At 49.9% G+C, this 57,671-nt stretch carries 46 protein-coding genes (1 of these 46 running past the window's edge); 25 read left to right on the top strand and 21 right to left on the bottom strand.

The features are described 5' to 3' along the window. Both EC840_RS04800 and EC840_RS04795 read left to right on the top strand, forming a co-directional pair. Positions 1–303, top strand: partial view of an oligogalacturonate lyase family protein gene (locus EC840_RS04800; RefSeq protein ID WP_132964133.1) — the 3' end only. Its footprint begins 879 nt before the window's first position; only the last 303 of its 1,182 coding nucleotides appear in the window; its start codon lies beyond the left edge, outside the window; it ends in the stop codon at positions 301–303. Between the two features lie 3 nt (positions 304–306). Continuing rightward, a complete protein-coding gene (locus EC840_RS04795; RefSeq protein ID WP_129640052.1) occupies positions 307–627 on the top strand; it encodes a cupin domain-containing protein in 321 nt (106 codons plus the stop codon). A gap of 60 nt (positions 628–687) precedes the next feature. Here EC840_RS04795 and EC840_RS04790 read toward each other — a convergent pair whose 3' ends face one another. From EC840_RS04790 to EC840_RS04780, 3 genes are all read right to left on the bottom strand, one after another. Continuing rightward, positions 688–1,326 carry an RpiB/LacA/LacB family sugar-phosphate isomerase gene (locus tag EC840_RS04790; protein ID WP_113878279.1) on the bottom strand — a complete coding sequence of 213 codons (639 nt, stop codon included), beginning with the start codon at positions 1,324–1,326 and terminating at the stop codon, positions 688–690. 68 nt (positions 1,327–1,394) lie between these two features. Beyond that, positions 1,395–2,156: a 2-dehydro-3-deoxy-D-gluconate 5-dehydrogenase KduD gene (kduD, locus tag EC840_RS04785; RefSeq protein WP_113878278.1), complete on the bottom strand. Its 762-nt coding sequence runs from the start codon at positions 2,154–2,156 to the stop codon at positions 1,395–1,397. Between the two features lie 375 nt (positions 2,157–2,531). Then, positions 2,532–2,888 (bottom strand): helix-turn-helix domain-containing protein, encoded by a 357-nt coding sequence (locus EC840_RS04780; protein WP_112286681.1) that lies wholly within the window; start codon positions 2,886–2,888, stop codon positions 2,532–2,534. 444 nt (positions 2,889–3,332) lie between these two features. Between EC840_RS04780 and EC840_RS04775 the strand changes: the two genes are divergently transcribed. Then, the gene (locus EC840_RS04775) at positions 3,333–4,469 is read left to right on the top strand and encodes an efflux RND transporter periplasmic adaptor subunit (protein ID WP_243701030.1); all 1,137 of its coding nucleotides are present in this window, start codon (positions 3,333–3,335) and stop codon (positions 4,467–4,469) included. A 16-nt stretch (positions 4,470–4,485) separates the two neighbouring features. Continuing rightward, positions 4,486–7,638, top strand: a complete 3,153-nt coding sequence (oqxB, locus tag EC840_RS04770; protein ID WP_112286682.1) for a multidrug efflux RND transporter permease subunit OqxB — start codon at positions 4,486–4,488, stop codon at positions 7,636–7,638. A gap of 87 nt (positions 7,639–7,725) precedes the next feature. On the opposite strand, the gene EC840_RS04765 is transcribed toward oqxB, so the two are convergent. The 4 genes from EC840_RS04765 to EC840_RS04750 all read right to left on the bottom strand — a co-directional run bounded on the left by EC840_RS04765 (position 7,726) and on the right by EC840_RS04750 (position 11,390). Then, complete coding sequence (locus tag EC840_RS04765) at positions 7,726–8,211, bottom strand: Rrf2 family transcriptional regulator (protein WP_132964132.1); 486 nt, start codon at positions 8,209–8,211, stop codon at positions 7,726–7,728. 675 nt (positions 8,212–8,886) lie between these two features. Further along, positions 8,887–10,023: a porin OmpC gene (gene ompC / locus EC840_RS04760; RefSeq protein WP_132964131.1), complete on the bottom strand. Its 1,137-nt coding sequence runs from the start codon at positions 10,021–10,023 to the stop codon at positions 8,887–8,889. A 605-nt stretch (positions 10,024–10,628) separates the two neighbouring features. Further along, positions 10,629–10,817 carry a hypothetical protein gene (locus EC840_RS04755; RefSeq protein ID WP_129640055.1) on the bottom strand — a complete coding sequence of 63 codons (189 nt, stop codon included), beginning with the start codon at positions 10,815–10,817 and terminating at the stop codon, positions 10,629–10,631. A 159-nt stretch (positions 10,818–10,976) separates the two neighbouring features. Continuing rightward, positions 10,977–11,390 carry a hypothetical protein gene (locus EC840_RS04750; protein ID WP_132964130.1) on the bottom strand — a complete coding sequence of 138 codons (414 nt, stop codon included), beginning with the start codon at positions 11,388–11,390 and terminating at the stop codon, positions 10,977–10,979. Between the two features lie 158 nt (positions 11,391–11,548). Here EC840_RS04750 and EC840_RS04745 point away from each other — a divergent pair, with 158 nt between their 5' ends. Then, positions 11,549–13,027, top strand: coding sequence for a glucosyltransferase domain-containing protein (locus EC840_RS04745; protein WP_132964129.1), 1,479 nt, complete (start codon positions 11,549–11,551; stop codon positions 13,025–13,027). Between the two features lie 196 nt (positions 13,028–13,223). Beyond that, positions 13,224–14,003 carry a (S)-acetoin forming diacetyl reductase gene (locus EC840_RS04740; protein WP_129640057.1) on the top strand — a complete coding sequence of 260 codons (780 nt, stop codon included), beginning with the start codon at positions 13,224–13,226 and terminating at the stop codon, positions 14,001–14,003. 80 nt (positions 14,004–14,083) lie between these two features. Here the strand turns inward: EC840_RS04740 and EC840_RS04735 are convergent, their stop codons facing one another. From EC840_RS04735 to EC840_RS04720, 4 genes are all read right to left on the bottom strand, one after another. Next, the gene (locus EC840_RS04735; RefSeq protein WP_120163806.1) at positions 14,084–14,950 is read right to left on the bottom strand and encodes a helix-turn-helix domain-containing protein; all 867 of its coding nucleotides are present in this window, start codon (positions 14,948–14,950) and stop codon (positions 14,084–14,086) included. Positions 14,951–14,985: 35 nt separating this feature from the next. Continuing rightward, positions 14,986–15,321: an SMR family transporter gene (locus EC840_RS04730; RefSeq protein ID WP_113878269.1), complete on the bottom strand. Its 336-nt coding sequence runs from the start codon at positions 15,319–15,321 to the stop codon at positions 14,986–14,988. Then, positions 15,314–15,931 (bottom strand): TetR family transcriptional regulator, encoded by a 618-nt coding sequence (locus EC840_RS04725; RefSeq protein ID WP_132964128.1) that lies wholly within the window; start codon positions 15,929–15,931, stop codon positions 15,314–15,316. Before EC840_RS04725 ends, EC840_RS04730 begins: the two co-directional genes overlap by 8 nt. Before the next feature lie 171 nt (positions 15,932–16,102). Next, positions 16,103–17,611: a tannase/feruloyl esterase family alpha/beta hydrolase gene (locus tag EC840_RS04720; RefSeq protein ID WP_243701017.1), complete on the bottom strand. Its 1,509-nt coding sequence runs from the start codon at positions 17,609–17,611 to the stop codon at positions 16,103–16,105. Between the two features lie 506 nt (positions 17,612–18,117). Between EC840_RS04720 and EC840_RS04715 the strand changes: the two genes are divergently transcribed. Then, complete coding sequence (locus EC840_RS04715; protein ID WP_112289511.1) at positions 18,118–18,285, top strand: YhfL family protein; 168 nt, start codon at positions 18,118–18,120, stop codon at positions 18,283–18,285. Positions 18,286–18,582: 297 nt separating this feature from the next. Here the strand turns inward: EC840_RS04715 and EC840_RS04710 are convergent, their stop codons facing one another. The 10 genes from EC840_RS04710 to EC840_RS04665 all read right to left on the bottom strand — a co-directional run bounded on the left by EC840_RS04710 (position 18,583) and on the right by EC840_RS04665 (position 32,297). Next, complete coding sequence (locus EC840_RS04710) at positions 18,583–19,404, bottom strand: alpha/beta hydrolase (RefSeq protein WP_129640060.1); 822 nt, start codon at positions 19,402–19,404, stop codon at positions 18,583–18,585. Between the two features lie 134 nt (positions 19,405–19,538). Next, positions 19,539–20,294, bottom strand: coding sequence for an alpha/beta hydrolase (locus tag EC840_RS04705; RefSeq protein WP_129640061.1), 756 nt, complete (start codon positions 20,292–20,294; stop codon positions 19,539–19,541). A gap of 732 nt (positions 20,295–21,026) precedes the next feature. Next, positions 21,027–23,168 carry a 5-histidylcysteine sulfoxide synthase gene (gene ovoA / locus EC840_RS04700; protein ID WP_132964126.1) on the bottom strand — a complete coding sequence of 714 codons (2,142 nt, stop codon included), beginning with the start codon at positions 23,166–23,168 and terminating at the stop codon, positions 21,027–21,029. Between the two features lie 145 nt (positions 23,169–23,313). Then, positions 23,314–24,438: a site-specific integrase gene (locus tag EC840_RS04695; protein ID WP_129640063.1), complete on the bottom strand. Its 1,125-nt coding sequence runs from the start codon at positions 24,436–24,438 to the stop codon at positions 23,314–23,316. 211 nt (positions 24,439–24,649) lie between these two features. Next, the gene (locus EC840_RS04690) at positions 24,650–25,447 is read right to left on the bottom strand and encodes a fimbria/pilus periplasmic chaperone (RefSeq protein WP_132964125.1); all 798 of its coding nucleotides are present in this window, start codon (positions 25,445–25,447) and stop codon (positions 24,650–24,652) included. Beyond that, positions 25,444–26,526, bottom strand: coding sequence for a fimbrial protein (locus EC840_RS04685; protein ID WP_132964124.1), 1,083 nt, complete (start codon positions 26,524–26,526; stop codon positions 25,444–25,446). The genes EC840_RS04690 and EC840_RS04685 overlap by 4 nt, the downstream gene beginning before the upstream one ends. Before the next feature lie 16 nt (positions 26,527–26,542). Further along, positions 26,543–29,095, bottom strand: a complete 2,553-nt coding sequence (locus EC840_RS04680) for a fimbria/pilus outer membrane usher protein (protein WP_243701016.1) — start codon at positions 29,093–29,095, stop codon at positions 26,543–26,545. Then, positions 29,079–29,813, bottom strand: coding sequence for a fimbria/pilus periplasmic chaperone (locus tag EC840_RS04675; RefSeq protein WP_132964123.1), 735 nt, complete (start codon positions 29,811–29,813; stop codon positions 29,079–29,081). Before EC840_RS04675 ends, EC840_RS04680 begins: the two co-directional genes overlap by 17 nt. Before the next feature lie 60 nt (positions 29,814–29,873). After that, positions 29,874–30,431, bottom strand: a complete 558-nt coding sequence (locus EC840_RS04670; protein ID WP_129640067.1) for a fimbrial protein — start codon at positions 30,429–30,431, stop codon at positions 29,874–29,876. 318 nt (positions 30,432–30,749) lie between these two features. After that, a complete protein-coding gene (locus EC840_RS04665; RefSeq protein WP_132964122.1) occupies positions 30,750–32,297 on the bottom strand; it encodes a methyl-accepting chemotaxis protein in 1,548 nt (515 codons plus the stop codon). An 875-nt stretch (positions 32,298–33,172) separates the two neighbouring features. Here EC840_RS04665 and tssB point away from each other — a divergent pair. The 18 genes from tssB to EC840_RS04575 all read left to right on the top strand — a co-directional run bounded on the left by tssB (position 33,173) and on the right by EC840_RS04575 (position 57,523). Next, positions 33,173–33,667: a type VI secretion system contractile sheath small subunit gene (gene tssB, locus EC840_RS04660; protein ID WP_112289522.1), complete on the top strand. Its 495-nt coding sequence runs from the start codon at positions 33,173–33,175 to the stop codon at positions 33,665–33,667. Positions 33,668–33,698: 31 nt separating this feature from the next. Next, positions 33,699–35,246 (top strand): type VI secretion system contractile sheath large subunit, encoded by a 1,548-nt coding sequence (gene tssC, locus EC840_RS04655; RefSeq protein WP_112289523.1) that lies wholly within the window; start codon positions 33,699–33,701, stop codon positions 35,244–35,246. 14 nt (positions 35,247–35,260) lie between these two features. Then, positions 35,261–36,619 carry a type VI secretion system baseplate subunit TssK gene (gene tssK / locus EC840_RS04650; RefSeq protein ID WP_132964121.1) on the top strand — a complete coding sequence of 453 codons (1,359 nt, stop codon included), beginning with the start codon at positions 35,261–35,263 and terminating at the stop codon, positions 36,617–36,619. Beyond that, complete coding sequence (gene tssL / locus EC840_RS04645; RefSeq protein ID WP_129640070.1) at positions 36,616–37,302, top strand: type VI secretion system protein TssL, short form; 687 nt, start codon at positions 36,616–36,618, stop codon at positions 37,300–37,302. The genes tssK and tssL overlap by 4 nt, the downstream gene beginning before the upstream one ends. Next, positions 37,302–38,993 carry an OmpA family protein gene (locus EC840_RS04640; protein WP_129640071.1) on the top strand — a complete coding sequence of 564 codons (1,692 nt, stop codon included), beginning with the start codon at positions 37,302–37,304 and terminating at the stop codon, positions 38,991–38,993. The genes tssL and EC840_RS04640 overlap by 1 nt, the downstream gene beginning before the upstream one ends. A gap of 32 nt (positions 38,994–39,025) precedes the next feature. Continuing rightward, positions 39,026–39,517 (top strand): Hcp family type VI secretion system effector, encoded by a 492-nt coding sequence (locus EC840_RS04635; RefSeq protein WP_112289529.1) that lies wholly within the window; start codon positions 39,026–39,028, stop codon positions 39,515–39,517. A gap of 162 nt (positions 39,518–39,679) precedes the next feature. Beyond that, complete coding sequence (tssH, locus tag EC840_RS04630; RefSeq protein ID WP_132964120.1) at positions 39,680–42,334, top strand: type VI secretion system ATPase TssH; 2,655 nt, start codon at positions 39,680–39,682, stop codon at positions 42,332–42,334. Then, positions 42,331–44,664 carry a type VI secretion system Vgr family protein gene (gene vgrG, locus EC840_RS04625; protein WP_132964119.1) on the top strand — a complete coding sequence of 778 codons (2,334 nt, stop codon included), beginning with the start codon at positions 42,331–42,333 and terminating at the stop codon, positions 44,662–44,664. The genes tssH and vgrG overlap by 4 nt, the downstream gene beginning before the upstream one ends. A gap of 11 nt (positions 44,665–44,675) precedes the next feature. Beyond that, positions 44,676–45,569 carry a hypothetical protein gene (locus tag EC840_RS04620; protein WP_132964118.1) on the top strand — a complete coding sequence of 298 codons (894 nt, stop codon included), beginning with the start codon at positions 44,676–44,678 and terminating at the stop codon, positions 45,567–45,569. Between the two features lie 20 nt (positions 45,570–45,589). Beyond that, positions 45,590–48,694, top strand: a complete 3,105-nt coding sequence (locus EC840_RS04615; protein WP_132964117.1) for a T6SS effector BTH_I2691 family protein — start codon at positions 45,590–45,592, stop codon at positions 48,692–48,694. A gap of 6 nt (positions 48,695–48,700) precedes the next feature. Continuing rightward, complete coding sequence (locus tag EC840_RS04610) at positions 48,701–49,504, top strand: DUF6708 domain-containing protein (RefSeq protein ID WP_243701015.1); 804 nt, start codon at positions 48,701–48,703, stop codon at positions 49,502–49,504. Between the two features lie 29 nt (positions 49,505–49,533). Beyond that, positions 49,534–50,337, top strand: a complete 804-nt coding sequence (locus tag EC840_RS04605) for a DUF6708 domain-containing protein (RefSeq protein ID WP_243701014.1) — start codon at positions 49,534–49,536, stop codon at positions 50,335–50,337. Further along, entirely contained in the window at positions 50,337–51,209 is an 873-nt protein-coding gene (locus tag EC840_RS04600; RefSeq protein ID WP_132964116.1) for a hypothetical protein, read from the top strand. The genes EC840_RS04605 and EC840_RS04600 overlap by 1 nt, the downstream gene beginning before the upstream one ends. 24 nt (positions 51,210–51,233) lie before the next feature. Then, positions 51,234–54,287 (top strand): T6SS effector BTH_I2691 family protein, encoded by a 3,054-nt coding sequence (locus EC840_RS04595; RefSeq protein WP_132964115.1) that lies wholly within the window; start codon positions 51,234–51,236, stop codon positions 54,285–54,287. A 21-nt stretch (positions 54,288–54,308) separates the two neighbouring features. Then, the gene (locus EC840_RS04590; RefSeq protein WP_132964114.1) at positions 54,309–55,070 is read left to right on the top strand and encodes a DUF6708 domain-containing protein; all 762 of its coding nucleotides are present in this window, start codon (positions 54,309–54,311) and stop codon (positions 55,068–55,070) included. Between the two features lie 56 nt (positions 55,071–55,126). After that, positions 55,127–55,888 carry a DUF6708 domain-containing protein gene (locus tag EC840_RS04585; protein WP_132964113.1) on the top strand — a complete coding sequence of 254 codons (762 nt, stop codon included), beginning with the start codon at positions 55,127–55,129 and terminating at the stop codon, positions 55,886–55,888. Positions 55,889–55,943: 55 nt separating this feature from the next. Continuing rightward, the gene (locus tag EC840_RS04580) at positions 55,944–56,705 is read left to right on the top strand and encodes a DUF6708 domain-containing protein (RefSeq protein WP_132964112.1); all 762 of its coding nucleotides are present in this window, start codon (positions 55,944–55,946) and stop codon (positions 56,703–56,705) included. A 56-nt stretch (positions 56,706–56,761) separates the two neighbouring features. Then, positions 56,762–57,523 (top strand): DUF6708 domain-containing protein, encoded by a 762-nt coding sequence (locus EC840_RS04575; protein ID WP_132964111.1) that lies wholly within the window; start codon positions 56,762–56,764, stop codon positions 57,521–57,523. Positions 57,524–57,671: the final 148 nt, after the last annotated feature.

Genomic DNA, 57,671 nt, shown 5'->3' with positions numbered 1-57,671 from the left:
GGAACGCTGCTGGTCGGCGACGGTTCCGGCACGCCGGTTGATGTGAAAGATACCGCCAGCCATACGATTGAAAACGATCCATGGCTGTATATTTTCGACGCCCGTACCCGTCAGTATGCCCCGCTTGCCGCCCATAACAGTTCATGGCGTGTGCTGGATGGCGACCGTCAGGTGACGCATCCTCACCCTTCTTTCTCGCCGGACGATCGTCACGTGCTCTTTACCACCGATCACGAAGGCCTGCCGGCGCTGTATCTGGCAGAAATTCCGGATGCCCTGCTCAGCTCGTTAAGAAAGGACTAACCGATGTTTGTATTTAAAAAAGAGATCCCCTTACAGGATTTAGGTGACGGTGTAAGCCGTCGCGTTCTGGCACATAACGGCAGCATGATGGCCGTCGAAGTGTATTTTGAGGAAGGCGCAGTCGGGCCGATGCATAACCATGTGCATGAGCAACTGACGTACGTGCTTTCCGGTCGCTTCAAATTCACTATCGGCGAGGAAACTCACGAAGTGACCGCGGGCGACACGTTATACAAAAAACCGTACATCATGCACGGCTGCGTGTGTCTGGAGAAAGGGGTACTCCTCGATACCTTCACACCGCAACGACAGGATTTTCTGTAACCCATAAAAAACCGGTGCCACATGGGCACCGGTTTTTTTTGTCATCAAGAAAACGAAATCTTACGCGAGGATTTCACGCACGAAGGTTTCGATCTCTTTGTTCTGACAGTTCTCGAAGAAACATTTCTGGAAACGTTCACCGGTCACGGCGGTTTTCACCAGTTCAGGATCGATGGCACGCAGCGTATCGAGATAGTTTTCTTTCACTACCGCGGCTTTCACCTGGTTCAGAATACCGGCGTTGCGTACCTGAGGTTCTTTACGGTCAGCCGGATAACCCTGGCCTTTCACGCCGGTAAAGGCTTTCTCGAAAATGAAACGCACGTTGAGTTCTGCGCCCCAGCCAAAACCTTTGGCGAATGGCAGTGACAATGCGTTGCCATTATTGATTTGCGCGAACAGGAAAGCATCCGCCGGATCAATACAGTAACCGCAATTAACGCCCGGATGAATGTTCAGTGACATCAGCGCGCCCTGTCCGGTGCCGCAGCCAGCCACGACAAAATCAACCGCTTTGGAGTTGAGTAAAATGCTGGCCATGATGCCCAGATGGATGTAAGTCAGGTGGTGATCCTGCTCATCAGACATGCCCACGTTGTACACCGGATATTCTTTCTCAGATGCCACTGCGTTCAGTTCTTTCAGGATAATCGCGTTTTTAGCGGCCTGACTGTTTTCCATCATCAATGCAATTTTCATGAGATTTCCTCTTTGGGCAGCGGTGTGACCCGCCGCTGTCGGTGATTATTGAGCAATAATTGGCGTAATTAACGAGCCAGCCAGCCGCCGTCAACGGCAATCGTGTAGCCATTAATATAGTCGGATGCCGGAGAAGACAGGAAAACAACCGGTCCCATCAGATCAGATGGCAAACCCCAGCGACCTGCAGGAATACGCCCCAGGATTTCTTCGCTGCGCGCTTCATCGGCACGAAGTTGCTGGGTGTTGTTGGTGGCCATGTAGCCCGGTGCAATGGCATTCACATTGATATTGTGTTTCGCCCATTCGTTCGCCAGCAGACGGGTGACGCCCATCACGGCACTTTTCGATGCGGTGTAGGAAGGGACGCGAATGCCGCCCTGATAAGAAAGCATCGATGCAATGTTAATGATTTTGCCGCCGGTGCCCTGCGCGATGAATTGTTTTGCCACCGCTTGTGACATGAAGAAGACAGATTTGATGTTCAGGTTCATGACGTCATCCCAGTTCTTTTCGCTGAACTCAATGGCGTCTTCACGGCGAATAATGCCGGCATTATTGACCAGAATGTCGATATGGCCCATTTCCGCCACCGCACGTTCGAGCAGCGCCGGGATCACTTTAGTATCGCTAAGATCGGCTGTCAGGCTCAGGAAACGACGCCCTGTCGCGCCGACACGTTCGATGGTTTCAGTAGGTTCGACAATATTGATGCCGATAATGTCACACCCTGCTTCAGCAAGGCCAATGGCCATACCTTGCCCCAAACCGGTATCACAGCCGGTGACGACCGCGACTTTTCCTTTCAGAGAAAAATTATCCAGAATCATGATGTTTCCTTTTCATAAAACGGAGGCGAATGCGCTTTTCCGTAGGATTTTTGGTTGTCGGGCTGTGCCCGGCTCCAGAGTCATGAAAGGAGTTTAGCGAGAAAATTCACTCAACTCAACAAAATGAAACATCATTTCAATTTAGCTGAACTTTGATGTCGTTTTTTGTTGGGTTGATCACGTCCTGAGAAATACCGCTGCGCGGATGCCTGATATGTTCATCATAAAGTGAGGTGAAAATCACAGAAAAGTACGACGGAAAACATGGTGGGGATAACTGAGAGAGATGACGATCTAAGAGATAAACAGAGTTCACTGCCCGGCAGGAAGCCGGGCCAGCGGTACACACTTACCGGGAGTAAGTGGAGAGAAGAATCAGTGCAGGCAGCCCTGACATTCCGCAGACATATTCAGACCGCGGCGCCAGTCACCAGGCGTCTGACCGAACTGACGTTTGAAGCTACGGGTGAAAGATTGTTGGGAGTCAAAACCCAGCGAAATCGCCACGCTGACAATCGGCTCACCGCTGCTGGCCAGCATATCGGCAGATTTCTTCAGTTTTTTCTCACGAATGAATTCGCCCATCGGTAACCCGGTGTGCTCTTTGAACATCCGCTGGAGATACCAGCGCGAATAGCCTGCACGTTTGGCAACGGTTTTAATATCCAGTCGCTCTTCCAGATTGTGATCGATCCAGTCGATCAGGTCGTGAATGAAATCCTCGGTTCTCATGGGCAATCTCCTGCTTATTTTTTTGTTTGTGCGCCCCGAGGGCGACTCGTCTTTTTATAAACTGACCTAGTTTTCGTTTAAATGCAAGTTTTACTATTGCATTTAATTTGCCATTACCGGATAGTCACACACCCCGAAGTAAACATTCTGTAAAACAGCACAGAAAGTGTAACAGTAATTCTTGCACTTTAGTAGGCGCATCCCTACAATCCCCTCGAATCAATTGTATCAGTATTTGATACATTATTGTGCTGATGAACGGCACAAGTCCCAAAAAAGTCAGATCAGGCAAAGGACGTTACCCGGCGGACAGGCCGTGTATTGCCTGGCAGTACTTACTCACTGGAAATAAAAATAATGATTAACCTGCAAAAATCACAGGTTGTTGCACGCGGCCGCTCCGGTGGTTCGCATTTGACGTTGCGCCTTTCAGGGATCGCGCTGATGGTTGCCCTGCTTGCCGGGTGTGATAACAGCGTGGCACAAAATTCGGCTCCACCTGCCCCGCAGGTCAGTGCCGCAGATGTTTTGATTAAATCTATAAGCCAGTGGGATGCGTTTAACGGACGCGTGGAAGCGGTACAAAGTGTGCAACTGCGCCCGCGGGTGTCCGGTTACATCGATAAGGTGAATTATCAGGAAGGTCAGGAAGTGAAAAAAGGTCAGGTGTTATTCACCATTGATGACCGCACTTACCGCGCCGCACAGGAACAGGCTCAGGCAGAACTGGTCCGTGCGCGTAATCAGGCCGGTCTGGCGAGAAGTGAATCGGCGCGTACCGAAGCGCTGATGGGCACCCAGGCGGTATCAAAAGAAATCGCCGAGCAGCGCCGTTCCGCAGCCTCTCAGGCGCAGTCAGATGTGCTGGCCGCTCAGGCACAGCTGGATATGGCGCAGCTTAATCTTGATTTCACCCGCGTAACTTCCCCCATTGATGGCCGCGCCAGCCGCGCGATGATCACTTCAGGAAATCTGGTGACCGCCGGTGACAGCGCCAGTGTGCTGACCACGCTGGTTTCGCTCGATACCGTTTATGTCTATTTCGACGTAGATGAAGGCACTTTCCTGCGTTATCAGGCGCTGGCCCGCGACGGAAAATTCAATGATAACCCGCAAAATCGTCTGCCAGTTCACGTGGGCTTAGTCGGTGAAGACGGTTATCCGCATCAGGGTGTGGTGGATTTCACCGATAACCAGCTCAATTCCGGCACCGGCACCATCCGTATGCGTGCCCTGCTCGATAACCGCGACCGTACTTTTACGCCGGGATTATTTGCCCGCGTTCAGATGCCGGGCAGCGCGCAGTTCAGCGCCATGCTGGTGGATGATAAAGCCGTGCTGACCGATCAGGACCGCAAGTTTGTGTATGTGGTCGATAAAGACGGTAAAGCCCAGCGTCGCGATGTGGAAGTCGGCAGGATGTCCGGCGGATTGCGGATTGTGCAAAAAGGTCTGGAAGCCGGTGATCGCGTCATCATTGATGGCGTGCAAAAAGTCTTTATGCCGGGAATGCCGGTGAATGCCAAAACCGTCAGCATGGCCGCCAATGTTGCCGCGCCTTTCCCTGCTGCCGTTCAATAAAAGAGAATCCTGACTCATGGACTTTTCCCGTTTTTTCATCGACCGGCCTATTTTTGCGGCTGTTTTGTCGATTTTGATTTTGGTCACCGGGGCTATTGCGATCCCTCTGCTGCCGGTCAGTGAATATCCTAACGTCGTTCCGCCAAGCGTGCAGGTACGCGCCGAATATCCGGGTGCCAACCCGAAAGTGATTGCTGAAACCGTGGCGACGCCGCTGGAAGAAGCCATTAACGGCGTGGAAAACATGGTGTACATGAAATCTGTCGCCGGTTCGGATGGCGTGCTGGTCACGACCGTCACTTTCCGTCCGGGTACCGATCCGGATCAGGCGCAGGTTCAGGTGCAAAACCGTGTGGCGCAGGCGGAAGCGCGTCTGCCGGAAGATGTCCGCCGTCAGGGGGTGACCACTCAGAAGCAATCGCCAACCTTAACGCTGGTGGTGCATCTGGTGTCCCCTTCCGGCAAATATGATTCCCTGTATCTGAGCAACTATGCCACGCTGAAAGTGAAAGATGAGCTGGCGCGGTTGCCGGGTGTCGGGCAAATCCAGATTTTTGGTGCGGGTGAATATGCCATGCGCGTCTGGCTGGATCCGAACAAAGTTGCGGCCCGTGGCCTGACGGCTTCTGATGTGGTGAAAGCCATGCAGGAGCAGAACGTGCAGGTTTCAGCCGGTCAGCTTGGTGCAGAGCCGATGCCAAAAGACAGCGATTATCTGCTGTCCATCAATGCACAGGGACGGCTTAAAGACGAAGACGAGTTCGGCAAAATCATCCTGAAAAGTGGTGATAATGGTGAAATTGTTCGTCTGCGGGATGTCGCGCGTATCGAAATGGGTTCCGGCAGTTATGCGCTTCGTTCCCAGCTGAATAATAAAGATGCCGTGGGTATTGGTATCTTCCAGTCGCCGGGCGCTAACGCCATTGATTTGTCGGACGCGGTGCGTGCCAAGATGACTGAACTGTCGACCCGCTTCCCGGAGGGCATGACCTGGCGTGCGCCGTACGACCCGACGGTGTTTGTGCGCGATTCGATCAGTGCCGTTGTTCATACGCTGCTCGAAGCCGTGGTACTGGTAGTGCTGGTGGTTATCCTGTTCCTGCAAACCTGGCGTGCGTCGATCATTCCGTTACTGGCAGTGCCGATTTCAGTCATCGGGACATTCAGTATTCTGTATTTACTGGGATTCTCGCTCAATACGTTAAGCCTGTTCGGGCTGGTACTGGCGATAGGGATAGTCGTTGATGACGCCATTGTGGTGGTGGAAAACGTCGAGCGAAATATCGAGGAAGGACTCGCCCCGAGAGAGGCCGCGCATCAGGCAATGCGGGAAGTTTCCGGGCCGATCATTGCGATTGCGCTGGTGCTGTGTGCGGTGTTTGTGCCGATGGCGTTTCTGTCCGGCGTGACCGGTCAGTTCTACAAGCAGTTTGCAGTGACTATCGCGATTTCTACCGTGATTTCCGCCATTAACTCGCTGACGCTCTCCCCCGCGCTGGCTGCACTGTTGCTCAAACCGCATGGCGCGCCGAAAGACTTGCCTTCTCGTTTGATCGACCGTCTTTTCGGCTGGATTTTCCGTCCGTTCAACCGTTTCTTTAATGCCAGTTCTCATCGTTATCAGAGTGCGGTGTCGAAAACGCTCGGGCGTCGTGGTGCTGTATTTGGTGTTTACGTTCTGCTGTTATGCGGTGCGGCATTTATGTTCAAAGCGGTGCCGGGCGGCTTTATTCCGACGCAGGATAAACTGTATCTGATCGCTGGTGTGAAGATGCCTGAAGGGGCTTCGCTGTCGCGCACTGATGCGGTGATCCGCAAAATCAGTGCCATGGGACTGAGTACCGACGGGGTGATTGATGCGGTCGCTTTCCCGGGACTGAATGCGTTGCAGTTCACCAATACGCCAAATACCGGCACGGTGTTCTTCGCCCTTAAACCCCTGAGCGAACGTACCCGCACGGCGGCGGAGATCAACGCGGAAATTAATGCCAAAATCTCGCAGATTCAGGAAGGATTTGCCTTCTCGATTATGCCACCGCCAATTCTCGGATTGGGTCAGGGTTCGGGTTATTCCCTGTATGTGCAGGATCGTGCAGGGCTGGGATACGGTGCGTTGCAGACGGCGATCAATACCATGTCCGGTGCCATTATGCAGACGCCTGGCATGGGTTATCCGATTTCCTCTTATCAGGCTAACGTGCCTCAACTGGATGCGCATATCGACCGCGATAAGGCCAAAGCTCAGGGCGTGTCCCTTGATGACCTGTTCAGTACGTTGCAGGTTTATCTCGGGTCGTCGTATATCAATGACTTCAACCGTTTTGGTCGTACCTGGAAAGTCATGGCGCAGGCCGATGGCCAGTTCCGTGACAGCGTGGAAGATATCGCCAATTTGCGCACACGTAACGATAAAGGCGAGATGGTGCCGATTGGCAGCATGCTGAATATCACCACCACGTACGGGCCTGATCCGGTAATACGCTATAACGGTTACCCGGCGGCAGACCTGATTGGCGATGCTGATCCGCGCGTGCTGTCTTCTGCGCAGGCGATGACGGAGCTGACTGCAATGTCTAAAAATCTGCTGCCGAACGGGATGAATATCGAATGGACTGACCTGAGCTATCAGCAGTCGACACAAGGTAACGCGGCGCTGATCGTATTCCCGATGTCGGTATTGCTGGCGTTCCTGGTACTGGCGGCCTTGTATGAAAGCTGGACGCTGCCGCTTGCGGTCATTCTGATTGTTCCGATGACCATGCTGTCTGCGCTGTTCGGTGTCTGGCTGACCGGTGGCGATAACAACGTGTTCGTGCAGGTCGGGCTGGTGGTGCTGATGGGACTTGCCTGTAAAAACGCGATTCTTATCGTCGAATTTGCCCGTGAGCTGGAAATGCAGGGCAAAGGGATAATTGAATCGGCTCTGGAAGCATGTCGTCTGCGTCTGCGACCTATCGTGATGACGTCAATTGCGTTCATCGCAGGGACCATACCGCTGATCCTGGGACACGGTGCCGGAGCGGAAGTACGCGGAGTGACGGGGATTACCGTGTTCTCCGGTATGCTGGGCGTAACGCTGTTCGGGCTGTTCCTGACGCCGGTATTCTATGTGGCGCTGCGTAAGCTGGTGACGCGTAAGAAAGTCGTCGTGGAAACACAAACTGCCTGATCTGAAAATCAGAATGCAAAAAGCCGGGAGAATATCCCGGCTTTTTTATGTGCTTTTTTAAGGTTTCACGGAAGGAAACGTTGAACGCTATTTAGAGCAGACCGAACCTACTGAGTATTCAGCAGCTAAGTCCTTGGTGCATTTGTATTTGCCACCACGCTCGAATTCCGCCAGAGCATCTGCGACCGTGTGGCGCGCCAGAACCTGGAAGGAGGCCTCTTCTGCTTCGTTAACGATATTTTTGAAATACGTACAAGCATTGGCGCTGACAACACAACGGGCAGGAACGTCAGGACGTGCGGCCCACAGGCGCTTGTCTTCTATCACCGCGCAATAAATATCACGAAGTGTGATTTCTTCCGCCGGACGACCCAAGGTGATCGAGCCGGTGCGACCGAGAGTGGAAACAATAATGCCGTGCTGCGTCAGCGGCACCATCAGTTTGCGGATAAAACTGGAGTTGGCTTCCAGACCCGTTGCTAAAATCGCACTGGTGCAGCGCTGTTCAGCCTTTTGAGACTGAGCGATACAAAACACCATCTGCATAGCTGTCGGAAAGCGATAATCTAACATGTCATTGTCCTGAGAAACCAAGTCTTAGGTTAAGCACCCTATCACAGAGGAATTACCCTGTCCGTGATCTGGTCAATAATATAACAAAAAGACACGCCGTTGTACACGCAATTTATCAATACATTTCAATCATGTAGAGCACAAATCGCTTAATAAATAGCCCCGTCAAAATCCCCTTTTCACCTCTTTAAATTCAAGCGCTTGTAAGAAAACTCAGTAGGATCAGGCAAGCATTTGTGGAGTTTTTAGACGAATACAGCACGAGATACTTAACCAAAATATAACATGACGTTCATCGATCGGTTAAAACGATCAATGGCGGAAAACCGATCGTCAGTACCCATTTGAAGTTTAAGGTCTTTGCCATGACTATGCAGACACTTTGTTTGACAGGGAACGACGATGAGGTACTTACTGAATGTTCTGGTGTATGGCGGGATTATTTTTGTTGCTCTGGTTATTCTTGGGCTTTGTCTATAACAAGCTGACTGCATCGAGTGAAAAGGATTGCGCGGATAAAGGGGAAACAGAAGAGTGCTTTTACGATTAAACTTATCAATATAATATTAACAAACTGTTCATGAAAATTAGTAATGCCAAAAAAAGCCCATCCGAAGATGGGCTTTTAATATTGATATTTGCGATTTAAATCACAGCTATATTAAATCACGAGCATCAGAACTGGTATACCAGGCCGACTGCTACGATATCATCGGTAGAAATACCGGCTGCTTTGTAGAAGTCATCATCGTTATCCAGCAGGTTGATTTTATAATCAACATAGGTAGACATATTTTTGTTGAAATAATAAGACGTGCCGATTTCAACATATTTAACCAGGTCTTTATCATTCCAGTCTGAGTTCAGATGAATATCTGAGTTCAGATCCTTGCCTTTGGATTGCAGGTAAGCAATAGAAGGACGCAGACCGAAATCGAACTGGTATTGTGCCGTCACTTCAAAGTTCTGGGTTTTGTTTGCAATCGTATCATCACGATCACCGTAACCCGTCATATTACGGGTTTCGGAATACATAGTAGCCAGATAGAGACCATTAGCATCGTATTTCAGACCTGCAGTCCATACGTCAGCTTTATCGCCGTCTGCTGTTGTAAGATTTACCTGGTCGTTAGTACGGTCTGAAGAAGCATAAGCTGCTGCTGCACTCACACCCATGCCGAAATCATAGGAAGTAGAGATGCCGAAGCCATCGCCATTTTGCTGACGCATGGAACGACCACCACGGTTATTGGTGCCTTCTCCTGTGATATCACCGTCGTTTGCGCCCTGATACTGCAGAGCAAAGTCCCAGCCTTTCACTTCGCCGAAGAAGTCAGTGTTACGGTAGGTTGCCACGCCGTTGGTACGACCTACCATGAAGTTGTCTGCAGTGGTGTAAGTATCACCACCAAACTCAGGCAGCATATCGGTCCAGGATTCAACGTCGTATACGACACCGTAGTTACGACCATAGTCAAAGGAACCATACTCACCAAATTTCAGACCCGCGAATCCCAGACGGGTCGCATTACCTGATGTTCCGGTACTGCCTTCAGAATTATCGGCCTGAATGTTGTATTCCCACTGGCCGTAACCAGTCAGCAGATCATTGATTTGTGTTTCACCTTTAAAACCGACACGGACATAAGTCTGATCGCCGTCTGCGCCAGCATCGTCAGAAAAATAATGCAAACCATCAACCTTACCGTACAGATCTAATTTGTTGCCTTCTTTGTTATAGATTTCTGCTGAATGAGCTGCGCCTGCAACCAGTAATGCCGGGATAATAATCGCCAATGCTTTTAATTTCATGATGTCATTCCTTTATCATTTAATTGAATACTTGAATTTATTATATATACATTATCAATGAGTCTAAGCTCGTGTTAATACTACCTACAGAGTTCCGTTGCTCAGTAGATAAATTATCTCTTTTGGTTTTATTATTTATTGCTAATTATTTCATTAGGCTGTTTTGATATATTCCGTGAATGTATGTGCTAAAATATATGCAAAATTTATATTTATAGTAAGGCAATGTAGTGTGATAATTTAATTTACGAGTTCCGGCATCATCACTGGAATTCGATTTACCCTTCCTTGGTTTTAACTTAATAGATCGCGCCGTGTCCCCCTTAGCGGCTTTACAATTTACCCCGCCTGACTGCGGGGTTTTTTTTTGCATAAAAAAACCCATAACCGGCGAAAGTTATGGGCTCAACAATTGAGAGAGAACTAAAATTTCTACGACGAGGTCAGAGAGACTTTCCACAACAACCTTCATAACGGAGGCTGACACTGTGCCAGGCACAAGGGCAACACCGGTTATTAAGGGTACAGCAAGCACTATCAGGAGAAACTCAGGTTAATCGCACAGCTCGTTCCAGTAGCTGAAGCGCATTAAACGTATATAGCGGTCAGGGGCGGCGAAACCAGGCCGGATCACTGTTCCCTACATCAATACCGTACAGACAACCGGTTGCCAGAAAACTTTCCAGCAGACGCGACGTGTCCTGCGCCATTTCTTCAGTCTGGTGGCGCGGCTTACGTTGAGTAATGCGCTGCCATAAGGAGCGGTGTTCAGCAGTTTGTGCGGTCGTTGACATAAAGGCCTCCGGTTATTCACGGCTTTCTGTTTAAAGCTTTTATGCAACAAGCTTTACAGACTCGTAGCAGACAGTATCTTCTGCTGGAATGACCTCAGTTAACCTTTTTCTTCCTGCAAACAGAACCAACGATTTATGCTTTCTTTATGAAGTTTTGGACTATAACTTCCCCAGCCACACACCCTCGCAGAACAGCTTCGCACACGCCAGACTGTTCTGATGACGCGTTTGCGGATCCCCTGGAGTTTGTGCCAGTTGCATCAGAATACCGGTAAAACATTGTGCCAACAGCACGGCGGAAATATCGTCACGAAACAGCTTATCCTCCTGACTGACTGCAAGATTTACAGCCATCAGATCACACAATAATCTTTGCGTTTCCTGTGCCTGAGGAGGTAACAAAAAGGCCTGTTGGGTGCGTGCATCATCTTCTGCAAAAAAGTTAAGCAATTTCCTAAAGCTTAACGCCATCCGGTCGAGCACCTGATTCTCCGCAACCTGTGGGGCAATTTGTAATGTGCGTACAAGCGTGGTCAGACGCTCGCGAAAAGCAATAACATCGTTGTCGGTCATTTGTTTATCCTCAAGGTGTGTACTGTATGACGGGAAAACAAGATTGCTATCCGTCATGAGTTCAACCTGAACCTTCTTAAAACCAATCTGTTACTCACTCATAAGAGAAGGTAAACTTCGCCTACTATCCCCATTACATTGAAAAAACGGTCAAGTTGATGAAGCCTCCTTTCCGCTCGTTGCTTTTAAGCATTTCTCTTTTTGTTCTGCCTTTGCTGTTGGCTAACATTTATTACATAGATGATAACGGGCGAGCTGCGCTCGGCTATACGAACTGGGGGCCAGATGGCAGGCCTCTGGCGGATATAGTGATAAAGGCACTTTTTCTGAGTTCCCATATATCGGATATCTTCCCTCTGCCTTTAATCGCTACCGTACTCATTCTTGCTGCCAGCCTAACGCAATTCTCTCACCATTTCCTGGCTGGTCGTTCTCTGAGTACTGTGTCACTCGTATCAATGACGGTTTTCTGCAATCCGTATTTGCTCGAAATTTTCTCATACCGCTTTGATGTTCTGACCCTTGGCTCTGCACTTAGTTTAAGTTTGATTTATTGCTGCCGGACAGATTCTGGTCGTCGCTGGTTGCGTTTTATACTGGGGACCGGAATCATCGTTGCAATCTACTGCCTCTATCAGACCATGATTAATATTGCAGTGTTTATGATTATTGCCGATTTCATCCGCAATTTACATGAAAGGTGCGAACCAACATTAATTCTGAAATCACTGGCCAGACGTATAGCTGAGTTTTTTGTAGGAACGCTGCTATATCTGAAAGTTATTTTACCGGCTACATTTTCAGGACAGGACGTTGCTAATCACCCTACGATCGCAACAAATAATATTTCTGTCACCATTATTAATAATCTGAACAGCTATCTTAATTTCGTTAACTCTACTTTGGCAAAACATCAGGGAGGCGTGCATTTCCTGATGATTATTTGTTTGATTGCAATGATCTCTGCATTGGTAATTTCATTGCGCTATCTGCGTCTTCATAAAGGTTCACTCTCACTTTTAGTTTGTTTTGGGGCTATAATTGCTCCGTGTGTAGCAGTACTGCTCATTCCGGGAAGTCTGTTGTTATTAAAAAATTCGTTGCTTACACCACGTTCGCTTGCTGGTTTGAGTGGTTACATGTTACTGACCGCGTTGCTTTTTAACTATGCTCTTCCTCAGCGTTTAAAATCTATGAACTGGTTACTGATTATTCCTGTGCTTCAGTCGTTAATTCTGGTTTACACCTACGGGAATTCGCTTCGTGAGCAAGCTAAGTTTAATGATGATCTTGTACGCCAGATAAAAACAGATACTCGTGATCTGGACTATAACTCGGTCTATTTCATTTACAGTGGTCAGTCTGCGCATTCCCCTGTTTACAATAATGCGATGGTTAATTACCCCGTGCTCTCCGTGTTAATACCTGATTACTTTAGTAACTGGTATTGGCCTGTGGGGAATATGATGATGAATGGCCTGAATCAGCACTGGGCTTCTCCTGAAACGGGTATAAATACGGACGTAAATCGTTACATTTGTCATTCGGTAATTTTTTCCAGGAATCAGGACTACATAATGTGGAAACTTGATAATGTCATTGTTGTCGATTTTAACCGGACAAATTGCCAGCAATAAAAGTTATTTTTATCTGAGTGTGGATTTGCAACTTTCAATTATTTGAATTCTATAAGTTAATGACCGTGGCTAACAATTGCACATCCCGGCACTCAGGCGTAAACCAGTAAGTAGCTCACGTAAGGCGATCGGGTCGGTCAGACCGTGCCTTGCGCGCAGCACCTGAAAAGATACCGAATACATAGAGGATAGTGGTATGTCTAAAAATGGAAAAGTGGCTTTAGTAACAGGTGGTGGTCAGGGGATTGGCCGGGCAATTGCGCTGCGTCTGGCGAAGGATGGTTTTGCCGTCGCTGTCGTGGATTATAACGCAGACACGGCGAAAAAAGTCGCTGAGGAAATCAACCATGCTGGTGGCAACTCGGTTGCCCTGCTTGCCGATGTGTCAGACCGCGAACAAGTTTTTGCTGCGGTAGAGGCTGCGACGAAACAACTTGGTGGATTTGACGTTATCGTCAATAACGCCGGTATTGCGCCGACAACCCTCATCGAAGACATCACGCCTGAAATTGTAGACAAAGTTTATAATATCAATGTGAAAGGTGTGATTTGGGGGATTCAGGCGGCGGTGAAAGCATTCAAAGCTGCCGGGCATGGCGGTAAAATCATCAATGCTTGTTCGCAGGCCGGACATGTAGGCAATCCTGAACTGGCGATTTACAGCTCGAGTAAATTTGCGGTACGTGGCCTGACGCAAACTGCTGCGCGCGATCTGGCATATCTGGGGATTACCGTGAATGCGTACTGTCCGGGGATCGTCAAAACACCGATGTGGGAAGAAATTGACCGTCAGGTTTCTGCTGCTGCAGGAAAACCGGCGGGTTATGGTACGCAGGAGTTTGCAAAAAACATCACGCTCAAACGTCTATCAGAACCTGAAGATGTGGCTGCCTGTGTTTCATATCTTGCTGGCCCGGATTCAGATTACATGACCGGTCAGTCACTGCTGATTGACGGCGGTATGGTCTTTAACTGATCCCCTTCCCGCCTGCCCAGCCTCTCGTTTCGGGAGGCTTTTTTATAAGCATAACTCTTCCCTGTCCCCTGCAAACCCGCTCAGAGCTGGGCCAGTGGAATGTAATATTCGCAGGTCACACCGTTCAGTGCTGATTCGCGGGAATACTTTTCAAGGTCGGGCTGCATGATGAACTCCAGACCCAGCGTCGGTAAAAATACTGAATACAGATACAGGATAAAATCATTCAACCGGCTGAGATCGTAAGGATAATTGATCTTCAGATAACGGCTGGCCGGAACCAGGATGGTGTGGCTGTCACTGAGTTTTACCTGATGCGCTACGGTGTATTCCATCTGCAGGGCATTGGCGACTTCGTCGTGAGTATCAGGGCGGCAATCTGAAAGTCCCCAAACCGGTGCCAGCAGGGATTCCGGCGTTTCCAGATAGCGCAGCAATTCGGCACGATGAACGTGGTTTTTACTGTTGAACAAAGCTTCTATCGGATACGAATGGACGACGGTTTCCCCTTCGAACGCCATTTCGGGCAAATCGACAATTTCATATTTCGGTTGAGGAAACTCATCGACGGTCAGCGGTGCGGTGATCCCGTTCATTGTCCATGACGCATTGCGGCGGTACATCCCCGGTGTTTCTGCAAAGTTCTTTTTGAATGAACGGGTGAATGTTTGCTGCGAGTCATAAGAGTAATACAACGAAATATCGAGGATCGGCATATTGGTAAGACGTAACGCGATCGCCGCCATGGTCAGACGGCGGTCACGGATGTATTTGCCCAGTGCGTAACCCGTTTTACTTTTAAACAAACGCTGAAGATACCACGGAGAATAGCCGGTTTTTTTCGAGGCTTTTTCCATGGTCAGACGGTCACTTAAGTTGACTTCGATCCAGTAGAGTAACTCTTTGATCAGGTCATCGTGAAAATCAGGTTTTTGTTCGCTCTGCAAAATGAACTCCCTGTGCAGCTATAAAGTTGCGCGGCTTAGTGCGCAACAGATTTTGAAAACACGTTCACTACGATGACGCCCGCGATGATCAGCCCCAGGCCAATAATCGCCGGCGTATCCAGCTTTTGTCCGTAACCAAACCAACCAATCGCAGAGACCAGAACAATACCGACGCCGGACCAGATGGCATAAGCAATACCGGTCGGCAGGGTTTTCAGAGTCAGAGATAATAAGAAGATGGCAATCGTATAGCCCAGCAATGTAACGACGCTTGGCCATAAACGGGTGAATCCTTCCGAGCTTTTCAGACTGCTGGTCGCGATGACTTCCGCCACAATAGCCAGTCCGAGAAGCAAATATGTTTTAAACATCTGTCGTTTCCTTACTGCAAGAGTTATGAGCATACAGCTCATTTTCAATGGCGCGGCCGAGGTTGTATTGCGCGCAGGTCGGGCTCAGTCCGAGAGTTTCCAGTCGCGACATGGCATCCATGCTGCTGCTCAGGCCAATCAGGCGCCAGGAAATATGCTCCGGCGATTCGCCCTGCACAAACTCCCCTTTCTGTCTGCCAAAGCTGATGGCATCAGACACCAGCTGATGCCAGTCAGACACTGAAAGTGCGAATGCAGCCTTCATCAGCGGTTCCTGTTCGGTCAGCAACATGGCTTCATGCCAGAGAGGGATCGCCATCAGAGATTCTGCGTCTTGCGGATCAACCAGCAACAGGTTCAGCCGTTCGCGGGCTGTCAGAGTCAGAGACTTTTCTTCCAGCTGGGCTTTGAGGATTTTCATCACCTGCGTATAGGCCTGAGCCCGCAACTGAGCGGCGCTGGAAAAATGATGATGAACCTGACCGGTTGCCGCACCGGCTTCTTGCGCGACACGACGAACGGTGGTCGCGGCCAGTCCTTCACGGCGGGCAATTCGCGCAGCAGCTTCCAGAATAGTATTGCGACGGGCTTCTTTACACAGGTAGACCACTGAAAAATCCGAAGCAGAGTAGGCAGATGAGGATAATGCCAAGACTTGGACGGATGTTCAAGATTTTTTGAGAACGTTCATTCACCTGTGATTTTATATAGGTAAATGACTTGCAATCTCTGTGAAAATTGTACTCGCCGCAAATGACAGCAGCCTGACGTTTCAGGCCACTTACTGATCAGTACACACAAAACTCGACGCTGACCTGATATCACCCTGCCCGTTATATTTCGGATACAACGGGTAATCACATAAGGGCATTTCACGTCCTGCCGTCGGTTTGTTGACATCAATCATAACTTGCTGCCCGGGTGGGATCCCATGATCGACCCACTTATCCAGCGTGCCGAGTGAATCCCAGCTCGCACGAAAAGTTCCGCTGCTGTGGGTAAAGCCGGGTGCCAGGTAGAAGCGTGCAAACTGACGGAGCTCTTTCTCGCCGAATTCCGCTTTCAATTTTTCGTAATACGCTACGGTATTCCCCGGTGGTACTGCCATGTCTGCGGTACCGTGCATCAGCAGCAACTTACCCCCGTGCTGTACAAAGGCGCTGAGGTTCGCATCGTCGTTATCGACCTGCGCAGCCAGCTCTTTGAGGCGCGGCTGATGTGAGGCCGGGTCGAATTTCAGAGAGTCGTAATCCGCATTACGCATGATTTCATAACGAACAGCCTGATCGCCCATCATATAAGGAAAGGAAATAATGATATTTGTGGCTTCGGGTTTCGGCTTGTCTGCGCCGGAGCCAAATACGCTGACCAGCGCGGAAGCGTCAGCACCGCGTAATATCGGCCAGGGCGCAAAATGATCGCCGGTAGGCAGTTTTATGCCAAGTTGTACGGGCTTATTCAGCAGGTCGATCAGCGCTATTTGCGTGTCTGAAAGACAATTTGACCCGGTATCTTTGCCCTGCGGACAACGCAGATGCGCAATTTTAAATGTCGCACTACAGGCATCAGGATTGGCGACCACGCCGTCGGCCAGACCGTCCAGTTTATCGCAGGCACCGGTCACGGCGTTGGCAATCAGCGCGGCTTTTGCTGGTGAAATCCACGCACCCGGCGTGTTGTAAATTGCCTGCCCGATACGGATACCCGCCATGTGCAATTCGACGACGTTGTAAACCGGATGAATGGCGATCGCGCCGTCATAGTCGAGCGGGAAGCGCTGAATTGCAGCAAGTGCTTCGTGTCCACCCTGAGAATTGCCCTGAAAATACAGGCGCGAGGGTTTTTTACCGTAAGCTTGTGTGATGAGTGCGACCGCGACATCGTGGGTTTTCTTAATCTGAGCACCGGCAAAATTATCCCAGGCTTCCTGGTTGAGAGCAAAAGACGCATCGGAGACGCCGCCCTGATGCCCGGAATCGCTGCCAAAAGTCGCGTAACCTTGTTTCAGCGCGCCGGGTGTAGCGGCTGGCGCCAGCCGGGCAGTATCGGCATCCTTAACGGCACCGTCGAATCCGCTGCCGCCGAGTTGCAGGGCTTTACCATTCCATATGAGGGGCAGGTAAAGCTGAAAATTAATATCAGGTGCTGTCGCATCAATGGGTTTAATCAGTCCTTCGAGTTTGCAGTGCTGATTACCGGGATGACCGGCCATCGCAACATTGGTCACCAGCGCGCCGCGGGTTGGCAAACCTATTTTGGCAGCATCGATGCGGGAGTTTTTTAGGGCCACGCATTGCGACTGGGTTATACCTGCCGGGGACGCTTCGGCTACATTTGCTGAGAACAAATTAGCGAAGAACAACGCAAAACAAAAAGTATAAAAACGCGCATTCATCAGACAGCTATCATCCCATTGCGTAAAAGTGGCAGTTTGTCATTAAATGATCTGCGAAAACAGCCCTCCGTGGAGGAAATAGTCACTCACGACATGTTGGATATGGCACACACATCTCATCACGCAAACAAATGAACTCAGGTGTAATAGCCTCATTATTTATGATTAGAACTGTTTTTTATGTGTATATGCCAGGTGCTCTGTAATTAAAATAATATATCCACTGTGAGTTATCATTTTAATGAATGATATGGCTGCGTGTGTATTTAATATTGGCATGATGAATGAAATAAAACTAATTTTTAATTTGTCTCTCATTGGTAATTAAAGGTATATTGCTGCCGCTCGCCTGGTTGCGAGTGCGATTAATATTAATCAACTTTTTTGAAAAGGAATTTTACATGAAGTCTTTAGTCAAGTTGTTTGTTCTCGCTGCTGTGGTCTCAACGCTTTCGGGTTGTACTGGTAGCGTTTATAATAAAGAAAAGAACTGTGATTACATGTACTTACTTCACCCTGCCATTTCAATTTCTAAAATGATCGGTGGTTGTGGTCCGACTGATAAATAATGTTATTTTCAGTGTAAAATATGCCGGGTGATGATGCCCGGCATTTATATAATAACACGCTTGTTTCTTAATAATTTCTTAAAACGTTCAGCAGACACCGCTGGTACCCTCTGCCTTATAGAGCGTTGCCGCTAATCTTCGTCAACAGTTATGTACCAAACTTCTTAATTCATGACAATTTTCATAATAAACTTCCTGAATTTTAGATTAACAATCTAAACGTAGACCAGTCGTCTGCAGGCAAGTTATAAACATTCCATTTTACTAGAGCTTATTTGTAGATTTCTCCACATCGTATTACTCTTCAATGAATCGCAGCAGGTCTTCATTAATCGTCCCGGCTTGGGTGATTGTCATCCCGTGGCCAAATCCTGCATAGACCTTGAGCTGCGAATCTTTGACGAGTTGCGCGGACAGAATGGCAGAGTCGGCCAGCGGAACGATCTGATCATCATCACCATGCATGATCAGGGTTGGCACATCGATTTTCTTAAGGTCATCAGTGAAATCAACCTCAGAGAACTGTTTAATACAGTCATATTGACCTTTAATCCCCCCCTTCATTCCCTGAAGCCAGAAGCTTTCTCTCACACCATCAGAAGGCGTCTCTGACGAACGATTGTAGTTGAAAAACGGCGTGGTCAAATCCTTGTAGAACTGTGAACGGTCTTTTTCGACCGCAGCACGGATGCCATCAAACACTTCCATAGGCAGACCGCCAGGATTGTTCTCGCTTTGCAGCATAACCGGAGGTACTGCGCCGATAAGTACTGCTTTGCTGACGCGTGCCGAGCCATACGTACCGATATAGCGTGCGACTTCACCACCGCCAGTAGAGTGTCCAACCAGAACAACATCGTTGAGATCTAACTGTTCGATGAGTGATGATAAATCTTCAGCGTAGGTATCCATATCATTGCCTTCCCACGTCTGACTTGAGTTGCCATGGCTGCGGCGATCGTGAGCTATTACACGGAACCCCTGCTGACCGAAGAACAACATTTGCGCGTCCCATGCATCACTTGATAATGGCCAGCCGTGGGAGAAAAGAATGGTTTGTCCCTTGCCAAAGTCTTTATATGCAATCTTAGAACCGTCTTTCACCTGAATAGTTTTCATCACTTTATTCTCTTTTCTGTTGGCGACGCCTCATGGGCGGCGCATTTGATGTTGAAGTGTTTTTTTCGTATGTTTGCTTTTTACACTTGGCAATCATTCAATAATGGCTGGCCAGGAAAGCATTTCACTGATGTTTACTGAGATAAACTTTGTGCCGCTTTCTCGATCAGGGTCGCAATTTTCTCCGGTTGCGATGCGTAAATGGCATGGTTGCCTTTCAATTCAGTAACGGTGCTGTGTGCGCGTTTTGCCATAAAGCGCTCCAGTTCTGGATTAATAGCACGATCCTGCGTCGCCACTACGGCCCAGCTTGGCTTCGTTTTCCATGCCGGAACGCCTGCCGGGGCACTAAATGCTGCTACTGCAGGCATGAGTTGAGATTGCGCCAACAGATTTGTTTCTTTGACTGGCAAGTCAGCAGCAAAGTCCGCGTGGAAATTTTCCGGTTTGATATAAAGGAAGTGATCTGGCGTTTCAGTAATAGACTGAGCGGCTGGCGGATATTTTTTCGCCAAACTCAGCAATGACTCACCTTGCTCCGGCTGAAACGCTGCGATGTAAACCAGGCCGGCAACAGAGGGATCATTTCCCGCGTCACTGATGATCATTCCGGCGTAGCTATGGCCAACCAGCAATGATTTACCACTTTGTAACGCCAGAACGCGTCGAGTCGCCGCGACATCATCAGCCAGCGAGGTTTGAGGCTCCTGAACAATCGACACTTTATAGCCTGCTTTATTCAGGATGCGGGCCACTGGATCCCAACCTGAACCATCCACAAAAGCACCGTGTACCAAAACGATGTTTTTAACCGGCGCCGCCATTGAAGACTGAGCATAAACTGACAGAACCAGGCTTAAAGCCAGAGTAGTCAATGATTTTTTAAACATGATTAATTTCCTGTATTTAAAATTGATTGTTGAATTAGACCGGTCGTCTAGTTATCTCTTAAATAAAAAATTTACCCGTACCTGCTATTCTGGCCAATTCTGCGTGCTGTTTCTTTATACCGGAACGGCTGTTGTGCTCTGTTGCGTAGTCGCCGTGCCATGTGTGTAAGCTAACAGCTATTAGACCAGTCGTCTACAGGTAATTAATAAAACTTTTTCATCTTACCTTCGCAGGCACCTTCTCATTGCGGTTACCTGTCACGATGAGATAACCCACTAATTTTAATGCTTGTTCAACTGCGTTTGTTCACGTATCTATGATGCACTTAGTCGGCTTTCCTTGCCCAAGCTGCCTGAGTATTTGTGAATTCACGAACACCAAAGCGCGAGAGTTCGCGAAGATACCCACTCTTTTTCACACAGCCGTTGGCCCGATTCTACTTTGTGGTCCAGCGGATCGCCAACCTTCGACAGTCTGACGGCGGCGCTGAACCAGAGCGGCTGCTTTCAAAGCTAATGTGACGCGAGCCCGCTGTTGGTTGAAGGGTAAATAGTTTAATTCATGGATTTAGTTACAACATCCTATTTGTTTCAAACATCAACAACAGTGACTAATTCAGCTTCATTTTTACTATCGGTCTGTCAGAGAATGAACACCAGTTCTTGCCAATATCATCTCCGAAGACATGAAAAAGCGGTCGCATAGCGACCGCCTGAGTTCTCAAAAGCGTCTTATCGTTTACGCCATATCGTCAACTGCGCGACGGTATGTTGGAATTTTCTTGCAGTTTCCCGGATAACGAATGGCACATCTTGTGGCTGCTGAATTTCCTCAAAATCACTGGCCAGAAGGCGGCGCAATGCCTGATGGGTAGTCACTGCTTCACCGTTCTCACGGAAACCCCCTACCCAGTTCTCTTTTGGGGTGAATTCTTCAAGCCAGGTATACGGCGATGACAGCATCAGCAATCCGCCTGAGCGAATCATTGGTGTGATGTCTTTCAGGAACCGCGCCGGTTCACGCAGACGGTCAATCAGGTTTGCCGCCAGAACCAAATCATACAATTCAGCCTGCGGTTTAAGATTGCACGCATCACCCTGCACAAAACTGACACGTTCTGTCTGCTGCGCATTGATCCCTACCTCTGTCAGCGTCGCCTGGCAATAATCGACCAGATCACCCTCTTCCGGGATCACATAACGACAAGCTTCGCCTCTCGCCAAAGCCAGAGCGACATCGATGAACCGCGCGGAATAATCCATGCCCACGACGGCATCAAAATGACGTGCAAGCTCGAAACTGGCGCGGCCGGTCGCACAGCCGATATCCAGCGCTCTGCCTTTCTGACTGACATTTTTTACAGCTATATCAACAAGTTGTTCGGCGTAATTTGGTACGTTAAAGTGGCGCGGACCGTACTGGAAATCCAGATACTGAGCCACTAAACCATCGGTTTCATACGGATTCACCGTGATCAGTTCCTGATGACTGGACACCACATATCGGAAACCTGCATGCTGGAAGAAGTGACGCCGGAACGCGTAACGGGAAGATTTCAATGCCTCGTTACCGGTCGAAATCCAGCTTCCGCCTTTGATCATCGAGTGTTTACCATCAAAAGTCGGCGTCGAAAAATCGTCATATAACGGATGCACACGGAAACCATCAAACCCGCTGATGGGGGTTGATGCCCATTGCCAGACGTTCCCGACAATATCGTAAAAATCGCCCTGTGCGAAATGATCTACCGGACACGAAGAAGCCCAACAGGCCAGATTGATATTACCCGGCGCAGTCTGCCAGTCTGGCTGATCGCCAGGCACCTGATTACGTAAAATCATCCATTCTGCTTCGGTCGGCAACTGAACAGATTCGCCGGTTTGTTTTGCTTTCCAGCGACAAAATGCCGCCGCTTCCAGCTGATTGACTTCTGCAGGCCAGTCCCACGGCATCGGCACTTCTTCAGTCATCAGACGTAATTTCAGTTGCTCAGATTCACGCGGCGAACCGACCCAAAATGTCGGCATTTCTGCCTGCGCAAACTCACGCCATCCTGCACCTTCTTCATCCCACCACTCAGGGTTCTGGTAGCCGCCCGCCTCGACGAAAGTATAGAATTCGGCGTTGCTCACCAGCATTTTGCTGGCGCTAAATGCCTGGATTTTATGCTCTGACGTGCCGTATTCGTTGTCCCAGCCGTACGTGTCGTCCTGCTTACCTAGTGTGACAACGTCACCTTTCACGGCTACTGTTTCGTTTTCAGGCACCGTTTTCCGGTCATGTCTTGCCAGTTCACACGCAGGCCAGTGTGCCTGAGGTTTAACCCATTCCACTGGTAACTGGCGGATCAGTACGCTGGACGTTTCAAGATGGATGCGTTCATGCTCGATACCCATCAGGATCACCCACGCCGGGCTGTTCCAGTCGATCGGTAAACTAAGTGGCATCGTATCGATAATGGCGAGCACTTCTTCGCGAACTTTGTTGCGATATGTCCGTAAATTGGCGACAGATGGCCAGTTATAGTTCTGATCATCGAGATCGTCCCAGCTCATTTCGTCCACGCCAATCGCCAGCATCGCCTCGATGTGGGAATCAATACGCTCAGGAATTAAACCTGCCGCCATGAGCTTGTTGATATAAAAAGTGGCGGTATGACCAAAATAGAAAATCAGCGGATGGCGCAGGGAAATCGCTTTGTTGAAGTAAGCACGTTCGTCCGCCAGACAATCAAACAGGCTTTCATACAGTTCCCAGGTCTGAATATAGTAATCACGTATTTCCTGACGTTTTTGTTCCGCCGTTCCTGTGCTTAGTAAAATAGTCTGCGTCGGTTCCGGTAAGCTGTTTGCGTTCTCTGGTTGTGAAAGCATCATTAATTCCTCTGTCCTCTGGCAACGCCAAATCAATACTCAAGTGTAGCAGCTGATATCAGCGGCTTATTTCCGGCGCGTGCGGGCCGGTCTGTTAATCGTTAAATCACAAAAAAATTGCAGATATTTCTATTGCAAAAAAAACCTATCTTTCCATATAAAGCAGCGATATCGCAGGAACTTGCAGGGATTCACCCTCAAATTTATGGCGCAAATCGAAGTAATCCGGCGCGCTGATAATGCCCTGAATATTGTCAGAAAATGCTTCCAGCGCCTTTTTCATTTGCGGCAGATAGTCGTGGGTATCGTAAACACGGTCAATACCTTCGAGCGAATGATTCATGATTTTACGGGCAACATCGTTAGGGACATTCAGGGAGGATAATTTGGATCTGGCTGTCCGGCGCAAATCCCGTGTTGCAAATGGCTCAATGCCCAGCCCTCTTTCTGCACGTAACATCCGGCGGATAACCTGAGTGACGGCCCCCCGCGATAACGGTTTTTGTGCATCGAGCGGAGACGGAACCAGCCACGGACTATTTTTTGGACTGGCCGCCAACAATGCTTCCACACAGGTCACCATTAAAGATGTCAGGGGCAGGCTATGATCGCGGGCTGATTTATTGCGCGTGCCCTGCCGCCAGACGCCAATTCGCAGATGAAACTCCTCTTTTCTGGCACGTACGATTTCATCCGGACGCCTGGCAGTCAGTAAACAAAGGCGTAGCGCCCAGCGACATTGTTCCGAAATACCCCATAAATCAAGACCATGCCAGAAAATCCAGATTTCAGCATCGGTTAATGCCCGCTCGCGGGGCGGCGTATTTCTTCCCCCGACGTCACGGCGTTTCATCGAACTCAAGGGCGAATGGGCGAGATATCCCTGCGTTTCCGCCCAGCCAAAAAATTGCTTACACAGGGCAAATACCCTTTTGGCTTCGGAAATTTTTCCGTCCGCTAACAACACATTGAATAAGCGATTCAGACGCAGGCGGGTAATTTTGTTGAGTGGCACATCGCCAATCACCGGCAGGACATGTTTCATTAAAGAGGAAACGGCAATTTCCGGACGACGGCGTGTCAGGATCAATGAAAGCCGGATCCAGACATTGATCACCTGCCCGACTGTCGCGTTACCCTCTTCGTCAAAATCATCCAGCTTTGCGAGCGGCGTCATTTTCACATTCTGAAGATAGGCAAGCACATGCCGGCCAACATTCTCGGCAGCAAAATGTGTTTCGTTGATCGTTCCGGATACCGCGTTGCTCATCAGCCCTATTTCACCTGAAAAAATCACAGGGCGGTTTTATAACAAGTCATAGGATCTTAGGCAAAAGGTTTATGACTCCAGACCTATTAAGTCTGGAGTCACAATGACAATCTATAAAGAAAAATAAAGGACTTAGCAGAAGGATTATGACGTCAGTGACGGGTTAAAAAACCTACAAACTGGACAAGCAGTCCAGTTATCCTGATGCAGTTCACTGGACAATTGCTACTGTTTCATTCAATTCTGCAGGATGATATTCACTTATGACACCGTAATCATCAATGTAACGGACGGTCATCGACAATTGTCGGCTGTCAGTAAATTGAATAACAGGGAGACTGATATGGCTGAATGGTGCGATCATTCCGTCATGAGGTAAATTATTTTCCCAATGCGCTTCTCCATATTTTATTTGTGTCAGCGTCACGTACAGCGGTGAACGATTTTCAATTTGGAGTCGGGACTTATTGCTATCTTTGACGTATGAAAAATGTAATTTTTTTACCGCGTCACTGCTGGTTATATCTCCCAGCGCATTGGGACGATAGAAAATTTTAATTCTGGTGCGGATGGCCATTTGTAACACAGGGTTATCCTCCAACACTGGCATTTTCGGCGGGACTTCAAGAACATTGAGCCAAAACAAGGACTCCGAATCAGCCGTAAGGGAAGGCCCTTTACCGGTAAACAATACACGTATACCCAGCGAACTTTTTGGCTCAAGCCTTGCTACTGGCGGCAAGACAACAAAGGGAACATAAATATGCTCAGGTTTTTCTTCAGGCTCTTCTTTATCAATCCATAATTGCATCAGTGCAGGTTTTGCCCCTTCATTGATAATACTGAGGGACTCATCATTTGCTTTTTGGCTGAATATTAACCGCGTTCGGTTAATGTAAGTTTCACCTATTCCCTGTTCTGTAGTCATTGTCCAAAATAATACTGAAGCTAAAATAAAACAGGGTAATGATAATAGGATTTTCATAGAAAAAATATTTTTGTTAGTCATTTATATTTCAGCGTAAAAGTTACTGAACCACTCACATTGCCGGAAGATACAGTATTCTCTGTTTGATACAAACCTGCCCTGAGAGGAACAGAATAATTTGTATTGGCCGTTCCTGAATCATAACTGGTGAGCAGATAATCCGTATTGAACGTCACGGGAATGTCCTGATCCGTGAGCATTTGCAACGCGACGCCGCTTGCCGTAGAAGTACTGTCCGGCGCAAACACTCCCTGTGAATTATTTTTAATCGTTGTTGTTGGCATAAACGAATAACTGATGCTGGCCAGCCCAGCAGGACATTGCGTGAAATTGAGCTTAAAGTCTGTTCTGGATGTTGTGTAGCCTGGACCGCTAAAGTCAGACCTCGCGGCTGGCGGGAGTGTCACATCCACATTGGGTGTTGTACAGGTGCCTCCCGTGGTATTAATGACCAGCCCACCCGCAAGGAACTCCGCAATCATATAAGTACCCCCACCGGTGCTGGAAGCGCCGTTGTAAAACTGATAATGCCGCGTATACATCGGATCAAAAACAGGCGTAGTACCCGCAGTCAGCGTATTTGCTGTCTTTACAAAACGAATTTGTACATCAACCCCGATATTAAATGAACGTCCGCTGTCGTAGGTGACAGGGAAGAGTTCCGCTGGTGTTTGGTAAATACCAGCAGCTACAGTCAGCGGATACCAGGTGCTGGTTTGACCTTTCACCGTATAACGCCAGCGGGCGATGTACCCCAGTCCGGATTTCACCGTTGAATTATAAACGCTGTAGGCCTGGCCTTCTGTCGACGTCGTATTCCAGATGGGGTAAGGAGGATAACCCTGAACCGCGAGTTGCGGTGAAATCGTCTGAGAGGAACTTCTTTGCGCACAAGTCCACGCGGTCGGATCTGATGATGTTATCCACCCGCCCAGCAGATCTCCCACAACAGCATCTTTCCCAATCTGAATAGTGGTTGTAGAGAAATACTGGTAATAAGAATTTGTCCGGCTGCAATCGACCCACGTACCATCCCCCCATGCCGGATGACTTATACCGGCGAACGCAATAAAGAGGATTGACCTGAAAATTTTTGCCATAACATTTCTTCCCTGTTTACTGGCACACCACGTTCGCACGCCTGAGATTATCTTCCTCTGACGGATTATCAGCGGGCAGCTGGTACAATAATTCACATTGCTGCGACGGCGAACTTCCCCATTTCACATTGAGTTTTCCTTCGCTTTTTTTTACCCGAATAAAACTCTGGCTTCCTTGTGCGATATATCCAACCCTCTCGTTCTTCTCATCTGTAACAGGCGTGCCAAACGGAATTTCCTCGTTACGAACCGAGCTGATTTGCAACAAAGCGGAATAACCAAAATCCGTTTCATATTTCAATAACACCACCGCACCGGCCGTCGGAACGCTATTCTGGCGGGTGACGTCGAGAGCAATATCATTGGAAAGCCCTTTTGGATCCAGTTCGATGCTATTCTGCCGATACGGTGTTAAATAAGGCACTGCGGCTTTACCTGATTTATCCAAAGCCAGGCTTGAATTATTCGCCACTTTCGCGCCGCTGGCATGGTTCGCTTCCACAACTGCCATGGTGTCGCCCATTATCGGCGTGAACACCACACCATTTCCGTAAGCAATTGCGCCGCCGGAAAGCGTTGCCCCATACTGCTGGTAGCCTTGTCCGGCTGAAAAGCTTCCTCCTAACCGGGTATAAGGTGAATTCCAGTTCCCACTGGCGCCTGCGGTATTGCGGTTACCCATCGATGAATAATGATCTGCATTGCCGAAAGCACTGTAAGTATATTGACGCTCATCGCCAGCGGAACCCGAGACCGAATTCTGAATCCCCTGATGATCACGTTCCTGTACATAGGTGGAATTGAAATAAACCGAATTTGCGCTGCTACCCAGAGGTAGTGAAATGCCTACGGCAATTTTGTTGTCCCAGATATTTTTCACCAGATCCCGGGTACGGCTGGCATTAATATTCAAATTGAACCATGAGAAAGTGTTGGTGTATCCCATTTGGTATTCAGTATCACGCCCGCCTCTGTTCCAGTAATCCTGGGTGCTTGCACTGATATTCAATGTTCCCCAGACCTCCGACAAATCCTGTGTTGCGCTGATCTGCACACGATTTTTACGATTGATACTGCTGGAATAAAAAGCGTTTCCGGCAGAGGTTTGCTGGTCCCGTATCAACATTGCATCATCAATACTGTAGTAACCGGCGCTTGAATAACGATAATTTGCCAGCGTGATATTCGTGTTCACCACTGGCAGTATTTTTGAGAAAGCCAAACTGTAACTTTGCCCCTCTTTTGAGATTTCGTTATGTAACTGAGTACGGGCATGAGTGATATCCGAAGATATCGCGCCCAGCGAAGTATTCAGTGCAATCCCCCCGGCCACCGACTGATACTTTCCTCCCCCTAATACACCTCCGTAACCCGTGATCAGATTGGTAAAACCGTGCCGTATAGTGCCCATCGCAATCAGGGGTTTTTCATTCACGGTCGAATTACGATAAGTACCGCTCATCAGTGTGTAGCGGGTTGTCCCTGGCCTTAATAGTTCAGCGATCGACGCATAGGTCACGGTAAAACTACGCTCGCTGCCATCCGCTTCTTTCACTGTGACCAGCAAATCTCCTCCAGTGCCTGTCGGATACAGTTCATCTATGACGAACGAGCCAGGTGGAACCGTGGTTTCATAAATACGCGTGCCGCGCTGTGAAATCTGAACTAATGCAGTAGTATTCGCCACGCCACTGATCACCGGTGCGTATCCGCGCTGCGAGTCCATATACATTCGGTCATCGGATGCCAGCATGGCCCCGCGAAAACCCACGCTATCAAAGACCTGTCCTTCCGTCATAGACTCACCGATCACCAGCTTACTGCGTATCGGCACTATCGCACGTTCGACATAAGTGCTGGCGTTATCATATTCCCATCCATTTTCATCGCTCTGGTTAAAAGACCCTTTATATCGCAAACGCCAGACATCCCAGTTTATACCACCGAGAAGTCCGAGATATTGAGTAGAGATACTTTGCGTTTCTGACATTTCTGAATGATAGGCGTTATAGTCATATTCTAATGTTGCCGCTGTGATACCTTTATCCCAAAGTTCGGGGCTGACATATCCTCTGGCATGGCGAAGTAAATAGATCTGCGGCGCTGTCACATTAAGATGTTGAGTGGTAACGTCATAACTGACATCGAGTCCGGGAAGCAACATATTAATATCAGCACATTGATGGGGATCTTTAAGCTGATAAATGACATTTTCATCGAGTTTTTCACTATCAATACCCAACTCTGATAGCAATTTTATATTGAAACACGCATGGGCTATTTTTGATTGATTATCCGGAAGTGAAAAATTAACGTCTGTACGCCCTTTCCACCTCTCATTTATATACAGATCCACCCGATGTATTCCGGGTAGTACAGGGTTTCCTTGCGCATAATCATTAACGTCTATTGCTGACCGCATAAATGCACTATTAAACATAACCGTATCAGAACCTGCATAACAGACGACGTGAGAGAACAGCAGTGCAGACCAAACTGCTCTTCTTAAGATCGCCATGATGAATGAATTTTTACGCGAGCCAGATATCATTTCATAATATCTGTTCATTGACTGATTCCCCGCCATAATCATTTATGATGCTATAGAATAACTTTTCGCCCCGTATATCTTTATTGTCAGTAGACTTCAGGCTGAATTCTATTTCACTTTCAGGATTAACCATTCTCTTCGTAAAATTTACGACACGGGAAAGTACCGGTGATGTTTTTGAGTGTCTGACTTCCAGCTTACTGAAAGTGATAAAGTAAGGTGAAGGATTGATAATTGTTAGTTTGTTGCCAATCAATGATACTTTTAACTGTTTATAAGCTTGAGGTGGCGAAGGTACTAAGTTATCTGGTCGGTAAAACAACTTTATCCGGGTACGAAATGCCATTTGCAATACATTATCACCTGCCTGAATCCTCTGTGTCGGCTTTGGAGGCACTTCCAAAAGATTAAACCAGAACAGCGATTCCCGATCCTGTGGTAAATGCCCGTTCAGTGCCATCAGCCGTATCGCCTGACCTCTCTCTGGATCGATGCGAATGACAGGAGGGTTGACAATAAATGGGACATTGACTTCACCGGGCCGGGCTTTCGGGTTGCCATCATCCAGCCACATTTGTACCAGATAGGGTTTTTTACCCTTATTCATTAATTGTATTACTGATTCTTTATCTTGAGCATGGAACACAATCCGCGTTCCGTTAATGACAACTTCCGGATACGCTTTACAGGAAAAGAAGCAGGTTAAAATAATACTGATGAATATAGACTTACACATCCCTGATGTTCCTTTTTATTGAGACAGGGGTGAAATTCCTGCTTCACCCCTTTTTATCGGTTACTCGTATGTCATCGTGTAATCAACTTGCGTGGTCACCGTTCCTGCCACAGAAACTCCGGTGGCATAATAGCGGGCGAAATAATTTAATGTCCCGCTGCCGGCGCTGATATCAACCGGAATATCATTTTGGCCATCGGTTACCGGAGATCCGGCGACTATTGACTCCATACTGGCATTTAATAATTCAACCTGAACATTTTTTGCTGCATCCGACGCGGTGGTATCTATATTGAGACGGCCGGTGGCACTATCAACATAAGTGCCGGGTTCATAATAAGTGCTCGCCGTGCCTAAAGCCGTACCTGAACAACTTGTCAGTGAGATATTAAAAGGTGTCGCACCGGCAGTTTCACCCGGCGCTTTTAAACTGTTTGCTGAAACAGTCGGTAATGTCACGGTCGCATCCTCACTTCCACCATTAACAGCAATTGAACAGGTAGTATCTGTTACCTTGCCATTAATAGTAATAGTTCCATCGACCGCCATTGCCGACGCAGCAAACGTAGATGTCATGACTAACGCAAGCATGGGTATGACGTGTTTAGTATTATACATATGCACTTCCCTATATACGTAAGGATTGATCACTAGCTAATAATGATGGCATCAATATATAATAAGTCTTTCATCAATCCGACAGATAAATATATACAGAAGTTCATTATTAACGTCACGCATCATATACCGAAAATTATGATAAGCAATACAAGTTACTTGAATAGGCAGAGTTTAATTTTGGGGAGGGTTAATTAATAGTTATTTATATAAAAAGTTCTCCTAATAACATTCAAAATATACTCGGCCATAAAAATATAATAACCAAATTAGTCGTCAGGGTATTTGCGTGCAAACACCCTGAACTGATGGGCTATGTTACGCTGTCGCCAGCCTGAATGCCGAAACAGACTGCGTCAGATAGAGAACCTGCTCTTCAAGCGAGGCCGCTGCTGCTGCGGACTCCTGCACCAGCGCCGCATTCTGCTGAGTTACGCCGTCGATTTCGGTCACAGCCTGCTCAATCTGGCTTATCCCACGGCTTTGCTCATCAGATGCGGTCGAGATATGTTCCATCAGCACATCAACCTGAGTCACGGAAGAAATAATTGCCGAGATAGAATCCCCGGTACGCGATACCTGTTCAGACCCTTCCTTTATATTGGCAACGGATTCAGAGATCAGACTTTCAATTTCCTTCGCTGCGACAGCACTGCGCTGCGCCAGACTGCGCACTTCGCTGGCGACCACCGCAAATCCACGCCCCTGTTCGCCGGCACGTGCGGCTTCAACGGCGGCATTGAGCGCCAGAATGTTGGTCTGGAACGCAATGCTATTGATGACGCCTGTTATGTCTTCGATTTTCTTAGAGCTGCTGTTAATACGACTCATCGTTCCGATCACATCCTGTGCCACCTTTTCACCAGCACGCGCATTTTTAACGGCTTCACGTGTCAGGCCACTGGCACGGGTGACATTCTCGGTATTCTGTTTTACGGTCGCCCCAAGTTCTTCCATGCTGGCCGCGGTTTGTGTCAGTGCAGCCGCCTGTTGTTCTGTGCGGGAAGCCAGATCAATGTTCCCAGCCGAAATTTCCTGCGATGCATGAGCAACGGTATGACTGGTGTCACGCACCTGGCCGATAATGCGGGTCAGCGACTGTCGCATATGCTCAATAGACTGCATCAGTTCTTCAATTTCACTGCGTGACCGGGCATTGACCGGCACAGGGGTATCGAGATAACCCTCGGCAATCTGGCGGCAATGATCACGTGAATTCAGAAGCGGCGTCAGAACGAAACGTTTAAGCAAAATCACCACGCCAATAATGATGATCAGGAACAGCAGACCAAAACCGATGGTCAACCCGATGCCAAATTTGAAATTATCCTGCGCATCATTGTTGAGATTTCTGGCGTACTGCTCGTGTAGCGCCAGCACTCTATCTAGTACGATTTCATACTGTCGATCGAGTTTTATGACTGTCGGGATCTGTGCTTTAAACCGCGGCTGGTCACCCGCTTTAGCGGCATCGATCAGCGGCTGTATTCCGTTCTGACGATATTCCAGATACGTGGCGCGATATGCCTGGGCCAGTTCATCCTCACCCGGCAGTTTAGGTGCATCTATATAGGCCTGAAATGCGGCATCGGCCTTCACGATGACCTCATTGACGCCGTCGAGCGCAGCGCCGGTTTGCTGACCATTGCCGCTTTCAATTTCCTTCATATACTCCATGACGCGAACGCGCGAGGTGCGGCTGTGATTGATAGGATCAATCACGGACAGAACCACCCGGATCTCCTTGTTGACATCATCGAGAGAATGATTGCTTTGGGTCAGCAACCAGATATTTGACAGCATACTGGTGAAAAAGAGAGCGAAAAGAACTACAAGAACAAGTAAAGAGGACTTTTTAAGCGACATCGGTAGATTCTCAAAACAGAGCAAGGATCTGTTTATCGGCATTTGGCTTAAAAGGTTTAATGACTGTTTCACCCTATCAGGAATTTAAAAGACGATGCTCGGCCCGCCATCAAATCTTTAGCCATATCTGATACCGCCTTGCACTGAAGAGGCGGTTTCAACTGCCGACACAGCATAAAACTAACAAATTTTCTTATACTTTTAAGTAAATGAAAACAGCACTCCAATCTCTTACATTGAAACTGTAAAGTTATTTATTCCTGGAGGAAAAGTCTTAAGCAACATCTAAAATAGATGTTACAGACTCATACCACCCTCCTTATACAAAATGAATAATCATTCAACACATGAATATTCCTATAAAAAAATATGAAAAATCCTATTAATAAACCCTCGCAACAAAATGAAAAATCTTTCATGAAATAAATTCACTTCAGATATTTCCTGTGTTTTCTGCATTATTAATCCTAATGAAATTTGCGCTTTTATTGTTTTTTCTACAAACCGATCTTCCTCAATGCCTTATCCCATGCCGCCTGCGCGGGAATTGAGAGAAAATTCCTATATTTCAATATGATGATCCGTTATCCTGCGATCCAAGCGATGTAATACTTAGTTACAAATTATGATTTTCAATAGAATCACTAATGTTTCTAAAATGCCAGCGACAGGTACTTATCTGAAATTTTATTTTTTCAGATAAATTCAATACACACTGCGAAATGCTCCGAAAAATATCAGCTCGCTTGTGACCCTGAAGTTATTCGCACGTTATTATGATGCGGCATGGACAAATTTTTATGGCAGGGTTGCCAGCCTCAATGTATTTTTCAGATTCATTGGCAGCGTTTATCACTCCACAGTAAGGGATAGGCATGTCTAATAGTTTTCAGGAAGAAATCCCCAAAGCCCGCGTTAATATTAAACTAGATCTCCACACGGGCGGCGCACAGAAGAAAGTCGAATTACCTTTAAAATTAATGGTAATGGGAGACTACAGCAATGGTAAAGAAGACCGACCTTTGTCAGAACGCGAAAAAGTTAACATCAATAAAAATAACTTTAACAGCGTTCTGGCTGAGTTCAGCCCTTCACTTAATCTGACCGTTGAAAATACGCTGGCTGGCGATCATAGCGAAGAAAACATCTCTCTGAACTTCAACGAAATGAAAGATTTCGAACCCGAGCAGGTTGCACGCCAGATCCCTCAACTGCGCGCCATGCTGGCCATGCGCAATCTGCTGCGTGATCTCAAATCCAATCTTCTGGACAACGCAACGTTCCGCAAAGAACTCGAAACCATTCTTAAAGATCCGTCCCTGAGCAATGAGCTTCGCAGTGAACTGAACGCTCTGGCACCTAAGGCATAACAGCCTCCACTTAACGGATTAATGCGAGAAAATGCTTATGTCAGTCAATACTGAAAACTCTTCTTCAAGCCAGACTACTGTTCTTGAACGCCCTGAAGCGGGCACCGTTTACGCCTCCCTGTTTGATAAAATCAATCTGACGCCGGTGACTTCACTGGGCGACCTGAATGATTTCCAGGATACCGCTGCCCTGGCTGATGTGACCGCCGATCAGCGTGTGACGGCAGCCGTTCAGGTCTTCCTTGAGCGTCTGAAACAATCTGGCCAGACCGTTGAGCGTCTGGATAAAACGCTGCTCGATCACCATATTGCAGAACTGGACAATCAGATCAGCCGTCAGCTCGACGCTGTGATGCATCACCCTGATTTTCAGCGCGTGGAATCCGGCTGGCGTGGTCTGAAGTTCCTGGTTGACCGCACCGATTTCCGCCAGAACGTCAAAATTGAAGTGCTGGATGTTTCTAAAGACGACCTGCGTCAGGACTTCGAAGATTGCCCTGAAATCATCCAGAGCGGCCTGTACCGTCACACTTACATTCAGGAATATGACACACCGGGCGGCGAACCCATCGGTTCTGTAATTTCCAACTACGAGTTTGATGCATCAGCCCAGGATGTCGCACTGCTGCGTAACATCTCAAAAGTCTCCGCTGCCGCGCACATGCCGTTCGTCGGCGCCGTCGGTCCTAAATTTTTCCTGAAAGATTCCATGGAAGAAGTGGCTGCGATTAAAGACATCGGCAACTACTTTGACCGCGCAGAATACATCAAGTGGAAATCCTTCCGTGATTCTGACGATTCCCGCTATATCGGCTTGACTATGCCACGCGTGCTAGGTCGTCTGCCGTATGGCCCGGATACCGTTCCGGTTCGCAGCTTCAACTATGTCGAAGAGGTGAAAGGTCCGGATCACGAGAAGTATCTTTGGACCAACGCAGCGTTCTCGTTTGCAGCCAACATGGTGAAAAGCTTCATCAAAAACGGCTGGTGCGTGCAAATCCGTGGCCCGCAAGCTGGCGGTGCGGTGACTGACCTGCCCATTCACCTGTATGACCTCGGCACCGGCAATCAGGTGAAAATCCCGTCAGAAGTGATGATCCCTGAAACCCGTGAGTTTGAGTTTGCCAACCTGGGCTTCATCCCGTTGTCTTACTACAAAAACCGCGATTATTCCTGCTTCTTCTCCGCCAACTCCGCACAGAAACCGGCGCTGTATGACACTGCTGATGCCACAGCAAACAGCCGCATCAATGCGCGTCTGCCGTACATCTTCCTGCTGTCACGTATCGCGCACTATCTGAAGCTGATTCAGCGTGAAAACATCGGCACCACCAAAGATCGCCGTCTGCTGGAACTGGAACTGAACACCTGGATCCGCACGCTGGTCACTGAAATGACCGATCCGGGCGATGACCTGCAAGCCTCTCACCCGCTGCGTGACGCCAAAGTGACCGTCGAAGATATCGAAGACAACCCGGGCTTCTTCCGCGTGAAACTGTACGCCGTACCGCACTTCCAGGTGGAAGGGATGGACGTGAATCTGTCACTGGTTTCTCAGATGCCTAAAGCGAAAGCCTGAAGCCCGGAGGCACGATGAAGATTGAACGTCCGCTGTGGACACGAGGAATCCTCGTGTCTCCACAGCAGTTTCAACAACAGGCCTCTTTTGAGGCCTGGACAAACGAATGTATTGCTCAAATGGGCATACTTCACCCGTGGGGTGTGCTTCATGCGACCTTTGAACAGGATGCGCTGGCACAAGGACGTCTGAAAGCTGAGCGGCTGCATGTCCGTTTTCAGGATGGCATATTGGTCGATACCGACTGTGCAGATTTACTGCCGCCAACACTGACGTTGTCGGCAAACTTACCGGCAGACGCCAATGAAGCAATTGTGATGCTGGCGTTGCCACAAGTTTACGCGAATGGCGGAAACTGCCTGCAGCCCGATGAACGGGCTGAACGTCCGGTACGCTATCGTCAGGCCTGGCGGGATGTCCAAAACCAGTATGGCGATGACAAAAAACAGGTCGCCGTCATGTCGCATGAATTGACGCTGCGACTGGATATTCAGGAAAACGGTGACTATCAGACCTGTCCGGTGGCACGTCTGCTGCGTGATGCCCAGGGACGGTGGATACAAGATACGAACTTTATCCCACCTTTGCTGAGTCTTCAGGCTAGTCATTGGTGTACAGAGCAGCTCGAACTGTTGATGGTGCCGCTGAGGGCGCGTTTAAAACGCCTGATGGGAATGCGCCGTGAAAGCAATGCGCGCATGGCAGACTTTGCAGTTGCCGATGTGTCCCTGTTCTGGCTACTGAATGCACTTAACGGTGCAGAGCCCGTGCTGGGCAATTACCAGCGCAACCCCCAGGTTCATCCTGAGCGCCTTTACCAGGAGCTGGCCCGTCTTGCCGGAAACTTGCTGACTTTTTCCCTGGATCATGACGTCGCCGCTATTCCGGCCTATCAACACGTTAGCCTGACTACGGTCTTCCCGACGCTGTTTACCTTGCTGAATATTCTGCTGGAAGCCAGCCTGCCATCGCGCGTTGTCGCCATAGATCTGGTACATGAACCCCGCATTAACCAGTGGCGTGCAGCCCTGCACGATCCCCGCCTGCGCGAACGCGAAGAGGTCGATTTCTATCTGTCCGTGCGCTCTACCCTGTCTTCTGCCCAACTGCAAACCCAGTTCCCGCAACTGTGTAAAGTCGGTGCACCGGATGATGTCGGTAACGTCGTCAATGTGGCACTAAGCGGTATTCCGCTGCGCCCGTTGAGCCATGTTCCTGCCGCCATTCCGCTTCGTCTGGAAAATCAGTATTTCTCTTTGGATCTCACCCATCCTGCAGCGCAGCAAATGATGGAAGCAGGCACCTGTGTCTTCTATGTGCCTGGCACGCTGGGCGACATTCAGCTTGAACTGTTTGCGGTGTTACGCGCATGAGCCAATCCATGAGAATGACAACACAGGCTGTTGATATCGATGCCCTGCTCGCGGATACCTGGTTGCAGGTTATCAGCCTGCGTCAGGGAATGAACTGCCCTGAAGGGGAAGGGCAAATCTTCTGGAAGCGCTGTGTGGCTGATATAGAACGCGTGCAACAGGCGCTGAAAGAGGGGGACGTCAGTGAACAAAACTGTCAGCACATCATGTATGCCCAGTGCGCCATTCTGGATGAGACCGTTAAAGGCCGCAGCGTCCAGGATGATGCTTACTTTGTCTGGTGTAATTCTCCGCTGCAGGCGTACTTCTTCAAATCACTTGACGCGGGTAACCAGCTGTATGAACGGATGCGTACCGTGCTGCGGGAACCCGCACCCGACATGGCAGTACTTACCTGTTTTCACCGGGTACTGATGTTAGGTTTTCTCGGCGGTTATGCCTCACAGGCAGTGACCGAGCGCGAACAGCTGGTTGAGCAACTTACAGCGCTTGTACCTGCATTTAGCTTTGCGTCATCCCGTCCTGTTCTGGCAATGGCGTCTTCCAGTCATCGCCTCGGCATAGGATTACGTTACTGGCCGGTACGCCTTGGACTCGCAGGACTGATTGTCGCCTTGCTGTGGTGCGGACTGGACCTCTGGCTGTCCGGATTATTGACAACGTTGTTGCCGGGGTCCGTGTAATGAGTCCGATGTGGCGACGTGGTTTATGGCTATGGGCGGGTATTCTGGCCAGCATTCTGTGTCTGACTCTCCTGCCCTTTTCAACCGTGATGCGGTGGCTAATCTTCGGACTGGTGATGATCATCTGCCTTGTTGGGGTATGGCGTACGGGTCAAAAGCAAGATTCAGAGTTTGCAGAAAAGCATTTCGACGGGCTTCCGCCGGAGAAATATCGTCTGCCAGTCGTATTGGTCTGCGGCGACGATCTGGCATCGCTGTTTGGTAAAGATCACGTACATCTGACTGCTCAGGGTTGCTGGCTCCGGGTCGACGAAAGCAATTCTCTGCGGCAGTTTGCCCGACAGTTGTTATGGCAGCGTCCAGAGTGGGCGAAACAGCTGGCCGTCATGGTGGCAGTAAATCCTCAGCAGCACAGCGACGAACGCGAACTCACCACCTGCCTGTATGAGCTGCGCTGGCAGCTTGTGCAGTTACGCCGGGATATTCGCCGCCCACTTCCTCTGCTTCTGAGTAGCACGATTGCCACCGCCACTGCAGACGCGCCTGTCTGGTTATCGCAACAAAATGATCGGTCGGTGACGCTATGGCCAACAATAACCATGCCGGAAACGCTGGCAAACTGGCAGCGGGAGGATGGCAGTGCCCGGCAGGTTGAACGGGTCAAACAGACCGTCATTTTCGACCAGCAAAATAACTGGCTTAATGCGTACGTGCTGCCTGCATTGCAGGCGCGTAACGATGATGTCGCCTGTGTTTCTCCGCAACAGGTTGTCCTGCATCAGGTCGGCGGCCTGAGGGGTATTGTGTCCGCCTCGCTCTGGCAACAATGGCTTAGCGCACACACCTCTCTGACACAAGTCGCCGGATGGCATCCCGAAGAGGGCGTTGATAGCAGTCTGCAAACCTTCCCTGACTTTATCTTTACTGTCTTGCCTTCCGGCAGCGGCGTGTCATCTCGTCGTCGTACTTTACGCCATGGTGTCACCCTGCTGACCGTCACGGTGGTTGCCGCGCTGTGCAGCAGTGCCTGGCATAACCGCCAGCTTCTGCATCGGGTGGCTTTCGATATCCGCCATTACGACAGTATCGGGATGACAGATTACGGACCAAAGGCAAAAGCGGTGGAGATATTACGACGCGATGCCGCACAGCTTGATGACTGGTTCCGTAATGGTGAGCCGGTGCGTTTTAGTCTGGGTCTTTATCAGGGGGAACGCCTGCGTCTGCCTCTGATGGCAGCAATCAAAAGTTATGTCCCGCCCCCACCGCCACCTGAACCCGTCGAAAAAGAGGCCCCAAAAACGGTGCGCCTTGATTCCCTGTCGCTGTTTGACACGGGCCAGTACGAGCTCAAACCGGGCTCGCTCAAAATGCTGGTGAATGCACTTGTGGATATCAAGGCCAGGCCAGGCTGGCTGATTGTGGTGGCCGGACACACGGACATTACCGGTGACGCAAAAGCCAACCAGACATTGTCGCTCAAACGTGCCGAGTCATTACGTGACTGGATGCTCTCAACCAGCGATGTCTCCCCGACCTGCTTTGCCGTTCAGGGTTATGGCGCAACACGCCCTATTGCTTCAAATGATACCCCGGAAGGCCGTGCGGCTAACCGTCGTGTCGAAATCAGTCTGGTGCCACAGGCAGACGCCTGTAAGGCAACAGCAACCCCAAGTTCATCAAATGATTGATGAATGTTTACCTTAGAAATGGAGAACTACCCATGGCAATTCCTGTTTATCTGTGGCTGAAAGACGACGGCGGTGCGGACATTAAAGGCTCCGTAGACGTTAAAGATCGCGAAGGCAGCATCGAAGTGGTGGCACAGGATCACAACCTGTATATCCCGACCGATAACAACACCGGCAAACTGACGGGTACGCGTATTCACACCCCGTTCCTGTTTACCAAAGAAATCGATTCTTCCAGCCCGTACCTGTACAAAGCGGTGACTACCGGCCAGACCCTGAAATCCGCAGAGTTCAAATGGTATCGCATCAATGACGCAGGCCAGGAAGTGGAGTATTTCAACACCAAACTGGAAAACGTCAAACTGGTGAAAGTCGCGCCAAAAATGAACGACATCAAAGACCCGGCGTTTGAAAAACATAACCACCTCGAAATGATCGAGCTGCGTTACGAAAAAATCACCTGGACCTACAAAGACGGCAATATCATTCATTCCGATTCCTGGAACGAACGTACTACCGCGTAACACCCCACAGCAGACGGTTTGCCGTCTGCTGTTTTTGTTTCCTGAGCCGCTGCCTGGCGGTTGAGCAAACAAAAACACCACCGGACATCGACCTTATGGGCCTGGGTTTCCTGCATAGGAAAAGGCTAAGGGCGGTAGCGTACCTAAAAAAGGGAATTCAGCATGGAACAACAGTCAGCCGTATTACTTCGCCGCTTAAATCCGTACTGCGCGAAAGCGCTGGAAGCCGCCGCGACGCTCTGCCAGACCCGCGCCCACAATGAAATTACCGTCGAGCACTGGCTGCTCAAACTGCTGGAACTGGGCGAAGGCGACATCACCGTGCTGGCCCGCCGCTACGAATGGGATATGGATGCCTTGTGGCAAAGTCTGCTGGCACATCTCGATGCCCTGCCGCGTTCCGTGCATTCGCGTCCGCAGCTTTCCCAAGATTTACAATCGCTGATGAAAGCGGGCTGGCTGGCGGCATCACTGCAGGATGACAACCAGAGCATCCGCAGTGTCAATCTGCTGGAAGCGCTGATGGCGCAACCGCGCCTGCTGCGCTGCGAAGGTTTATGGCCGCTGTTCAGCCTGAGCGAAGAACATATCCGTCGCCTCAAGCCAGTGCTGGATGCCTTGTCCGAAGAGCGCCCGGAGCTGCAACAACAGGAAAGCCTTAGCCGCACACCTTCCGCACTTTCTGAAAACTCAGCGACGCAAAAAGCAGAGTCTGGTGTTACCGGCCAGTCGTTAAGCGAAGCGCTGCAGGCCGCGCTGGATAAATTCACGCTGGACGTCACCGCCAAAGCTAAAGCCGGGCAGATTGATCCGGTGTTTGGTCGCGATAACGAGATCCGTCAGATGGTGGATATTCTCTCCCGTCGTCGTAAAAACAACCCGATTCTGGTCGGTGAACCGGGCGTCGGTAAAACCGCGCTGGTGGAAGGTTTGGCGTTACGTATTGCGGAAGGCAACGTGCCCGACAGCCTGAAAACCGTCAGCCTGCGCACGCTGGATTTAGGTCTTCTACAGGCCGGCGCCGGAGTAAAAGGCGAGTTCGAGCAACGCCTGAAAAACGTCATCGACGCCGTGCAAAAATCACCCACACCGGTTCTGCTGTTTATCGATGAAGCGCACACTATTATTGGCGCTGGCAATCAGGCCGGTGGCGCCGACGCTGCTAACCTGCTCAAACCCGCGCTCGCCCGTGGTGAATTGCGCACCATCGCCGCCACTACATGGAGCGAGTACAAACAGTATTTTGAGCGCGATGCCGCCCTTGAGCGCCGCTTCCAGATTGTCAAAGTCGATGAGCCAGACGACGAGATGGCCTGCCTGATGCTGCGCGGCCTGAAATCCCGCTACGCGCAGCACCACGGCGTTCACATCACCGACGAAGCCGTCAAAGCCGCCGTCAGCCTCTCCCGCCGCTACATCACCGGCCGCCAGCTGCCGGACAAAGCCGTTGATCTGCTCGATACCGCGTCCGCCCGTGTACGCATGAGCCTCGATACCCTGCCGGAAGAACTGACCCGCCTTAAGGCGCAGATAGCCGCACTGGGAATGGAGGAGCAGGCATTGCTGGAAGATATAGCCCTCGGCAGTCAGACCCACGGTGAACGTCTGGAAAAAATCGGTGAGCTGGACCGCGAACTCAATGCGCAGCTTTACGCTCTCGAAGCGCAGTACGAATCCGAAAAAGCCCTGACGCATAAGCTGCTGGAAATCCGTCAGGACATCAGCCGTCAGGAAGATATTCACGCGCTGCAGCAAGAACTGGCCCAGTTGCAGGGCAGCGCCCCGCTGCTGTCTCTTGACGTGGACGTCCGCACTGTTGCGACAGTCATTGCCGACTGGACCGGCGTGCCGCTGACCAGCCTGCTGAAGGACGAACAGACTGACCTGTTGCAGCTGGAAAACCATCTGGGCAAACGTGTTGTCGGACAGGATCATGCGCTGACCGACATGGCGCAACGTTTGCGTGCCGCCAAAACCGGCCTGACGTCTGAGAATGGCCCGCTGGGCGTCTTCCTGCTGGTCGGCCCGAGCGGCGTAGGCAAAACCGAGACTGCCCTTTCCCTTGCCGACTGCCTGTTCGGCGGCGAGAAATCCCTCATTACCATCAACCTCAGCGAGTATCAGGAAGCGCATACCGTCTCTCAACTGAAAGGTTCACCTCCGGGCTACGTCGGTTACGGTCAGGGCGGTATTCTGACTGAAGCCGTGCGTAAACGTCCGTACAGCGTCGTCCTGCTCGATGAAGTGGAAAAAGCTCACCGCGACGTAATCAACCTGTTCTATCAGGTGTTCGACCGCGGCTTTATGCGCGACGGTGAAGGCCGCGAAATCGACTTCCGTAATACCGTGATCCTGATGACCGCTAACCTCTGCAGTGACCATTTGATGCAACTTCTGGATGAACAGCCGGAAGCCACTGACGGCGATTTACAGGAACTGCTGCGCCCGATCCTGCGCGACCATTTCCAGCCCGCCCTGCTCGCCCGCTTCCAGACACTGATTTATCGTCCGCTGAACGCCGTTGCCCTGCGCACTATCGTTGAGATGAAACTGGCACAAGTCGCGAAACGTCTGAACAAGCACTACGGCCTGACCTGCTCCATAGAAGAAAGTCTGTACGACACGCTGGTCGCCGCCTGCCTGCTGCCAGATACCGGTGCGCGCAACATCGACAGCCTGCTCAATCAGCAAATCCTGCCGGTACTGAGCCAGCAACTGTTGCAACGCATGGCCGGGCAACAACGCACCACGGCGCTGGCACTGGGCTGGGATGAGGAAGAAGGGATCACCCTGGAATTTGACGGAGTAGAGAAATGAGTACAACCGGACTGCCTTTTTTCGACCACAGTCATCATAAATTAGCCATCCGCGGCAGCAGCGCGCAACCCGATGTTCTGAGTTTCACCAGCCTGGAAACGCTCAGTAAGCCTTTCCATTACGACATCGAATTTACCAGTGCTGACCGGGCTATTGATCCGAAATCGATGCTGATGAAGGACGCTTCACTGACCCTGCAGGCGCCGGTGGCCGACGCCTTTGGTGTCTCAGTCCAACAGCCGCAGCGCGTAATACAGGGCCTAATCACCGCCTTTAAACGTCTTTCCACGTCGAAAGATGAAAGTCATTACGAAGTCCGCCTGCAGCCGCGTCTGGCTTTGCTCGCCCGCAGCCATCAGAACTGTATTTATCAGGACATGTCGGTTCCGCAGATTGTTGAAAAAATCCTGCGTGACCGTCACGACATGCGCGGACAGGACTTTATCTTCACACTGAGTAAAGAGTACCCGCGTCGCGAACAAACCTTGCAGTACGGCGAGGACGACCTGACCTTTATCTCCCGACTTCTGGCCGAAGTCGGGATCTGGTTCCGCTTTACCGCCGATCCTAAACTCAGCATTGACGTGGTCGAATTCTATGACGACCAGCAGCATTATCAACAGGCGCTGACGCTGCAGGCCGTACCCCCATCCGGCATGCACGACGTCGGCGTCGAATCGGCATGGGATTTGTCCAGCCATTATCAGGTGGTGGAAAAAACCGTCTCCACCCGGGATTACAACTACCGCACCGCGACCACGGATTTATCCGGCAGCGCCGATGTTACCCGCGGGGATACCACCACCTATGGCGAAGCCTATCATTACGCCGATAACTACCTGACCGCCGGTGGCGGTGGTCGCGATCCGGTACCGGAAAGTGGCGCGTTCTATGCCCGCCTGCGTCACGAACGTTACCTGAACAATCAGGCGCGCTTTTCCGGCATCGTGAATGCCGCAACCCTGGTGCCGGGTCAGGAGCTCAAAGTCACCGGCAGCGATGCGCCGGCACAGTTTGCGCAGGGCGTGGTGATCGTGTCTATCCAAAGCTCGGCGCGTCGCGACAAAAGCTTTGAAACAAAATTTGAGGCCATTACCTGGTCTGAAGATTACTGCTTCCGCCCGGAGTCCGAGCCTAAACCGGTGATGGCCGGTACTCTGCCCGCCCGCGTCACCAGCACCACCGTCAACGACACCTACGGTCATATCGATAAAGACGGGCGGTATCGCGTCAATATGCTGTTCGACCGCGACGCCTGGGAACAAGGCTACGAAAGTCTGTGGGTCCGTCAGGCGCGCCCTTACGCCGGCGACACCTACGGCATGCATATGCCGCTGCTGGCCGGCACGGAAGTGGCGATTGCCTTTGAAGACGGCAACCCGGATCGCCCTTATATCGCCCACGTTCTACATGACTCTGCGCACGGCGATCACGTCACCATCCAGAACTACAAACGCAACGTACTGCGCACGCCGTCGAACAACAAACTGCGCCTCGAGGACGAGCGTGGCAAGGAGCACATCAAGCTCAGCACCGAATACGGTGGTAAAAGCCAGCTCAACCTCGGCCATCTGGTGGACAGCGGCAAACAGCAGCGCGGTGAAGGGTTCGAGCTGCGCACCGACAGCTTCGGTGCCATCCGCGCGCAGCAAGGGATTTTCATCACGGCCGATGGCCAGGGTCTGGCACAAGGAAAAGTGCTGGAGATGACGGCAGCAATCGAATCGCTACAACAGGCACAAGGGCTGGCAAAGGCGCTCAGTGATGCTGTGAAAACTGCACAGGCGGAACTGGCACAAGTAGCTGAACAAAAATCTCTGCTTGAGTCTTCGATGAAAGATTTACAGCAATCCGTTCTGCTCATGAGCGCACCCGCGGGAATTGCCCAGGTATCACCTCAAAGTATTCAGATCAGTACGGGTAACAATTTCATTCAGACATCGGCTGAAAACAGTGATTTCACAGTATTTAAAAAATTCACCGTCGCTGCGGGTGAAATTATCAGCCTTTTTGCTAAGACGCTTGGCATAAAAATGTACGCCAACAAAGGCAAGGTGGATATTCAGGCTCAGGGTGATGCAATGGCATTGACCTCCCTTAAAGATATGAAAATCATCAGTAAAGATGATGAGGTTTATATCCAGGCCAGCAAGAAAATCACACTGGCCTGCGGGAAAAGCGCGATAGTGATTGAAAGCTCAGGTGTCACGATCATGACCCCCGGAGAGGTGAATGTTAAAGGGATCTTTAACCAGATCTTGCCACAGAGTTTTAGCCCGGCACCGGCAACGTTGCCGCCTGAGGCCAAATGCGTGGAATGTGAGAAATAATGGAAAACGCGATGGAACTTGATCAAAAGATAACGATACAGGACCGGCTGAATCAGCATCCGAATTCATACCGGTATCTGCTACTGGATCCGTTAAAAAGTGTTTCGATTATTAATCCACTCCATCTGCAACAGTTACAAGACGCCCCCGAAGTTAGGGCGATATACACGGTGCTGAGAGGTGATTTACCCCATTCACCTCAGCACTGTCCTCGGCTCGTTTTACTGGCTTATCCAGGCGAGCACTGCGAGTTTTCATGGCTGGCGAGTTCAGAGGATTACGCCCGAAGTGAAATGTTGCAGGAAAAAAGATACTTGTGCGGCTGGCTGTGCAGTACTACTGCACCAGAACAACTGGCATCCGAACTGGCAGAACGTTTCAATAACCTGATTGAGAACACGGTCACACCGTTTTTTGAGCCCCTGCGCTTTGAATTATTACAAGCTATGGAGCCGGACGGCCTAGCCACATGCCTCTGGCCGGTGAACCATTGGTGGTATATGACGAGCACAGGTGATATTTGCGTTCAGACGGGGAAAGTGGCAGAAGAGAAATGGGTGCCAGCATCTGACACTGCACTGACTCAGCAAGAAATCCCCGGGATCTTCTCACTTTTGCAGGCATGGCAACTTGTTCGCCCCGTCCTACCGATGGATGCAGCGATAAATGCGGCCAATACCTGGCTGAACATTGAGGAAACGGGTCATTTTGAGAAAGAAAATCGTAATTTCCTCTCTCTCTGCCACCTGACGCTGGCGGTCGATATTGAACAGCACCCTGCCGTCAGAGCTTTGCTCGAGCAGGTTATCGCAAATCCTTCTCTGCGCCTCAGCAGACTTGTATCAGCGTTACCGGATGCCGTTTGGGATGAACTGGAAAAATCCGATAAGACATCAGCAGCCTAACGAAAAGGGAATTCGTCGCTATGGGGCTTAAAGATCAAGTTAATCAAAATGCGGATGCCAGCCATCAGGCAACCACCACGCCTTCAGGTTGTAAAGCATGTAAGCGGAAGGGCATTCCGATATTTCCTCTCCGTGTGGCCGCAGTACCAAAATCATTGATGAACCGGAATTGGTTACCTGCTGCGGTGCCGAAACAGGATGCAGAACTCACTGGCGGTGAATTCAAATATGCCCTGCGCACTTTGCGCATGGGATACCTGTATGTATTGCTGGATCAAAAAATCTGGCAGGTGTATCAGGTGACAGCTAATGGTTGCATGCGACAATTAAACTCATTAGCGATGCCGGAAAGTGACACTATTGAACCACTTGCCGAGAGTTGCCGCACCGCTAACCACGACATTCCCACCAGCTTTATCAACATTGATAAAGACTGCAAAGAGGCATGGCTGGCCTTCAGCAGAGATCCGTGGAGTCTGGAGGTGATGGCCGGATACCTGGAAAAAAAACGCCCGTCGACACGTTTTACTAAAATAATCCTGACCGGTACCCAGGTGTCCGCCGAGGATAAAGTGTGTATGCCACTTGACCCTTCTCTCGCGACGCTAAAAGCTAACGTGGCAGAATTTTCCGCGGACGTCTTTGCTAATGTCATACAGGTAACAGAGGACAAAACGGGTGGTGCTCACGGTTTTTACCCACGAAGAGAAACCGTCAAGCAGAATGCTATGGAAAGCTGGATTTCCCACCTGGAAAAAGAATATTCCTGCACGGTGATGGCTGTTGTTGTAAATGATCCCGTCGGGATAGTTCAGGAACTGAATATTGCCCGCATGCAGTTGACAGAAGCTTGCCAGGCATATACTCAGAAACCGGGCGTCCTTCACAAGCATATGATTTCTATAGCGATCACGCAGTATCTTGACAATATTAAAGCAGGCATTACTCAGACAAGTTCACCCCGCTATAAAATGACCGGCCCGGCTATCGGAGGTTTCGAGCCAGAGTACATCCCCAAAGAGAAAGTCGCCGAAGAGGCCTTTGCAGTAAAATATGCTCGTTTACTGAAAAGTTATGATGAAACGGCACGCGCCGCTTCCGAAAAGGAATTTACCCAATACTTCACAGTACCTGAACAACAACTCAAAGCTATTGATAAGGATTTGGCAGCCTGGTATCAGGTCCGGCTCTGGGAGGATATCATCCATCATGATTACGCCCCGGAAACCAATGCTGCGGGTTGGGCTGCACAGATGAAGACCATTGCCGCCTGTGTCCAGGGCGGAGCAATGGGGGAAGAAACAAAAAAAGTTTGGCAACAATGGCTGCAGAAGGCAAATTCTCCAGCCTATCTGGGCTTTACGGGAATGAAAACCTCCCTTCTGGAGACAGTATTCAGCGGCGGAAATGTTTACAGCGATATTAAAACCGGCCTGACGTCCGATGAATTCGGCAATTACCTGAAAAATTTAGCTATTCAGCAGGGTTGGGCGAGTCGGATTCTGGCTGTCAGTGGCTCGGTGAGTCTGCTGGGTAAGACAGTTGATCCGGCTATGCACAAAGGCTATCAGGCAATGTTACAGTCCGCCATGCTGACGGCGGGAGAATCAACGGTGGTGCTCGAATATGAAACAACCTTCCGAAAGCTGAAGCGAAATCTTAAAAACAACGCCGCGCTTCGTCAGTCTCTGTCAGTGAACAATGAAAGCTTTAAAGACACCGGCCGAAAAGGCGGCAGCGCAGCTGTCGTCGATGAGATCATGGGTATGCGCGGCAAAGAGCTGGATACGCCGGTCAAAGTCCAGTACAGCACACTCGGCACGCTTGAACAGTTAAAAAGTGAATTGCCACATCTCAACGTCACTGAAAAACCGTTCAATAACCCGGCCATGATGAAAGACTTTAATGAATTGTTTATCTCCGACGTCTCTTTGCAGGGTAAGGGGCAGAAAACTCCCATTGTTAAAGCAAGTTATGCGCAGATGGCGAAATGGAACGAACGCGGACGCCGGTATATCAGTGGCGACTCTGCAGGCCTGATCCTGGGCGCCGGGTTATTAGGCTTACAACTGGCAGACTGGGAATCTAAAGCCGATGCTTTGAAAAATTCCGTTGGTACCGATGTGGATGCCCTTGCGGACTATGCCATTAACCGCCTTCTGGTGCTGGAAGGCATGGCTGAAGTTGCCGGATTCGCCTCCAAGCTGGCGGTGAAACTAAACTGGGTCGTGCTGAGCGAAGCGCAGCAGGTGCCTAAGTTGGTAAGGTATGGGGCAGTACTGGGAGGGGTTGCAGGGATATTCGAAGGCATTCGGCAATGGATGCATGCTTCAGAGGATGCGAATTCTGGCGATAATGATGCTAGTGTTGCGAGTGCTTTTTCAGGAGCAGCCTTCATAGCAAGTAGTGTCATTGGAGCTATTTGGGGATTCCGTGGCATTTTTGCCTTAACCAGTAATACATGGCTAATTGGGTTGGGACCAGCAGGTTGGGCTGCAATACTCATCGTAATGGGGATCATACTTAGCTATGAGGCATCCGAACTCAGAAGCACTGCATTTGAAATCTGGCTGCGTCGTACCTGTTTTGGTATTCCAGGCAACTATATCAACAACTATCCGATCTGGCATGCTGGAAGTCTTGAGGACCTGGCTGAAGCGCTGGTGGAATACCGGGCTATTGTCAGTGGCATGGTGGCAGATGTGGCCTTTGCCTCTGACCTTGATATTCTGACCGGCACAGCAACCGTACAGTCGGTAAAATACCGTCGGGTAGATTTACGGGTAAGCCTGCCAGGGTGGGCAGAGGTAAAAGGAGCCTGGTCAGCCACCTTGACCCGTGACAATGACAGCGTGGTACTGTTTTCACAATCTCATAATATCCCGGGCTTTGAAGACCATTACCAGCTTGCCGGACCTGACGGCTATGGCAAATATCAGTGGCGCTTAGACGACGAAAACGATGAAAACGGGAAGCCCACCGGCGTGACCAACCTAAACGTGATGGTGAGTGTCTGGGTAGAACAAAACCGTACTCCCGACGTCACGCTGGTAACAGAATACTGGCCGGATAAAGCTGAACAGGATTATAAGCTGGGCATGACGCTCAGCGCACAACAGGGATGATCAACCATGGGTAAGCTTAAACGCCGCAGCAAAAAAATCGCCGAGCGGGAAACCGCCAGAGGCATTCACCCCCGCTTAATTCCCCCTATAAAAAACTGGGATGAAGATTTGCCCGATTTAGCTGAGGAGCAGCATTATCCTCCGCAACTAATTCGGGTGAATGCCATTAATGATGTCTGGATGGAAATCCCACGCTTTGAATATATTATGTGGGGCGGGATATGGTTCTGCACTTTAATTTTGTTATTCTCTGCTATTTGGTGCATAAATTTCATTTCCCTCTTGGGAATGCTGTCTAATTATTTATTCTTTAGCCTATTTCTTTTCCCAGTTTTAGGCTTCTTCTCATTTTTCATTTATTGCCTAAAAATGGTCTTATTCGAACCCCGTGGCGCCCCGGTTCGCTTTAACCGTAAGCGTCAGAAAGTGTATGTTTACGAATATCAGCGAAGTATATGGCCATGGAAACGCTGGCACCCCGTTATTAAGGTTTTTGATTGGGCAGATATTCATGCCGAACGGGTGCTGATGGCGGGCCATGCTGACTGGGGGCATCGTATCTATTGCGCCGTCTGCAAACCCGGTACCGTAGAAGTCATGGACAGGTTTATCCTCACCTGGACGGTTGGCAGTGTGTTTGATGCTTACGGATTATGGAGCCATTGCTGTCACTACATGCAGGCGAAGCCCGTGCCCACCGCCCCGCTGCTGACAAAGGCGCCCGCAAGCTGGACGCCGTTTAACACCGTCCGCTGGCCTGCTGATATTGACAGGGAGTCGACCACGGTACCCGATAACCAGCCAGCATGACGCTCAGCGCACAACAGGGATGATCAACCATGGGTAAGCTTAAACGCCGCAGCAAAAAAATCGCCGAACGGGAAGCCGCCAGAGGCATTCATCCTAGATTAACTCCGCCTGTCGATAATTGGGATGAAGATTTACCTGACAAAGCAGAGGAACAGCATTATCCTCCGCAACTTATTCGGGTGAATGCAATAAATGATGTTTGGATGGAAATTCCGCGCTATGTAAATTATGGCTGGGGAGGGATATGGTTTGTAGTCATTATTTTTTTAATACCTCTCTATATTATCATTCAATCTATTTATAAGGTGGGGATATCTTCCGATTTAATCTTTAATGGGCTAACTGTCTTAAGCATCATTTTCTTCTTATTTTTCTTTAAAAAGGTTTTATTCGAACCCCGTGGCGCCCCGGTTCGCTTTAACCGTAAGCGTCAGAAAGTGTATGTTTACGAATATCAGCGAAGTATATGGCCATGGAAACGCTGGCACCCTGTTATTAAGGTTTTTGACTGGACAGATATTCATGCCGAACGGGTGCTGATGGCGGGCCATGCTGACTGGGGGCATCGTATCTATTGCGCCGTCTGCAAACCCGGTACCGTAGAAGTCATGGACAGGTTTATCCTCACCTGGACGGTTGGCAGTGTGTTTGATGCTTACGGATTATGGAGCCACTGCTGTCACTACATGCAGGCGAAGCCCGTGCCCACCGCCCCTCTGCTGACAAAGGCGCCCGCAAGCTGGACGCCGTTTAACACCGTCCGCTGGCCTGCTGATATCGACCGGGAATCGACCACGGCACCGGAAGCAACCTGCACTGAGAGCTGCCGTTAATGCCTACAGCAATGTCATTATCAGAATTGTTAAACGCAAAGTGCGATGAATACCGCTACCTGCTGCTGGATCCGTTGAAAAGTGTTCCATCCTGGAACGCCCTGCATCTCAATCGCCTCAGTGACGTATTTGGGAATGATGCCCTGTACAGAGTACTTCGGCCTGACCTTGCATACGCACCTCAGTATTGTCCGATGGTGATGCTGCTGGCCCTGCCCGGGTTACTTTGTAATGAGGAGTTATTGCTTAAAAGCGAAGACTTTTCCCGCGATGAAAAGCTCTATGAAAAGCGTTATATCTGCGGCTGGATAAGTTCGCCGCTGGCACCTGAGGCATTTGCCGCAGAGCTGGCAGGCTTATGTAAACAAGTACAGCGCGAAAATATCGTCCCATTTTATGAGCCATTACGCCTCGAACTGTTAACTGCGCTCAACGGAAAAAATGAATTCTCCCGCCTTATCAGCAACATCAGCCAGTGGTGCTGGATCTCCTGTAGTGGTCGTATGCAGGTATTGTCCGGCACAACTGAGGGGGATGAATGGCGGATGAAATGGGGTACAGAGTGCGCACAGAATAATGTGCGTGATATCTGGCGATTGCTGTCTGCTTGGCACAAAACCGGTGGCTCACTGCCTGCCGATGCCGCAAAGCAAGCGGCGGATGCCTGGGCGAAGTCCGAACTGGCCAGACTTCCCCATAAAGCTGACACAGTATGTCTTGCACTAAGTTACCTGACGTTACCCGACAACATCACTGCACACCCCGAGGTATCGGCGCTGTTAGAACAGGTTGCCAGCCATTCGGATCTGTATTTGACCCGGTTATTCCCCACGCTTTCGGATGCCCTCTTGCAGACGCTTATCGGGCCATAGCGCATAAAAAAAGGAATTTTGACGATGAGTTCACAATCACAAGCTTCTCAGAACAGTGCCGCAAGCGAACAGGTAGCGGGCACGCCATCAGGCTGTAAAGCCTGCAAGCGAGAAGGTGTCGCTATTTTCCCCCTGCGTGTGGCCGCCGTTCCAAAACCATTGGTCAATACCGGCTGGGCGCCTTCGGTGCCGAAGCAGGATTCCGAACTAACGGGCGGCGAGTATAAATACGCACTACGCACACTGCGGGAAGGATATTTGTATGTCCTGCTGGATAACACCTACTGGCAAGGCTATCAGGTGACGCCTGAAGGTGCCTTACGCATGTTCAATGCTGAAGAAATGCCTGAAGGAGAAAAAGTCGAATCGCTGAGCGAGGCCTGTCTGACGCAGAACCACGAGATCGTGGCGGGTTTTATCAATATCGATCCAAAATATACACAAGCAGCCGTGGCATTCAGTAGTGATCCGTGGAGCAAAACGGTGCTGGATGAATACCTGAATGGAACACGTCCCGCCAGCCGTTTTACTCAGATAACCCTGTCTGAGGGAAATGTCACTGCTGCAGACCCCAGTCGTAGTCTGACACTTGACCCTTCGCTGTCTGCCCTCAAAAGTAATGTGCTGGAATTCGCCACGGATTCATTTCCCAGTATCGCGGGCAAGGAAGGATTACCGAATGGCGCGCATGGCTTTTCTCATCGTATGGATCCTCAAAAGCAAACGGCACTGGGGAACCGCATCGCCCAGTTAACGCACCAGTATAAGGCGCCGGTGACTGCATTAGTGCTCGACGATCAAGTCGGAGTAATTCAGGAATTAAACACCGGACGACTGGATTGCGTAGAGGCACTGGCTGCATATACAGCCATAACCAGTAATATTCATAAGAAAATGATTTCTGATGCCATTCTGCAGATTAAACAATCAACAGCAGCGCAGATGAAAACAGACCCGAATATAAAGGGGGTTTACACGCCGGGTTACACCACGTCGTACTCCACTTCACGTGAAAACCAGGTTGCAGCAGAGGTATATAAAGCCACGCGTCGTATGGAAGATTATTATGATGAACCCGCGCGGGCAGAGTTTGCCCGGGATTATCAGTCCACCGTTGACGGCTACAACCGCAAAATTGTCGCCACCTGGAAGGATCTGAATGCCGCCTACCGTTCTGCGCTCTGGCTGGCCATTCTGAAGAACGACTATGCCCCGCAAAACAGTGCTATCAACTGGGTGGCACAGCTGACCACCATTACCCGCTGTCTTCAGGGCAGTGTCGCGGGTTTTGATATGGAAAACAGCGGCAAAGACAGCGAGACCCCGGAATGGGCAAGATGGCTGGAAGATCCGCAAAGCCCGCCGTATATGGCCCTGATGCGCAGCCAGCCGGGTGTAACCGATTTACCGTCGCAGGTCTTCGGCGGCAGCCTGACCTATGCCAACCTGAAAGCAGTGCTAAACAGTAAGGAAGTTAGCGATTATATCAACAGCCCCGCGTATCAGAAAATAATGGCAAGCTTGATCACCTCCATTTCCGGCGCATTCAGCAAGCTCGAAAACACATTGTCTGCACAGGCAAAATCCGGGATGGTGCGAATGTTACAAGCCGTAGCTTATACATCAGCAGATGTGCCTGCCGCGACCCTGCTTACCGGGAAGCTCACTATCCGCGAATATCAGCACATGCTGCAAATCCAGCTTGATGCCCACGGTAAACCTGCCTGGAGTATCTCGGGCGAAGAAAATGGCCGCGTAACCAGTACCTCGCGTATGGGACACTGGACGCAAATCACTGACCCGGCCATCCTTGATCAAAAAATCACGGTTAAATTAGGCGCACCGCTGAATAAGGCTCTCCCGGCAGCTGTCACATCCGACGCCATCGACCGCTCCCTGCTCTCCGGTGAAATTGAGTTGGGTGAAGCTGATATGCGTAATGCAGCACGCAGTCAGTTAAAGGTATCAACAGATCTCCAGAGCGGCTTTATTGGAGTGATTCTGGCCGGAATTTTGCTGTATGCCACTTTTAGCGATCTGGATGAGCTGAAGAAAGCCATACCGGGCGATACTCAGGCAGAGATGGGGCTGGCTTCCAAGTCTTTAATCATCATGGCTTCCGCGGTAGAAATTGTCGGGCAAAGCGCGGCTGTCGCGGGATTATTCAAGAATGGCGATCTTCTCATTCGGGGCGCAGGAGTGATTGGCGGCTTCGCAGCGATAATTGACGGTATTGCGTTGGGGATTAAGGCTTATGATTTATATCAAAACGGGGATATAACCGCTACATTGCTTTACGGTATAGCGGCTATAGCAACAGTAACTTCTGGTTTTATTGGTGTCGCGTTTAGTTACGCAGGTATTTTTACATTCTTCGGTCCGGTTGGTTGGTGTCTTGCCCTTGGGATAGCGGCCTTTACATTGGTCGCTATTGGCAATCTTTTTGTACGTTCTCCGCTGGAGCGTTGGTTATCGCATACATGTTTCGGAACCGATCAAAATGAAGACGATAAACACCCTATGTGGCGTGCTGAAAACCCTGCTGACCTTCAGGAGGCCATGAAACAACTGCATATCCTCGCCAGTGGTGTGTCGGCACAGCTAAGTGGTGACTGGGCCACGGAAATAATGAGCAACACCCGGATCCTGGGTAACCGCATGCTGGCTGCCAGGGTCATACTGGCGGACTGCAACCCGGCAGGTTCAGACTGGCTTGTCGAGCTGACAGCCACCGGCGGCAACGGCAATCGCCTGATACTGGCACGAAGCGCTTCACCCGCAAAACTGACCGGACTCACACCGCCGGAGCAGCAAACATATCAGAAAATGCCCATCCTGATTGGCTCAAGAATGGGGGTTGTCCCAGGGGCACTGCCAGTGACCGAAGTAAAGTCAGCGAATTTCCTGACTGAAACCTGGGGCGTAATATCGTCCCAAACACACAGCGGACTGCAACTGGACGGTGAGTTTCCGCTAAATACTGCACGCTTTAACACCGCCGAACTGGTCGTAACTTACTGGCCGGACAGAACCCGGCAGGATGACAGCCTGCAACTTACAGCCCAACTGGATAGCTAACCCCAAAAGGAATGCAATATCATGCCCTTGTTCACAATGGACGAACCCACCCCGAAGCTCATACCACCTATAAACAACTGGGAAGAGGATTTGCCGAGCAGCCGCGAACCTCAGCTGGTACCACCGCAGCTACGTTGGTTGACGACGATGAACGATACCTATCTGGAAGTCCCTCGTTACAGCGCTGAAGTCTCCTGGGGAGGGGTGCTTGCATGGGCAATTTTAATGTCGATTATTGGCATTGGTGTTGGGGTTTCTGGTTTTGCCATACAACATGGCCACACTGGTCATGGGATGATAATTATAGGATTGGGAGGGACATTTGTTTTTTTTGCTATGGCCAGCTTTGGCTTGAGAATGTACTTAGCCCAGCCCCGAGACCAACCCATTCGCCTGAATCGGAAACGGCAAAAAATTTATATCTTCGACTACAAACGTGCGCAACTCCCATGGATGAAATGGCCAACAACCATCCGCTCTTACGATTGGGGCAATGTTCATGGCGAAATTTGCTATTCCTATGCAAGGTTAGACTCGGGGTATCAGCTTTTCGGTTCAGTCTGTGAACCCGGCACTAATAAAGTCGTTACCCGCTTTCTGATAGCTAAAGAGCGCAGCTCACAAGAAATGCTGTGCCAGATCTGGAGTTATCTCTCTGTCTATATGCAGCATGACTCGGTCACAACAGATCCGGTAGAAACCGGCCGGCCTGACGACTGGCGCCCGCGCAAGGCAGACCGCTGGCCAGACGATATGGAACGGGAGTCAACAACGGCACCTTAAAGCGCCCTGTAACTTTCGCAAGATGGAAAAGCTAAACCTTAAAGGATTGCCCTCGAATGCCTCTGTTTACCATGGAAAAACCACAGCCGAAACTCACTACACCCATTAAAAACTGGCGGGAAGATATGCCGGAGAACCACGAACCACAACTGGTGCCGCCGCGGTTACGCTGGTTGACAACGCTTAACGATACCTTTCTGGAGTTAGCCCGCTACAGTAGTGAAATTCTATGGGGAGGGGTATTAATGAGTGGAATATTATTGTCTTTTCTCGCCATCGGTTTTGCGATTTCGGGTCCTTTTATGCAAGAAGGGATTAAGGGTTATTGGATGGTCTCAATTGGTTTAGCTTGGGCGTTTATTATATTTACCCTGTCACTTTTTATGCTAAAAATTTACTTTATGCAGCCTCGTGACCAACCTATTCGCCTGAACCGCAAACGCCAAAAAATTTATATTTTTGAGTACAAACGTACATTTTTCCCATGGCTAAAATGGCCAACCACCATCCGGTCATATGACTGGGCGGATGTTCGCGGCGAAATACGTTATTCAAGTGATCGTTATAATATGGGCTTCCAGCTTTTCGGTTCGGTTTGCGAGCCGGGCACTAACAAGGTTATTACCCGCTTTTTGATTGCAAAAGAGCGCAGCTCACAGGAAATGCTGTGCCAGATCTGGAGTTATCTCTCTGTCTATATGCAGCATGACTCGGTCACAGCAGATCCGGTAGAAACCGGCCGGCCTGACGACTGGCGCCCGCGCAAGGCAGACCGCTGGCCGGAAGATATGGAACGGGAGTCAACAACGGCACCTTAAAGCGCCCTGTAACCTACGCAAGATGGACAGCTAAACCCTAAAGGATTGCCCTCAAATGCCTCTGTTTACCATAGAAGAACCACAGCCGAAACTCAATCCACCCATCCAAAACTGGCGGGAAGATATGCCGGAGAACCACGAGCCGCAGCTTATCCCTCCTCGACTGCGATGCTTGACGACGCTAAGCGATATTTTTCTAGAGGTCCCTCTTTACAGCACTGAAATTTCTTGGGGAGGAATGATATTTAGTGGGATATTATCATCGGTTCTTGCCATTGGCATGAGTGTTTCAGGCTTCGCCATCCAGGCTGGGCATGATGGTTATGGAATGATAGTTGTTGGACTAGGAGGGGCGTTTGTGTTGTTTAGCATTGCACTTTTAGCCTTTAAGATGTTCCTGGTACAGCCTCGCGATCAGCCAATCCGCCTGAACCGTAAACGTCAAAAAATCTATATTTTCGAATATAAACGTACCTTTTTTCCATGGCTAAAATGGCCAGTCACCATCCGGTCATATAACTGGGCGGATGTGCGCGGCGAAATCCGTTATTCCAGTGATCGTTATAATATGGGCTTCCAGCTTTTCGGTTCAGTCTGTGAACCCGGCACTAACAAAGTCGTTACCCGCTTTTTGATTGCAAAAGAGCGCAGCTCACAGGAAATGCTGTGCCAGATCTGGAGTTATCTCTCTGTCTATATGCAGCATGACTCGGTCACAGCAGATCCGGTAGAAACCGGCCGGCCTGACGACTGGTGCCCGCGCAAGGCAGACCGCTGGCCAGACGATATGGAACGGGAGTCAACAACGGCACCTTAAAGCGCCCTGTAACTTTCGCAAGATGGAAAAGCTAAACCTTAAAGGATTACCCTCAAATGCCTCTGTTTACCATAGAAGAACCACAGCCGAAACTCAATCCACCCATCCAAAACTGGCGGGAAGATATGCCGGAGAACCAAGAACCACAGCTGGTGCCCCCTAAGCTACGCTGGCTAACAACGCTTAACGATACCTTTCTGGAAGTACCCCGTTATAGTACGGAAGTAGTATGGGGGGGGATGTTAATATGCGGGATTTTCATTTCCATTTTTACCTTTGGTATTGGGATATTGGGTTTTGTCTTACAAATGGGACACGATGATTATGTGATGATTTTCTTAGGCATGACTGCGGTATGTGCTTTTTCTCCACTCGCGCTTTTTACCCTGAAGATGTATTTTGTACAGCCTCGCGATCAGCCAATCCGCCTGAACCGTAAACGTCAAAAAATCTATATTTTCGAATATAAACGTACATTTTTTCCATGGCTAAAATGGCCAGTCACCATCCGGTCATATAACTGGGCGGATGTTCGCGGCGAAATACGTTATTCCAGTGATCGTTATAATATGGGCTTCCAGCTTTTCGGTTCGGTTTGCGAGCCGGGCACAAATAAAGTCGTTACCCGCTTTCTGATCGCTAAAGAGCGCAGCTCACAGGAAATGCTGTGCCAGATCTGGAGTTATCTCTCTGTCTATATGCAGCATGACTCGGTCACAGCAGATCCGGTAGAAACCGGCCGGCCTGACGACTGGCGCCCGCGCAAGGCAGACCGCTGGCCAGACGATATGGAACGGGAGTCAACAACGGCACCTTAAAGCGCCCTGTAACTTTCGCAAGATGGAAAAGCTAAACCCTAAAGGATTACCCTCAAATGCCTCTGTTTACCATAGAAGAACCACAGCCGAAACTCAATCCACCCATCCAAAACTGGCGGGAAGATATGCCGGAGAACCACGAGCCGCA

The organism is Rahnella sp. JUb53 (assembly GCF_004346065.1).
Classification (GTDB): Bacteria; Pseudomonadota; Gammaproteobacteria; order Enterobacterales; family Enterobacteriaceae; genus Rahnella; species Rahnella variigena.
Note: the sequence above shows the minus strand (reverse complement) of the source record. Positions and strands in the feature narration are given on the sequence as shown.

Excerpts from the sequence above, each read along its gene's own strand:
- EC840_RS04680 (WP_243701016.1), bottom strand. The coding sequence starts at position 29,095 with ATGAACAGATATTATGAAATGATATCTGGCTCGCGTAAAAATTCATTC.
- EC840_RS04600 (WP_132964116.1), top strand. The coding sequence starts at position 50,337 with ATGCCTACAGCAATGTCATTATCAGAATTGTTAAACGCAAAGTGCGAT.
- tssL (WP_129640070.1), top strand. The coding sequence starts at position 36,616 with ATGAGCCAATCCATGAGAATGACAACACAGGCTGTTGATATCGATGCC.
- EC840_RS04745 (WP_132964129.1), top strand. The coding sequence starts at position 11,549 with ATGAAGCCTCCTTTCCGCTCGTTGCTTTTAAGCATTTCTCTTTTTGTT.
- EC840_RS04715 (WP_112289511.1), top strand. The coding sequence starts at position 18,118 with ATGAAGTCTTTAGTCAAGTTGTTTGTTCTCGCTGCTGTGGTCTCAACG.
- EC840_RS04640 (WP_129640071.1), top strand. The coding sequence starts at position 37,302 with ATGAGTCCGATGTGGCGACGTGGTTTATGGCTATGGGCGGGTATTCTG.
- EC840_RS04740 (WP_129640057.1), top strand. The coding sequence starts at position 13,224 with ATGTCTAAAAATGGAAAAGTGGCTTTAGTAACAGGTGGTGGTCAGGGG.
- tssB (WP_112289522.1), top strand. The coding sequence starts at position 33,173 with ATGTCTAATAGTTTTCAGGAAGAAATCCCCAAAGCCCGCGTTAATATT.
- EC840_RS04790 (WP_113878279.1), bottom strand. The coding sequence starts at position 1,326 with ATGAAAATTGCATTGATGATGGAAAACAGTCAGGCCGCTAAAAACGCG.
- EC840_RS04685 (WP_132964124.1), bottom strand. The coding sequence starts at position 26,526 with ATGGCAAAAATTTTCAGGTCAATCCTCTTTATTGCGTTCGCCGGTATA.
- tssH (WP_132964120.1), top strand. The coding sequence starts at position 39,680 with ATGGAACAACAGTCAGCCGTATTACTTCGCCGCTTAAATCCGTACTGC.
- vgrG (WP_132964119.1), top strand. The coding sequence starts at position 42,331 with ATGAGTACAACCGGACTGCCTTTTTTCGACCACAGTCATCATAAATTA.
- EC840_RS04750 (WP_132964130.1), bottom strand. The coding sequence starts at position 11,390 with ATGACCGACAACGATGTTATTGCTTTTCGCGAGCGTCTGACCACGCTT.
- tssK (WP_132964121.1), top strand. The coding sequence starts at position 35,261 with ATGAAGATTGAACGTCCGCTGTGGACACGAGGAATCCTCGTGTCTCCA.
- EC840_RS04775 (WP_243701030.1), top strand. The coding sequence starts at position 3,333 with ATGGTTGCCCTGCTTGCCGGGTGTGATAACAGCGTGGCACAAAATTCG.
- oqxB (WP_112286682.1), top strand. The coding sequence starts at position 4,486 with ATGGACTTTTCCCGTTTTTTCATCGACCGGCCTATTTTTGCGGCTGTT.
- EC840_RS04795 (WP_129640052.1), top strand. The coding sequence starts at position 307 with ATGTTTGTATTTAAAAAAGAGATCCCCTTACAGGATTTAGGTGACGGT.
- EC840_RS04615 (WP_132964117.1), top strand. The coding sequence starts at position 45,590 with ATGGGGCTTAAAGATCAAGTTAATCAAAATGCGGATGCCAGCCATCAG.
- EC840_RS04755 (WP_129640055.1), bottom strand. The coding sequence starts at position 10,817 with ATGTCAACGACCGCACAAACTGCTGAACACCGCTCCTTATGGCAGCGC.
- EC840_RS04665 (WP_132964122.1), bottom strand. The coding sequence starts at position 32,297 with ATGTCGCTTAAAAAGTCCTCTTTACTTGTTCTTGTAGTTCTTTTCGCT.
- EC840_RS04780 (WP_112286681.1), bottom strand. The coding sequence starts at position 2,888 with ATGAGAACCGAGGATTTCATTCACGACCTGATCGACTGGATCGATCAC.
- EC840_RS04670 (WP_129640067.1), bottom strand. The coding sequence starts at position 30,431 with ATGTATAATACTAAACACGTCATACCCATGCTTGCGTTAGTCATGACA.
- EC840_RS04575 (WP_132964111.1), top strand. The coding sequence starts at position 56,762 with ATGCCTCTGTTTACCATAGAAGAACCACAGCCGAAACTCAATCCACCC.
- tssC (WP_112289523.1), top strand. The coding sequence starts at position 33,699 with ATGCTTATGTCAGTCAATACTGAAAACTCTTCTTCAAGCCAGACTACT.
- EC840_RS04590 (WP_132964114.1), top strand. The coding sequence starts at position 54,309 with ATGCCCTTGTTCACAATGGACGAACCCACCCCGAAGCTCATACCACCT.
- EC840_RS04610 (WP_243701015.1), top strand. The coding sequence starts at position 48,701 with ATGGGTAAGCTTAAACGCCGCAGCAAAAAAATCGCCGAGCGGGAAACC.
- EC840_RS04730 (WP_113878269.1), bottom strand. The coding sequence starts at position 15,321 with ATGTTTAAAACATATTTGCTTCTCGGACTGGCTATTGTGGCGGAAGTC.
- EC840_RS04675 (WP_132964123.1), bottom strand. The coding sequence starts at position 29,813 with ATGTGTAAGTCTATATTCATCAGTATTATTTTAACCTGCTTCTTTTCC.
- EC840_RS04620 (WP_132964118.1), top strand. The coding sequence starts at position 44,676 with ATGGAACTTGATCAAAAGATAACGATACAGGACCGGCTGAATCAGCAT.
- EC840_RS04635 (WP_112289529.1), top strand. The coding sequence starts at position 39,026 with ATGGCAATTCCTGTTTATCTGTGGCTGAAAGACGACGGCGGTGCGGAC.
- kduD (WP_113878278.1), bottom strand. The coding sequence starts at position 2,156 with ATGATTCTGGATAATTTTTCTCTGAAAGGAAAAGTCGCGGTCGTCACC.
- EC840_RS04585 (WP_132964113.1), top strand. The coding sequence starts at position 55,127 with ATGCCTCTGTTTACCATGGAAAAACCACAGCCGAAACTCACTACACCC.
- EC840_RS04690 (WP_132964125.1), bottom strand. The coding sequence starts at position 25,447 with ATGACTAACAAAAATATTTTTTCTATGAAAATCCTATTATCATTACCC.
- EC840_RS04605 (WP_243701014.1), top strand. The coding sequence starts at position 49,534 with ATGGGTAAGCTTAAACGCCGCAGCAAAAAAATCGCCGAACGGGAAGCC.
- EC840_RS04695 (WP_129640063.1), bottom strand. The coding sequence starts at position 24,438 with ATGAGCAACGCGGTATCCGGAACGATCAACGAAACACATTTTGCTGCC.
- EC840_RS04710 (WP_129640060.1), bottom strand. The coding sequence starts at position 19,404 with ATGAAAACTATTCAGGTGAAAGACGGTTCTAAGATTGCATATAAAGAC.
- EC840_RS04580 (WP_132964112.1), top strand. The coding sequence starts at position 55,944 with ATGCCTCTGTTTACCATAGAAGAACCACAGCCGAAACTCAATCCACCC.
- EC840_RS04765 (WP_132964132.1), bottom strand. The coding sequence starts at position 8,211 with ATGTTAGATTATCGCTTTCCGACAGCTATGCAGATGGTGTTTTGTATC.
- EC840_RS04705 (WP_129640061.1), bottom strand. The coding sequence starts at position 20,294 with ATGTTTAAAAAATCATTGACTACTCTGGCTTTAAGCCTGGTTCTGTCA.
- EC840_RS04595 (WP_132964115.1), top strand. The coding sequence starts at position 51,234 with ATGAGTTCACAATCACAAGCTTCTCAGAACAGTGCCGCAAGCGAACAG.
- ompC (WP_132964131.1), bottom strand. The coding sequence starts at position 10,023 with ATGAAATTAAAAGCATTGGCGATTATTATCCCGGCATTACTGGTTGCA.
- ovoA (WP_132964126.1), bottom strand. The coding sequence starts at position 23,168 with ATGCTTTCACAACCAGAGAACGCAAACAGCTTACCGGAACCGACGCAG.